Below are 56,394 nucleotides of genomic sequence, written 5' to 3' on the forward strand. Positions count from 1 at the left end.
CAGCGGGAGCGGCCGCACCACCAGGTCGGCCAGGCGGAACTGGAACAGCGCCAGCGCCGGGATCACGGTGATGCCCAGGTTGGCTGCCACCAGCGCCGCCGCTGTGGCCAGGTGTTCGACTTCCATGCCGCTGCGCAGCTTGGTCGGGTGCAGCGCCGCATCGAGGTACTGCCGGATGCTCGTGTTGCGCGTGAGGTGGATGAACGGCGCGTCGACCAAATCGCCCACGGCAAGCACGCGCTTGCGTGCGAGCGGGTGATCCTGATGACAGACGAGGTGGAAGTCGTCCATACAAAACGGCTGCGCGCAGAGGCCGGCCATGTCGGCGCCCACGGCCGCGATGGCGAAGTCCGCCGCGCCGCGCCGGACCATATCGATGCACGGGTCCGACAGTTGATCATGCAGCGCCAACTGAATGCCCGGATGCCGCGCTGCAAACGCCGCCAGCACGCCCGGCAGAATGCCCGCCGCAATGGACGGCAGCGCCGCGACTGTCACGCGCCCAGTGCGGGTAGCGGCACGATCGCGCAACTCGGCAAAAGTGGCCTCGAAATCGGCCAGCAGACGCAGGGCGGATTCGGCAAACGCTTCGCCCTCGGGCGTCAATTCAACATGGCGTGTGTTGCGGTCGAACAGGCGCACGCCGGCATCGGCCTCCAGGTTCTGGATCAGCGCGCTGAAAGCCGATTGCGACAAGTGGCACGTCTGTGCCGCCTGCGTGAAGTTCTTGTGCTCGCGCAGCGCGGCAAAGGCACGAAGTTGCTTGACGGAGAGGTTCATGGGCATGCCGGCGAGTAGGTCGTCAGCTTATCCCGGAACCGGCGCGGGAATCTCCAAGGTGAGCAGTGCGCTCGACAGCGACTTGCCGTGCGCATCCAACGCCAGCGAGCGCGTGACGCCACCGGCCAGCGCGCCGTGCAGCACGAAGTTGAGCGCGCCCAGTTGCGGCAGCACGTAGCGTTCAACATCACCGTGGACGAGCCCCGCGAAATGCGCGCGCACGCGCTCGGCTGTGACGTGCTGCTCCAGCACGGCAAAGTCTTCAACGCGATGGGCGATGACGGACAGGCACGAGATGTCGCCCTTGTCGCCGGCGCGGGTGTGGGCGATGTCGCGAAGCAGTCGGCTCATGTCAGCTCTCCAGAATGTGCACGGCGTGCGGGGCCAGTTCAGCAGGGATCAGCGTCGATGCCACGGCGATGACCTCGCGCGCGCTCTTGGTCGCGCCGCCGCCGCCGGACGGGCCGCAGGTCAGCAGCGTCTCCACCTCATTGCCGATATGCACGGCCTCGGCCATCGATTCGGTGCGCGCGGCCACACGCACGCGCACTTCGTAGGGTTCGGCATCGGTGCGGGAGAGGGCGGGGCCGTGCAGCGCATCCACGCCAATCAGCTCGAAGCGTGTCTCCGTCATCTGCACACCCGTGAGCGCCAGCCGCTCGCGCACGATGTCGAGCGCCAACTTGCCGCGGGCCACGGCGTTAGGACCGGCATAGCTGATCTGGCCCTCGCCGATGTAGCTGTCGAGATAGCCGATGGAGACCTTCAACTGACCGGTGCGCGGTGTGCCCGTTGCGCCTTCGATGACGACGCGGTCTTTGCCATCGGTGCGCATGTGCACGTTGGAAAAATCGGCCACGACGTCGGGCGTGAGATAGCGCGCCGGATCGTGGATTTCGTAAAGCAACTGCTCCTTGCACGTAGCCTCGGTGACGATGCCGCCAGCCGTTGCGACCTTGGTGATGAGCACGGAGCCATCTTCACCCACCTCCCCGATGGGGAAGCCCAGGCGCGCGAGGTTGGGCACATTTTTTACGCCCGGATCGGCAAAGTAGCCGCCGGTAATTTGTCCTGCACATTCGAGCAGGTGCCCGGCCAGCGTGCCGCAGCCGAGGCGGTGCCAATCATCCATACGCCAGCCGAAGGCGTGGATCAGTGGCCCGAGCGCCAGCGCCGGATCGGCCACACGCCCGGTGATGATCACGTCTGCGTCCTGCGCCAATGCATCGACGATGCCCTGCGCGCCGAGGTACGCATTGGCCGACACGATGCTCGCACCGAGTGAGGCGACTGGCGCGCCGTCATCCATCAGCGTGAAGTCGTGGCCGCGTGCCTGCAGCAGGCTGAACACATCGTCGCCGGTGACTGCCGCTACGCGCAGCTTGAGGCCGAGTTCGCGTGCAATGTCGCGCGTGCGTTCGGCAGCCGCTTGCGGGTTGGCCGCGCCCATGTTGGTGATGATGCGGATGCCGCGCGCGGCACACGCCGGTAACACCGTCCGCATGCGCGCTTCAAGCAGCGGATCGTAGCCGTGCGACGGGTTTTTGCGGCGCACCTGCTGCGCGAGCGCGATGGTGCGTTCGGCCAGACATTCAAACATCAGCACGTCGATATCGCCGTGCTCTGCGAGTTCGAGCGCTGGTTCGATGCGGTCGCCCGAATAACCGGCGCCGCCGCCGATGCGTAGTTTCTTCATGCCATCACCACGGAAGCACGCCCAGCACCGCGGCCACTGCGGTCATCAGCAGCGAAGCGCCAAACAGGAAGGGGATCGAGAATTTCTGGTGGTCCGCCAGTTCAATGCCGCACAGGCCGACCACGAGGAAGGTCGCGGGTGTGAGCGGGCTGACCGGAAAACCTGTGGTCATCTGGCCAAGCACGGCAGCCTGCGCCACATGCACGGGGGCCACGCCCAGCATCTTCGACGCTTCGGCCACCACCGGCAGCACACCAAAGTAGAACGAGTCCGGATCGAACAGCAGCGACAGCGGCATCGACAGCACACCCAACACCACTGGAATGTGGTGCGCCATGCCGGGCGGGATGAAATCCACCGCCGTCTTCGCCATCGCCGTGAGCATGCCGGACTTGCTCATGATGCCGGTGAAGACGCCCGCAGCCAGCAGGATGCTCGCCATCATCAGCGCGGCCTTGGCGTGGGCGTCCACACGCTGACGTTGCTGATCCACATTCGGGTAATTGATGAGCAGCGCAGCCACGACGCCCAGCATGAACATCACGACCGGGTCGACCTTGCCGCTCACCATCACGCCCATCACGACGACAGTGAGAATCAGGTTGATCCAGAAATTGCGCGGGCGGCGCATCGCCTGTTCGGCCTCCGTCAGCGGGCGCGCGATGACCTGCGCGCCGCCAGCGTGGTTGGCAAGGCCCAGGCGCTTTTCTTCGCGCTTGCCCAGCAGCCATGCGCACGCGAACACGAAGACGAGTCCCGCAATCTGCACCGGGATCAACGGGTTGAAGATGTCCGTCACCGGCATGTGCAGTGATGCGGATGCGCGGATCATCGGCCCCGTCCACGGCAGGAAGTTGACGCCGCACGCCATCGACGTCACGCACGCCAGAATGCGGCGGTCCATGCCGAGCCGGTCGTACAACGGCAGCATGGCAGGAATGGTGATGAGGAACGCCACCGCGCCCGAGCCATCCAGGTGAATCAGCAGCGCCAGCAGCGCCGAGCCCACCACGATGCGCGGCGGCCGGCTGCCCACGGTGCGCAGGATGCGATCGATGATCGGGTCCAGCATGCCGGCATCGGTGACGATGCCGAAGTACAGAATGGCGAAGATAAACATCCCTGCCACGGGCGCAACGTCTTTGATGCCGCCGATGATGAACTTGCTGGTATTGAGCCCGAAGCCGCCAACAAGTGCGGCGATGACGGGAATGGCGATGAGCGCGACCAGTGGCGACATGCGCTTCGTCAGAATAGCGACAAGCAACGCGACGATGGTCAGCAGCCCGAGCAGTGCGAGCATGGTCTCCTCCGAGTTTTATTCGATTCGGAACCCCTGTTGCCGGGGTTGTTTGGCGACTGTATGAGCTGGTGATCTGCCTGTGAAACAGAATATTTGGATTGATTATGCTGATTTGTCGATGAGTGATGCCGGTGCCGCTTGTCAAATCCCGGCAGAATGTCTCGGATTTCCAAAGAACCAATCCCCGGAGATGCCGTGAGCGCTACCCCGACCGTCCTGATCCTGCCCGGCTGGCAGAACTCCGGCCCCGATCACTGGCAATCGCGCTGGGAGCGCCTGCACGGCGATCGCCGTGTCGAACAGCGCGACTGGTTGACGCCCAAACGTGCGGACTGGGTGGCCGCGCTTGAAACCGAAGTCAGCGCCGCCCCCGGCGACGTCGTGCTGGTGGCGCACAGCCTGGGTTGCGCGCTGACGGCGCATTGGGCCGCCGCTTCGGCCCGTGCCGTGCGCGTGCGCGGCGCCTTGCTGGTTGCACCACCGCAGCTCGATCGCGCCGACATGCCGCCGGAACTGGCCGGCTTTCGTCCGATACCACAGCAGCGGCTGCCGTTTCCCGCCGTGCTGGTCTTCAGCACCAACGATCCATTCAGCAATGCCGCCTGGAGCCACGGTCAGGCTCAAGCGTGGGGCGCCGAGCCGGTCGATATGGGCGCACGCGGCCATATCAATGCCGAGTCGGGGTTGAGCGACTGGCCGGAAGCCCGCGCCATCGTTACCAAGTGGACGAAAGACCTCATCTGAGGCGTGGGCTTGACCCTGAAGCTTCTTTAGGGTTTTGAATGGCGGCATGAAACCCGATCTCGCCTCCACCCTACCTGTCCAAGACCACGCCGCAAAACCAGAAGCCACCGGCTGCGGCGGTTGCTGCGGTCATGAGCACCCGGTCGCAAGGGACACCTCCCATCACGCCGACGATCATGGCCATGCGCACGAAGCCGCTGCACCGGTGGATGCTGCCGCGCGCGCCGCAGCCACGGGCCGCACCGTCGTGCGCATCGAGCAGATGGATTGCCCGACAGAGGAGCGCATGATCCGCGCCAGGCTGGGCAGCGCGGATGGCGTGGTCGCGCTGGATTTCAACCTGCTGGAGCGCCACCTCACCATCCACCACACCGTTGATGATGTGACGCCGTTCCTGGAGGCGTTGCGCGCCATCGGCATGGATGGCGAGGTGCTCGAACAGCGCGATCGGCTGGCCGCCGCAACTGCGGAGCCCGCCCGTATTTCACGCCGTACGTGGTTGCTGGGCGTTGGCGGGTTGACCGCATTCAGCGCCGAGACCGTCGCCTGGTCACTCGGCGATCATGCCTGGCCGGTGCTGGCCCTGGCGCTCGCATCCATTGCGTTGGCCGGCGGCCCGACGCTGCGCAAGGGCTGGATTGCCGTGCGTGCAGTCACATTCAACATCAACTTCCTGATGGCGGTGGCCGTGATCGGCGCGCTGCTGATCGGCAAATGGGCCGAAGCGGCCGTGGTGATCTTCCTGTTTGCCGTGGCGGAAGCCATCGAGGCGCGCGCGCTGGTGCGTGCCCGCGATGCCGTGCGCGCGCTCACCGCAATTGCTCCCGACACCGCCGAGCTGGCTGACGGCGCGGGCGGTTGGCGCGATGTGGCCGTCGACACCGTTGCAGTCGGCGCGCGCCTGCGTGTGCGCACCGGCAGCCGCGTGCCCGTCGACGCCCGTATCGTGAGCGGCCGCGCCGCGCTGGATGAATCGCCCGTCACCGGCGAAAGCCTGCCGGTGGAAAAAGCCATTGGGGACACCATCCTCGCCGGCACCATCGTCACCGACGGCGTGGTCGAGGCGCAAGCCGTGGCGTTGGCTGCGGACAGCACGCTCGCGCGCATCGCGGGGGCCATCCAGGAAGCGCAATCGCAGCGCGCACCCACACAGCGCTTCGTCGACAAGTTTTCGTCCATTTACACGCCCGCAATGATGTTGCTGGCGCTGGCGGTGGCCGTCATCGGCCCGTTGGTCACGGCCGACGGCTGGCTCGCATGGACGTATCGTGCGCTGGTGCTGCTGGTGATTGCCTGCCCGTGCGCGCTGGTGATCTCCACCCCGGTGACGGTGGTGAGTGGCCTGGCCGCCGCCGCGCGTCGCGGCATTGTGGTCAAGGGCGGCGTTTATCTGGAAAGCGGCCGGCGCCTGCGCGCACTGGCGCTGGACAAGACTGGCACGCTGACCGCCGGTCGCCCGGTACTTGATACGGTGATGTTGCCCGAAGGCGCGCGCCGCGCCGTGGCGGAATTGAAGGCGACGGCCGACGCCGCTCACCTGAATGCCCTGGCCGTGGCGGCTGCGCTTGATGCCAACACCACGCACCCGATTGCCGTGGCCATTGTGCAGGCGGCTGCCGCGCATGGCGTGGTGGATGCAGGCTCGGTTGAAGATCTGTCCGTGCTGCCCGGTCGCGGCGTGGCCGGCACGCTCAGCGGCGTGCGCTGGCACCTGGGCAACGCGGCGCTCGTTGCTGATCGCGGCTTCGACACGTCGGTCTGGCGTGCCGCAACTGAATCATTGCAAGCGGAGGGCATGTCTGCCGTCACGCTATGCGATGCGAACGGCGCTGTGGCGCTCTTCGGCGTGCGCGACCGCGAGCGCCCGGAAAGCGCCGAGGCCATCGCCGCATTGCGCGCGCTGGATGTCACGCCCGTCATGCTCACCGGCGACGACCGCCGGGCTGCACAGGCCATCGCCAAGACGGTCGGCATTGACAACGTACACGCCGAGCAGCTTCCCGCCGACAAGCAACGCGTCGTAGGCGAGCTCGCCACGCAGCATGGCTTTGTCGGCATGGTCGGCGATGGCATCAACGACGCTCCGGCACTGGCGCGCGCCGATATCGGTTTTGCCATGGGGGCGGCAGGCACCGCCACCGCACTGGAAGCCGCAGACGTGGCCATCATGGACGATGATCCGCGCAAGCTCGCCAGCTTTATCCGCATCAGCCGTTGCACGGTGGCCGTGCTGCGTCAGAACATCGTGCTGGCGCTGGGCATCAAGGCAGTGTTCCTCGCACTGGCCGTGATGGGCGATGCAACGCTGTGGATGGCGATCTTCGCCGATGTGGGCGCGAGCCTGCTGGTGGTGTTCAACGGCTTGCGCGTGATGCGCGCGCGCGTCTGATTGTTGGTCTGATTGCCGGCGCGCGTGCGGGGCAACGCGATCAACGCAAGCCGGCAATGCGTGCGTCCCTTGTGACGTGCCGCGCAGATGAAAAGTGGACTAGCGATGCACGCCGCGAACATGCCGATGCGCATGTTCGCCTTCGCCATGGTCATGGCTGTGGCCGTGATGGCCGGTGGCAACGGGCTCTTCATGCAGCGATTGCAGCACGCCGCATTCAGCCACCGAAGCGGCGGTCGTGCAGCGTTGCCCGATCGCTTCGATCTGGCCTTTGAGGTCGGTCAGCTCCGCAATGCGCGCTTCAACGTGGCGCAGGTGTTCGTCCAGCAAGTTGTTGATCTCTTCGCACGAAGCCTGCGGGTTGGCCTGCAGTTCTAGCAACCGGCGGATTTCCGTGTGTGCCATGTCGAGCGACCGGCACTTCGCAATGAAGGCCAGTTGCTCGACATGCTCCGGCGTATAGACGCGGTAGTTGTTGGCGGCGCGCGCAGGCGGGGGCAGCAGACCCTGCGCTTCATAGAAGCGGATGGTCTCGATGCTGATGCCCGTGCGCTGGGCGAGTTCGCCAATTTTCATACGCGTTGAAAAGAGAAATCAGAAGACAGTGGGCTCAGCGGTGACAGCCTCGACGCCCGCGACTTTCAGGCAGGCGTCCACGCAGGCGCGGCAGGCGGTTGCGCAGGCACTGCAATGGCCTTGGCCGTGATGTTCGCATTCTTCCGCACACTGGTTGCAGATTTCGGCACAGTCTTCCAGCAACAGCTCCACGAATTCGCTGTTGCGTTCCAGGAATTTGCGCGTCAGGCCGCAATATTCCGCGCAATCCGTACACACGCTGATGCAGCGCGCCATGGCTTCTGCGTGGCCGTTCTTGCCGGATTCCGTCGCGCAATGCGTGCAAGCTGCCTCGCACGCCTGCAGTGCCTGGATCACACTGGCAAAACGCTTGGCGTTCTCTTTCGCGGTCGGACGAGTGGTCATGTCGGTTCTCCTGTGGCAGTGGATGTGCACGCGGGCGCGCTTTGGAAGGGATGGGCCCGCGCATCGCATGGGCCGCATCTCCTCCAATTTAGCAACTAGCGCTCCACTGTGTGAGGCTGACTTGCGCGTTACACCGCGTGCGCCTCGCTCTTGCCGCTACGCAGCATGCCGTTGCCCGCACGTGCGATCAGGCGGTTCACGCCGCCCACCACCGCGCGGATCGACGCCGTCGTCAGGTTGGCGTCCACGCCCACGCCGAACACACTGCCCGCCACGCCTGGCGCGGCCACCTCTGCAAACGCGATGGCATCGGCGTTGGCGCCCTGGCCCAACGCGCGCTCCTCGTAATGATGGATCGACACGGGCGCCGTCAGCACGTGCGACAGCGCATGCACCAGTGCATCCAGCGGCCCGTTGCCGGCGCCCTCGCAAATGTGCTCGTGGTCGGCAATGTTGACCACCAGACGGATGTGTTGGCTGCCGTCGTCACGCTCGGTCAGGCGGTGCGACACATAGCCGATGGGGCCATCGCCGCGCAGATACGTTTGCTGGAACAGTGCCCAGATGTCAGCGCCGGTGGCTTCTCGGCCGCTTTCATCGGTCAGTTGCTGCACGGTGCTGCTGAACTCCACTTGCAGGCGGCGCGGCATCGCAACGCCGTAGCCCGACTCCAGCAGATACGCGATACCGCCCTTGCCCGACTGGCTGTTCACACGAATGATCGAGTCGTACGTGCGGCCCACGTCGGCAGGGTCAATTGGCAGGTAGGGCATTTCCCACAGCGCATCCGGCTTCTGTACCGCAAAGCCCTTCTTGATTGCATCCTGGTGCGAGCCCGAGAACGCCGTGAATACCAGATCGCCCACATACGGATGGCGCGGGTGCACCGGCAGTTGCGTACAGTCTTCGCACGTACGCGCCACGTCATTGATGTGCGAGAAATCGAGTTCCGGATCAACGCCCTGCGAGTACAGGTTCAGCGCCAGCGTGACAAGATCCACGTTGCCGGTGCGCTCGCCGTTGCCGAACAGGCAGCCTTCCACACGGTCGGCGCCAGCCATCACGGCAAGCTCGGCTGCTGCCACGGCAGTACCACGGTCATTGTGCGGGTGCACGGAGAGGATGATTGAATCGCGGCGTGCCAGGTTGCGGTGCATCCACTCGATCTGGTCGGCGTAGATGTTGGGCGTGGCCATCTCCACAGTGGCCGGCAGGTTGAAGATGATCTTGTGCTCGGGCGTCGGCTCCCAGACCTCCGTCACCGCGTTACAAACTTCGAGCGCGAAATCCAGCTCGGTGCCGCTGAAGACTTCGGGGCTGTATTGATACGTCCACTGTGTCTCGGGCATCGTCTGCGCAATCTCGCGGATCAGCTTGGCGCTTTGCACGGCAATGCGCTTGACGCCTTCGCGGTCGGTGTTGAACACCGTGCGGCGGAATACCGGCGCAGTTGCGTTGTAGACGTGGATGATGGCCTTCTTGGCACCACGCAGCGATTCCATCGTGCGGCGAATCAGGTCTTCGCGCGCCTGCGTGAGCACTTCGATGGTCACGCCGTCGGGGATGTGGCCACCCTCGATCAACTCGCGAACAAAATCAAAATCGGTTTGGGAGGCGGCAGGGAAAGCGGCTTCGATTTCCTTGAAGCCGATCTGCACGAGCATCTTGAACATGCGCATCTTGCGTTCGGCGTTCATGGGCTCGAACAGGGCCTGGTTGCCATCGCGCAGGTCCGTGCTCATCCAGATCGGGGCGCGGGTGATGGTCTTGCAGGGCCAGGTGCGCTCGGCCAGGGCGATGGCGGGGAAGGGGCGGTACTTGGTGGCGGGGTTTTTCAACATGGTGTGTGCGTCCTGTGAGATCGAGATCGGTGTGTTACGTCGGGGACAGCCGCATGCGCGGCGTCCGGCGTGGCCGGAATCTGGGTGAGGGTGTGGCGGCCAGACAGCCACGGGCGCGTGGTCTGGACGCCGATCGGTAGGATCAGTAGTCGTAGCGAAAGCGGGATCGAGGTGGGCATGCGCGGCTCCAACGATTCGGCGCACGGACTGCGCCACACAAGGTCCATCACCGGTTACGGCACGGACCGGTCAAACACCGGAACGAGGGGGAAAGAGAGGTCTACGCGTTTACACGCGTAGTAGAGAAGCGGATAGCAGACCGCGCACGCACGAGAGGGTGCGGGCAGGAGCGGTTTGGAGGGTGGTCTGCTGAGAGTGCGTCGAACAATGTTGCCGCCGGAACGTTGGCTTGTCAAGGCAGTGTCTTGTCAGCGCACGGTACGGATCGGCCGCATTCTCGCGCCGCGTTCTGCTTGCTGAAATGAGCGACCGGCCCGGCGACAGGCTTGCGGCAGCCGTGCTCCTTTGCAATCCGGATTGTCAAGAATAGTAGCTGAGCACAAATTGCCACGTTTGCCGTGTCGGATTCGCGCCGTATCGTGTATTTGACGCTCCGGTGATGCGCTGCCATTGCAAGGCCAGGTCGACCGGTCCCGCGTGGTAGCGGGCTTCCATCCAGTTCAGCGCGCTGTGGTCTATCAGGTCGGACGATCGCATCGCGGTGAGATCCAGGTGGGTCACAAATGCATCCTGCCAGCGGATGTACACGAGCGCCGCACGCCGCGTCGCCAGATTGCCGCTGTAGGCGTTCTGGCTGAGGTAGGCCCGATAGGCCGGGCCGGATCGTAGCGCTTTCCATTCGGCCGTATCGGGGGCGGCGCCGTCGTATTGGCCTTCCAGTGTCACGCTCAGTTTGTTGTTGCCGGTCCAGGTCAGGCCGGTGGCGAAGCGGTTACGCCAGGCGACCGTCCCGGCCGGACTGCCGGGCGCCTGCCATTGCTGCCATGCGTTTTGCTGCCGCCCGCCCGCCCATTCAAGGTAGGCGATGGTGGAGTCGCTCACCACGCGCGAAACGTTGAACCCCAACTGCGGCGAACGGCCTTGCTCCTGTAACAGCAGCCATTGCGGGTTGAGGTTTTCTGCAAACCGATAGCTGCCGGCCAAGAGGAACCGCTGCCTGGGGTTGCTTGCTCCCCAGTCCAGACTGCCGCCGCTCTGGCTGGGCCGGTCTGCTAGCTTGGGCGACCAAATTGCCGTCACGGAGGCGCGGCTCCAGATCTTTTGCGCGCGCACCATGGCGTTGCCAAGCCGGTTCTGACGCAGACTGTCCGGATCGGGAGAGACAACGGAGCGCACGGTGCCCGCACCGAGGAAATCGGTGGGGTTGTAGCCGAGTGCCACGCCATAGCGGGTGTTGATGCGGCCTGCATCGAGCATCGTGCGCTGGTCAAACTCATGGCTGACATACGCTTCTTTGAGCAGGTTGACGGCCCGCCCGCTTTGCAGCGCGTGCGACAGGTTCCAATCCACACGGTTGGCCACGACGGCCCGCCACTCGGGGCTCAGGCGGCCGTCCCAGCGGGCGTCGAGTGACAGCCGTTGCGTACTTCTGCCCTGCGAGCCCGTTGTGGCGACGTCCACCTGCAGTTTCAGATCGCGTGAGCGCCGTTCTTTGAACTGGGTGTCATCTGCAAGTTGCAGCGCACGCTGCAGCGCTTCGTCGTCATCGGGCCGTGCGCTTGCGGATGCGTTCGGATCGGTTTCTCGGCCGTGTTGAGGCCCCACCTGTTTCCGCCGCGGCTCTTCCTGCGCGGCTTCATCCGCGGGTTGCGGGGTGCCGCCGTCCTGGGCCCGAGCAGCAACGGCACTGCCAAGCGGCAGCAAGAGCAAGATGAAGCGGAGATTGGCGAGGAACGGCATGCGCGGGTTCTGCGTTGGGTGGATCAAGCACCATGCCCACTTGCGGGCTGGCGCGGTTCGCCACGTTATTCGGCGCGGAAACGGGGCAGATAGTCGCGCTGCAGCCAGGCTTCGGGCACGTTGCGCCAGGCAAAGTCGCTCCATCGCATTACCGTGACCCATTGCGCGTTCAGCCCGTCGATGATGACCGTCTCGGTGGGGCGATCCCGCCCGAGGGCTTGCTGGTAGCGACGGTAGTAGGCCGTCTTGAGGAGTTCGCCGCTGGACGCGTAGAACAGCGCCTTGCGGGTGCGGTAGCCCTGGCGGTCAACCCACAGATCAATCGCGCTGTAGCTCACGTCGGGCCGGCGGGCGGTGAGGCGGAGCTTGTAGGTCTCGCGCGACTGCCGTTCGCCATCGACGATGGTGTCTTCTGCCACCAGTGTTGCGTCGTAGTCGAGTGCCCAGTTCACTGTCATGACATCGCCGTTCGACGCCTGTCCGAGCAAGCGCTGCTGCGGAGAGATCGGGATGCTGGCCTTGCCGTTGGGGTCATACACCCACAGGTCCTTGCCGCTTTTCAGCGTCAGCTTGCCGGCGTCGCGTTCCGGGCTTACGTAGCGCAGCAGACTGCGGAATTGTCCGCGGGTCGGGTCTGCGCGCGAATACAGGATCAGCGTGCTCGATTCATCGGCCTTGCCTTGCTTGTAGCCGACCAGATCCACCTTCAGGCTGAACGATTTGCCCGGGTTGCGCACTTCGTCGCTCAACGCCAGGATCTCTTGCGCGTTGGGTACGGCCCATGCGGCCTGCATGCCGCCGCACAGGAACAATACGCACGTCAAGCTCAGGCTCGTCAGTGCGCGGCGCGACAGGCTTGCAAAGCGGCTGCGCGAACTTGCGTTGCTCATGGTTTCGATGTCTCCATTGACGAACGGGTGCGTTCAGGCGTGCCGCAGGGCGGTCACAATGTTGGCGCGAGCTGCACGCCGGGCCGGAAGCCATGCCGATAGCAGCGCAACTGCCACGAGCCCGAGCGTCGTCGTCAGTACAAGGCTGGGTTCGCCCCAGATGCGGATGACGATCTGGCTGGGTTCGGTCACACCGGGTGGCATCCAAGTCAGGCCGGCATGGTTGATCAGCCAGGATGACGCAAGCGAGATCAACAAGCCGCACACGCAGCCCAGCGCTCCGAGCAGCGCACCTTCGCACAGGAAAAGCCGCTGAATGCCCGCACACCTCAGACCGATGGCGCGCAGCGTGCCTATTTCCAGCGTGCGCTCCATGACCGCCATGTTCATGGTGTTGCTGACCGTGAACAGCGCCACGCACGCGATCAGCACGGTGACGAAGCCGAAGATGAGGCCAAACATGTCGACGATGCGCCCATATAGCGGCTGCAGCGTGGCGAAGTCGTGCACTGCCAGCGGCTGCGTGCTCAGCCCATTCTGAAAAAGGTGCTCAAGACGGGCTTGCGCTGCGGGAATCATGGCGGTGTCGTGCAATTGCAGAATCACCGCGGTTGCCATGGGCTCGCCATTGCCATAGAGCAGGCGCTGGGCCTGTGCCAGATGCAGGCCGACGTAGATGTCGTCGAGTTCACGCGCCCCTTGCCTTTCAAGGCCGACGACTTGCAGGCGACCGACGTTGGGTGCGCCCGCCGCCGTCGCGGTCAACAATTCGATCCGGACGTCGTCGTGTCCCTTGCCGGCTGCGGCCGCGGTGTCCGCGGTGTCTTCAACGAGCGCCGCCAGATCGGATGGTAATGGCGCCGCGTCGGTGGACCGCGTTTGCGTCGGCGGCGGCCCGCTGTTTTTGCCGCCGATTTCACCGGCGATAGGCAAGCCGAGTGTGGTGGCAAGACTGCGTCCGAGAATCGCCGCATTGGGTGCCGTATCGGTCAGGCCGGACGACTGGAACGGTGCCCCCACGCCGTGGGCGTCCCAGTGCCGCAAGAGGTTCTGCCCTTGCGGCTCGGTTCCCTGGACGAATACGGGGCGCGACGCGCCGGTCGCGTAATGTCCGGCGACGCCGCCCATGTTCAAAACAGGCGTGGCTGCCGTCAGCATTGGCCCAAGTATGGGATCGGTCTCGACGGCTTTCTGGATGCGGCGATAGTCGCGCAGGGCGTATTCCGTCGGATTGCCGCTGCCATATTGCAGGTAATCACGGTGCTGGATCTGCAAATGGCCGAGCCCGCGCACAAACGCGGTTTCCAGGCCGTACTGCACGGCACGATTGAAGCCGCCAAACAGCAATATCCCGACCATGCCCACGATCATGGTCAATAACGTCGCCAGTGTGCGGCGGCGATTGCGCAGCAGGTTGCGCCACGCCAGCATGATCAACTGCATGCCGCTGCCGCCTTGTGTTCGGTTGAGCCCCAACGTGCAGGCGTATCACGTTCCTGGCGTTTCACCTTGCCATCGCTCACGTGGTGCAGATCGTCGGCGGCGGCGATCACCTGGGGATCATGGGAGGAAAACACCACGGCGACCGCGTGCTCGCGTTGAAGCCGGCGCAGCAGCGCCAGAATGGATCGGCCGGTCAGACTGTCAAGGTTCGCGGTCGGCTCATCGGCGAGTACCAGCGCGGGCCGATGCACCAGCGCACGCGCAATGGCGACCCGCTGGCGCTGGCCGCCGGACAGTTGACCCGGGCGATGCTGCGCCTTGTCGGCCAGGCCGACTTCATCCAGCATCTCCATCGCGCGTGCCTTTCGCTCGGCAGCCGGCACGCGTTGCAACCACAGTGGATATTCGACGTTTTCATACGCCGACAGAACGGGCAGCAGATTGAAGTTCTGGAAAACGAAACCGATGTGGCGCGCACGGAAGTCGCTCAGCGCGTCGCCGGACAGCTCGGCCAGGTTGTGGCCCGCCACCTTGACTACGCCCGCCTCGGGCCTGTCGATGCCGCCAAGCAGGTGGAGCAGGGTGCTTTTCCCGCTGCCGGAAGGTCCCGCCAATACGGTGAATCTTCCATTGGCGATTTCGAGTCCGGCATCGCAGATGGCGGGAACCTTGACTTGGTCGAGCCAATAATCTTTGACGATTCCTTGCATTTCAGCGGCAAACATCAAGCTCTCCGATTAAAAGCTGCTTGATTCATTTTTGAATCGGGTTGCTGGCGGGTTGCGCCATCGACGGGCGGTTCCGTCTTTGTGTAGGTGTAACGCAATGTCTTGTCTGGCTTGCGCCATACGGTGCGGGGCATGCCGGCCGTTCCATTGTCGGAGACGGTTTTTGTGTTGCGATGCCGGTGCTGCCAATCAAGGCTGGGATTATTGTCTTTTCCAGAAGTTAATGGGCGATATTTAAATGGTGTTTTTTGTGATGCGAGAAAATATTAAATAAATTGTGTCGCCCTTGCCGCGATGCATTTTGATGGCAATTCCCACCCGAATCGAATCAGGATTACGCTGGTCCGACGATGAAATGATGTTCTGAGTATTCAGTCCGCAGGCATTACAAGCTGTCCGGTCGGCGGCTCAAGTGCCGCGACTATCGCCCTGGCTGGTGTTGGCTCGGTGCGTGCCAGTGCAGGGGCGCCGTCTGCAAGACTGTTGCGAACCTGCTTTAATACACCCCGCTCGCACCGGGAAAGCGCTGTATCTAATGCTACATAACGGTGCGGCTCCATTACGCCCCATGAGGCCCCACAAGGAGAATCCCCACCATGGTCACGCTGAATATCAACGGCAAATCCGTGGAAGTTGATGCCGATCCGTCAACGCCGCTGCTCTGGGCGTTGCGCGACAACCTTGGTCTGACTGGCACGAAATTCGGTTGCGGTGTCGCCTCGTGCGGTGCCTGCACTGTGCACCTGAACGGCCAGCCCACGCGCAGTTGCGTGCTGCCGATCTCCGCGGTGGCGGGCCAGCAGATCACCACCTCTGAACACATCAATGACGACAAGGTCGGCCGCGCCGTGTTCGACGCCTGGGTCAAGCACGACGTGGCGCAATGCGGCTACTGCCAGAGCGGCCAGATGATGAGCGCGGTGGGTCTGCTGCGCACCAAGAAGAAGCCGACCGACGCTGACATTGATACCGCGATGGCCGGCAACCTGTGCCGTTGTGCGACGTATCAACGTATTCGCGCGGCCATTCATGACGCAGCGAAGTCGCTGGCCTGAGCCCCACCGGAGAACTCACGATGCGTATTCGAAACCTTGAAGCGCTGGCCGGTGGCGGCGCGCAACATCAACCGGCATCTACTGACGCCGACGCCGCGACGCTTGATCGCCGCAGCTTTTTGAAACTCACGACGCTGGCGGGCGGCGGTCTTGCACTGGGAATTGCACCGGTGCTGGCTGGCGCGCAGGACGCGAAGGCCAAGCCGCCTTCAGCACCGCAGGCGTTCATCATCATTGCGCCGGACAACACCGTCACCGTGGCAGTGAACCGGCTGGAGTTCGGGCAGGGCGTTCATACAGCACTGCCGATGGCGCTGGCTGAAGAACTCGACGTGGATTGGCGCAACGTGCGAGGTATGCTCGCGCCGGCGGCTGATCCGTACAAGGACCCGGGCTTCGGTATCCAGATGACGGGCGGCTCGACGGCACTGAACCACTCGTTCCAGCAATACCGGGAATTGGGCGCGCGTGCGCGTGCGATGTTGATCTCGGCAGCGGCTGAGCGCTGGAAGGTTGATCCGTCGATGTGCCGCACGGCCAATGGCGTGATCACCTCGGGCAGCAACCGCGCCACGTACGGTGAACTCGCGCAAGCCGCGATGGCGTTGCCGGTGCCAGCACAGGTCACGCTGAAGAACCCGTCGCAGTTCCGCATTGTCGGCAAGCCGACGCCGCGCCTGGATGCACGCGCGAAGCTCGACAGTTCGCTCAAATTTGGCCTCGACACACGTCTGCCGAACATGAAGGTGGCCGTGCTGGCCCGCCCGCCGCGCTTTGGCGGCAAGGTGGCCAAGTACGACACGGCGGCGGCCAAGGCCGTCAAGGGCGTGGTCGATGTGCTGCAGATCCCGACCGACCGTGGCGGCACGGGCGTGGCCGTCATTGCGGACGGCTACTGGCCTGCCAAGCAGGGCCGCGACGCGCTGCAGGTCACGTGGGAAGACACCGGCTCGACCGTATCCACCCCCGCGCTGATGGCGGAGTACAAAAAACTCGCGGGCCAGCCCGGCACGATGGCCAAGGCCGCCGATGTGAGCGCAATCCAATCCGCTGCGAAGCACATTCAGGCTGATTACGAATTTCCGTACCTCGCCCACGCGCCGATGGAGCCGCTGAACTGCACGATCGATCTGCAGCAGGACGGTGGCAAGACGACCGGCGCCAAGGTGTGGGTCGGCTCGCAGTTCCAGACCATCGACCAGGGTGCGATCGCCAAGGTGCTCGGCGTGCCGCCCGAGAAGATAGAGCTGAACACGATGATGGCCGGTGGCGGTTTCGGCCGGCGCGCGATCACCACGTCAGACTACGTGGTGGAAGCGGCCAACGTGGCCAAGGCCTACGCAGCGGCCGGGCACAACGGCCCCGTCAAGGTGATCTGGAGCCGCGAAGATGACATCCGCGGCGGCTACTACCGCCCGATGCATCTGCATCGCGTGAACGTGGGCGTGGACAGCAGCGGCAAGGTCGTCGGCTGGGACCATGTGATTGTCGGTCAGTCGATCCTCAAGGGCACGCCGTTCGAGGCTTTCATGGTCAAGAATGGGGTGGACAGCACCATGACCGAGGGCGTGATCGAAAACGACTACGGCTTCCCGATGCAGGTGACGGTGCACCACCCGGACGTGAACGTGCCGGTGCTGTGGTGGCGTTCTGTGGGCCATACGCACACGGCCTATGTGATGGAAACCATGGTGGATGAGGTTGCGCACGCCGCCAAGCAAGACCCTGTGGCCTTCCGCCTGGCGCGCTTTACCGGCAAGGAACACGAACGCCATCGTGCGGCGCTGCAACTTGCCGTGGACAAGTCCGGCTACGGCAAGCGCAAGCTGCCCAAGGGCCAGGCCTGGGGCGTGGCGGTGCATGCATCGTTCGAGTCAGTGGTGGCGTATGTGGTTGAGGTGTCGGTCGACCAGGGCAAGCCACGTGTGCATCGTGTCACGGCTGGCGTGCATGCCAACCGCGTGGTCAACCCGATGGGTGCGCAAGCGCAGATCCAGGGTGCTTGCGTGTTCGGCCTGGCGATGATTCAGCCGGGCTTTGCCATCGACATCGAAAACGGCGCCACCAAGAACAGCAACTTCACCGATTTCCCGCCCGTGCGCATGCCAGACGCGCCGCCGGTGAGCGTGTTCTTTGTGCCGTCGGAAGACAACCCGACCGGCCTGGGTGAGCCCGGCACGCCGCCGATTGCACCGGCGGTCGCCAACGCGCTGTTTACTCTGACCGGCAAGCGTCAGCGCAAGCTGCCGTTCGACACGGTGTAGTTGTGACCATGGCTTGATGTGATTGAAGCCGGCATGCAGTCGTGTGTGCCGGCTTTCTTGTTCTTGCAGCCCAGTAATCGTCCAGTTTTGCGGACCGATTCTTGCGTCCGCGTTGGCGTTGTTCATCCACCGGAGAAGCATGTCATGGCATTGAATATCCTGTACACCGCCCACGCCAAGGCCACAGGCGGCCGTAATGGCCATACGCAAACCGAAGACGGACAGGTCTCGCACGACTTGTCGGTGCCCAAGGCCATGGGCGGCCCTGGCAAACCGAACACCACCACGCCCGAAGACCTGTTTGCCGCCGGCTATGCCGCGTGCTTCGGCTCGGCGTGCGACTTTGTCGCCAAGAGCATGCTCAAGCTCAATCCGAGCAACATCGAGATCCACTGCGATGTGGGTATTGGTACGCGGGATGAGGGCGGTTTTGGTCTGAAGGTGGGCCTGACTGCACGGATCAGCGGCCTGTCGCAAGCCGATGCCGAGAAGCTGGTGGCACAGGCGCACCAGGTGTGCCCGTATTCGAACGCCACCCGCAACAACGTGGAAGTCACGCTCAAGACCGAGGTGGCCTGATGCCGCAGCCGCCTGTTGTGGGTGCGGTTGTGGGTGTACTGCTGGCCGCGGGCCGCGGCAGCCGGTTTGACGCGGCGGGCGGAGTCAACAAGCTGCTCGCGCCGCTGCCCGATGGAACACCCGTGGCGGTGCAGTCCGCGCGCCACCTGAAGCAGGCGCTGGGCGATGTGGTGGCTGTGGTGCCTGCGGCTGCCACACATGGCGCGCAGATCGACGAGTTGATCGCGCTATTGGCCAAGACAGGCTGCGAGGTATTGCGATGTTCAGGCGCCGCACGTGGCATGGGCGCCAGCCTGGCTGCCGGCGTGGCCGCGCGCCCGCAAGCTGGCGGCTGGGTCATCGCTCTGGCCGACATGCCGTGGATTGCCCCTGACACCATCACGCAAGTTGCCAACGCACTCGACCCACACCATTGCGTTGCGCCCTTCCATGCGGGACAGCGAGGCCACCCCATCGGCTTCGGTGCTGATTTCTTCATCGGCCTGACATCGCTTGACGGGGATGAGGGCGCGCGGCGGCTGATTGACCCCGCCACGCTGATCCGCATCGAAACCCATGACGCCGGCATCCTGCGCGATGTCGATACGCGCGCTGATCTGGCGCGCTGATCTGCGCCGTTCTGCTTACAACGAAGCGCCGCCGCACATCACGATCTGCTGACCGGTGATGGCGCCGCCGTATTCGCCCGCCAGAAAGGCGGCCATGGCGGCCACCTCTTCGGGAGCGATGAAGCGGCCGATGGGCGGCATGCGTGGTGGGGTTTGCGCGCGTGCGGGGTCGCGCAGGAATGGCGTGTCTGTCGCGCCGGGCGCGATCACGTTGACGGTGATGCTGCGCGGCGCCAGTTCCGCTGCCCACGAGCGCGCCATGCCCACGAGGGCCGCCTTGGTGGCAGCGTATTGGCTGCGTGTGGGCGCACCGTTGGCGGTGCGGCTGCCGATCAGGAGGATACGGCCGCCGGCCGGCATGCGCGGCACCAACTTATCGGCCAGGAACGCTGCAGCATCCACATGCACGCGCCACATGGCAGCGCCATCGGCGGCAGACAGTTCGCCCAGCGGGGCGGTCCGCATGAAACCCGCCGCATGCACCAGCGCATCGACTGTGCCGAGGCTGTCGCACACTTTGCCCAGGCGCTCGAAATCGGTCACATCCACGTGTGCGATCTCCAACCCTTCGATCGGCTCGGCGGGCGCGGTCCTGCACAGGCCTGTTACCCGCCAGCCGTCGGTGAGCAGGCGCGCCGCAATGGCGTGGCCGATGCCGGACGAGGCACCCGTCACCAGGGCATGGCGGGCTGTAGCAGGGGGGTATGCGGGGTGGGTCGGCATGTTTATTCCAGCGGGGCGATTTCCACATCAACTTCGTCGCGCTCGTGGAAGGGCTCGAGTTGATCGGGCGACGCACCGTTGTCGGTAATGAGCGTCCAGGGCCGCTCGATGGGGGTCCAGTGCTGCTGGCTGGCGCGCCCCAGCTTGTCTGCCGTGGCAAGCACGAACACTTGCGCAGCTTGGCGGATCACGCATTCCTTCAGATACGCCTGATCGGCCGAAGCCTCGCACAAGCCGTTGGTGGCGACCACGCCGTCGGCGCTCAGAAATGCCTTGTCGACGCTCACGCGGCCGAGCGACAACTGCGCGAGCGGCCCGAGCGTGCTCATGCTGGATGGGCGCACATCGCCGCCGATGAGCGTGACCGGGATGCCGCCGGCCGCCAGCGATGTCACAACCATGAGGTTGTTGGTGACAACGTGGACTTGCCTGGCCGAAAGATGACGCGCCAGCGCTGCGGTGGTCGTGCCGCCGTCAAGGAAGATGGTGTCGCCGTCGGCGATGTGCACTTGCGCCAGGCGGGCAATCGCTTCCTTCTGCTCGCGTGCGCTGCTGCGGCGCTCCTCCAATGGTGCTTCGGGTTCGTGTGAGCCGACTGCGGCCGCGCCGCCGTACGTGCGCAGGATGCGGCGATCAGAAGCGAGCGCGCGCAGGTCGCGGCGCACGGTGGCTTCCGACATGCCGAAGTGCTCGCACAGCGTGGCGACATCGTTCATGCCGCCCAGCACGGCTTTCAGCATGGCCTCGCGGCGCTTCGTGACTTTCATGTCTGCAAATATCCCACCGGCCTCAGATGGGGGGCCACTGTAGCAAATCGGCCCCGGCTCGGGTCAGCCACGTACCCACGATTCATCCACCGTCACGTATTTGATGCGCTGGCGGAAATAGGTGAAAGCAATGTGCAGCGCACCGTCGTTCCCTTGCACGATGGAGGGGTATGAATACTCGCGGTTGCGCTGGTCGGCGGAGTTGTTGGTCATGCAGTAGCCATCGCCAATTTCAATGTTGCGCCGGCGCCAGGTGTGGCCGCCGTCTTCCGAAATGGCCAGCGACAGGGGCGCGCGCGGGGCGCCCCAGAACGCGGTGCCGCGCGTGGACGCCTGCTGGTCGCGCAGCTCGCCGTGGTCTTCGGCGTCTTCAATGTCGTCGTACAGCGAGGTGCGGCGGCCAGTGCTGTGCGAGGCATCGCTCTCGTTGTAGACAAGTGCCAGATGACCGTTGCGCAGTGCCACGAACTGGATCGACGAATTGTTGTTGGGCAGCGTTGTTGGCTGCGGTGCGCTCCAGGTGCGGCCGTCCTGGGAGCGGCTGGCGTAGATGTGGTCCGCCCAGCGGCTGCGGTACAGCGCGAGCAGGCTGCCGTCGGCCAGCGTCTGCACGTTCATGTGCACGCAGCCGATGCTGTCGGGCACGTCGTAGCGGTTCCAATTGCGGCCCTGATCTTCGGAGATCATGACGGCGCTGACGTCGTCGTTGCCGACCCAGCGCTCGCCGGGCTGCGTGCGGCACAGGAACACGGGGCACGCCCAGGCGCCATCCGGCAGCACGACGATGGGCTGGCGCACGAAGGTGCCGGCCTGGTCGAACAGCGTTTCGATCGGCCCCCAGCTATGGCCGTTATCGGTTGAGATACGCCGGCGCACGATGGCCGTGTTCTGGTGGCCGGAGAGCTGCGCCGTGTAGATCAGCCAGAGGTCACCGGTTGGCGTAGTAAACAGCACCGGGTTCTGCTCTGATCGCGTCGGGTCTTCCGATAGCTTGGTTGCGGGTTGCCATTCCGTGCTGCCCGCTGCCAGCCGCGACAAGTAGATCGACACATCGGGAATGCCTTCCTGTGTGCCGCCAAACCACACGCACAGCAAGTCGCCGTTGGGCAGGGCGTGCAGGTTGGCTGCGTGGTTCTGCACGCAGGGCGTGGGCAGGAAGGCTTCGCGGCGCTCGGCGTCGGTATAGGCGGCGCGCACGCTGGAATCGAAGGCGGCGTAGGCCGGAAGGGTTGCACTCATGTTGTGTCTCGATGCTTGGTGTCTGGGGGATCAGTGCGCCGCGTTACGCGGCTCGATGCTGCTGACCGATGCATTGGCCGTGGTGGGCTCGATCGTGCGAAAGAACAGCTTCTCCACCACCAGCACCAGGGCCGGTGTGACGAGTGCGATGTACATATTGTCGATGCCGAACGGATTGCCCAGCAGGTACCAGATGGTGGTTGTTACCGCTGCCAGAATCAGGCCAAAGACCACGCCGCGGCGGCTGTTGAAGAAGGGCAGGTAGATACCGATGAGCGCAACGACGGATACGGAGAGCCGCAGCGCCCGCGTGAAGAACGACAACGCCAGAATTTGCGGTACGAACAGCACGAACACCAGCGGCAGCACGCCCACCGCCAGCGAAATCCAGCGCGTGGCGCGCAGCTCCTGCTCGGGCGTGGGCTGATAGCGGGGTACATAGAAGTCAGCCACGATAAGCGAGGCAATCGCCAGCGCCACGGTGCACACGCTCACGAAGATCGATGCCACCAGCGAAGTTGTCACCACGCCAGCCAGCAGCGGGTGCATGTGCTGCAGGAACACCGGCAGCGCATACAGGCTCTTGATGCCCGGGAACAGGTACTTGGCGGCTACGCCGATGAAGCCCAGCGCAATCGAGATCGGCACGCACAGCACCGCCGCCATCAACGACGCCGAGCGTGCAGACTCCGGGCTCTTGGTGGACGAGATGGCCTGCACGATGAACTGCGTCGAGAAGATCGCCCCGGCCGAGCCGATGATCCACGCACCGATGGTGCCGCCCGACAGCGCACCCTTCCACGTGAAGTAGTGCTCCGGCATGGTTTGCACCATGGGCGTGATGCCGCCCGAGAGCTTCCACGCCACCGCGACGATGATGCCGATGCCCAGCACCTTGACCGCGCTGTGCACGATGGTCAGGTAGGCCACGCTCTTGAGCCCGCCCCACACGAAATAGATCGTGCTGATGACGGCCGTGATGAGCGCCGCCGTCGGCAAGTTGATGTGCATGACCGTGGAGATGGCCGCCGCGCCGCTCACGTAGTTGCCCACGTTCACCAGCAGCAGCGAATAGATCATGATGGCCGACACCACCAGCTTGGCCGTGTTGCCGTACTTCTTGGCGATGAAGCCCGAGATGGTGAACTGCCCCGATGCGTACAACCGCTTGGCCATGAACAGGCCGAAGAACAGAAAGCCGATCGACGCGGCGATCACCGACCACGACGCGGCAATGCCCACGCTGAACGCCTCTTGCGAGGTGCCCACCGTTGACTTCGCGCCGATGTATTCCGACATGAGCAGCACGGCCACCACCACGGCCGGCATTGAACGCCCGGCCACCATGAACTGCTCGGAATTGCGGCTGCGCAACCGGATGCTGGCCACGCTGGTCACCACGATATAGATCACGACCATGGCGATGATCATGGTGGTGTCCCAGTTCGAAAACGAGGTCATCTTTGTCTCCTGATTTTGAGCGGATGGCTCTGGCCAGCCCGGCGTGTATCCGTCGGGTCTGGCCTTGCGCGGGGGCGCGCGATGTTGCTGCGTACTACATGGTGTTTGGGTTGCCTCAGGCCGCGCGCGCTGCTTCGCGGTCGTCGTGCCGGGTGGCGAGTTCGCAGGCCTGGCGGAAGGCTTCGAGCATGCTGCGTTCATCGGCGATGCCCTTGCCGGCAATGTCAAACGCGGTCCCATGGTCGACCGAGGTGCGGATCACCGGCAGGCCCACAGTGACGTTCACCCCAGCCTCCAGGCCCATCACCTTGACCGGTCCGTGGCCCTGGTCGTGATACATCGCGACCACCACGTCAAAATCGCCCCGGCCGGCGCGGAAGAACAGCGTGTCGGCGGGCAGCGGGCCTTCGACGCGCCAGCCGCGCGCCCGCAGCACCTGCACGGCGGGGATGATCTTTTGCTCTTCCTCACCATGGCCGAACAGGCCATTTTCTCCTGCATGCGGGTTGATGCCGCATACGCCGATGCGCGGGTTGTCGATGCCGGCGCGTACCAGCGTGGCATGCGCGCGTTCAATGGTGCGCTGGACCAGGCCCGGCTCGATGCGGCGGATGGCATCGAGCAGGCCGATATGCGTCGTTACGTGGATCACGCGCAGATTGGGCGCCACCAGCATCATCGAGACTTCATCGATGCCGGTCAGGTGCGCCAGCATTTCGGTGTGGCCGGGGAAGATGTGGCCGCCCGCGTGTAGCGCTTCCTTGTTCAGCGGCGCGGTGCAGATGGCGTCCAGTTCGCCTGCGGAAGTCAGCTCGACCGTGCGGGCGATGTACCGATATGCCGCATCGCCTGCGATCGGTGAGAGCTTGCCGTAGGGCAGGTCGGCAGGGATGAGGCCGAGGTCGATGCAGTCCACCACGCCGTAGCGGAAAGCCGCGTCGGCGGGGCGTTCGATCGAGCGCACGTCCAGCGCCACGCCAGCGCGTTGGGCGGCATCGCGCAGGCGTGCCGTGTCGCCAATCACCAGTGGCCGGCATTGCTCGTACACCGCGCGGTGCGTGAGTGCCTTCATGATGATTTCAGGGCCGACACCGGCGGCATCGCCCATGGTGATGCCGATGACAGGACGATAGGTCATTGCGTGAGTTCCTTTGGGTGGAGTGCCGACCGCGGTTTCGATCAACCGTCGCCAGGCGGTATGCAGAGAGCCGGGTGCGCCAAAGCCACCCGCTTTGGTGACGATCGGCAGCACGCGGCCGACACCCGTGAGTCGGGCGTGCAGCAACGGCATCCCGGGTTCAATTTCATCGGTCAGTTGCAGCGCGTCGATGCCGGCCGCCGACAGCACGGCGCGCGCGGTTTCACCGCCCGTGGCAATCAAGCCGCCGGCATGCGGCAGAGCGGGCGCCAACAACGTAGCGAGGCGGCGGCAGAAGCGCAGCCCGTCGGCGCTGTTGCCGCGCGTGGTCTGGCTGAGCGTGACCAGCACGTCGCGGCCTTCGCACAGCGCGTCGATCACGGTCTGGGTGATATCGGCCTGCGGTGTGTCGAGTGCCTCAACGGGAAGCTCCAGCGCCAACAAGCCGGCACCTGCGCCTGCCTTCAATTCGCGGGCCTGTGTGTGCGACACGCTGGACATGCTGCCCACCACCGTCAGCACCGGTCCGGTGATAGAACTCACGACATCGCCTTCGGCGGCAGCGTTGGCACCGCCAAGCCCAAGCGCGCGAATGAGCGCGGGCGCCAGCCCGGCCGAGCCGACCCAGAAGGCGTGCGCCAGCTGTGCCGAGGCATCGGCGATGTACGCCAGGTCTGCGTCGGTCTCGGCATCGCACACCACGGCGTGTACGCCGTCTGCTTGCAGTGCGGCGAGGTGACCTGCCAGCGCGGTGGTACCGGCGCGGATATCGCCCAGCGTCAGCACCGAGGTCTGCAGCCCCTGGCGGACAAGCATGTCCAGGAGATCGCCGCGGCCCGCGATGCCTTCGTTGCGCCACACCTCGGTGTCTTCCACCGCCACGCCATGCAAGCGTTGGCAGCCGCGGAGCGTGGTACGTCCCGCCGCCGGAAACGCCGGCGCTACGATGGCAACGCCCGCCAGCGGCACCAGTGCCGCCACCTCGGCGGCGACATTGCCGCGCAGAGTCGAATCGATTTTCTTATAGAGACGCGTGGCCGGTCGGGCCAGCGAGCGCCACGCAGCGACTTGCGCGGCTGCTGCATCGGCGACGTTGGCGCGGCGCGTATCCGTGTCCAGCGCGAGTACGTCGGCGCTGATCGGTTGGCCCATATCGGCGCGGAGCATGACCGCACTGCGCAGTCCCGCACGCACGCCGGCCACCGCGCAATCGGCGGCGCCTGACAGGTCGTCGGCCAGGATCAGCAGCTTTGGGGCGGCTTGAGGGGCTTGGGCGGTTGTGTTCACGGCAGCAGGCGCTGGTAAATGGCCTTGATGTCCGCATGGCTCAGCGGCTTCGGGTTGTTGCCCAGCAGACGCTTGACCTTGGAAGCAGCCTCGGCCAGCGCATCCAGGTGCGATTCCGACACGCCAAACTGGCGCAGGTCCTGCGGGATCTGCACGACGTCGGTCCACTCGGTCAGCCGTTCGATGAGCGCGTCGGCGGCGGTCTCGTCGTCTGCGTCATGGCTGCTGATGTCAAGCGCGCGTGCCACGTTGGCCAAGCGCACGACGATAGCGTCCTTGTTGAACGCCATCACGTGCGGCAGCAGCATCGCGTTGGCCACACCGTGCGTAATGCCAAACATGCCACCCAGCGGATACGCCAGCGCATGCACGGCAGCCGTGCCGGCAGCGGTCAACGCCAGGCCGCCGTACATCGAGCCCAGCATCATTGCCTCGCGCGCCTTGACCGAGCGGCCGTTCTCATACGCCTCGACAATGCTCGCGCCAATGAGCCGCATCGACTCCATCGCAAACATGTCGCTCACCGGGTTCGCCTTGGTCGAGATATACGACTCCAGCGAATGAACGAACGCATCGATGCCGGTGGCGGCAGTGATCGGCTTGGGCAAGTCGAAGGTCAGCTCCGCATCGAGAATCACCAGTTGCGGCAGCAGATGCCGGCTTACGATGCCCACCTTCAGCTCTTCGTCGGGCAACGTGACGATCGCGTTGGGGGTGACTTCAGAACCCGTGCCTGCCGTGGTCGGCACCAGCACCAGCGGAATGCCTGGGCGCTTGATCAGATCAATGCCGAGCCATTCGCGCAGCGGCTGTTCATTGGTCAGGCGCACTGCAAACAGCTTGGCTGCATCCAGCACGCTGCCGCCACCGATCGACAGAATGGCATCCGGTGCAAACGGCGCAATCTGCTCGCGAAACACGGTTTCGACGTTTTCAATGGTCGGTTCCGGCTCAACGCCGCGCACGATGCAAGCTTCAATGTCACGCGCGGTCAGCGCTTGCACCACGCGCCCGATCACGCCGTTCTGCTCCATCACCGGTTGCGTGATGAGTGCGACGCGTTTGACTGGTACGTCGAGCAGCGCGAGTTTCTCTGGCAGCAACGCCAGGCTGCCGGCGCCGTGGACGATGTGCTTGACGGTCTGGAAGTGATAGGTCTGGGACATGGCGTTCGGTGATGTGGGGGCGGGCGGCGAGGCTCAGGCGACGTTCAGTGCAGCCCGGTAGATGGCGAGGGCTTCGGCCAGCCGCTCGCGGCTTTTCGCATCGAGCGGCTTGGCCGGCGAGCGTGCGGGGCCAGCGGGCATGCCGAGCATTTCTGCCGCGGTCTTGAGCACCACGGGCATGGTGCCGAGCGCAAACGCATCACGCAGCGCGCGCAGCGATTCCTGCGCGGCGCGTGCGGCCGGAATGTTGCCCGCCTGGAACTGGTTCCAGATCGACATGACAACGTGCGGCACCGCATTGGTGGTGGCCGCCACGGCGCCATCGCCACCGGCAATCAGCGTCCACAGGATCATTGAATCGGTGCCGGTGAAGACGGCAAAGTCGTCGCGGCGCAGGTTGATCAACTGCAGCAGGCGGTCGAAATCACCGCCGCTGTCCTTGATCGCGCGGATATTCGGGATGTCCGCCAAACGGCGCACGGTGTCGATCGTGAGCGTCACGCCGGCCTTGGCCGGAATCGTGTACAGCAGGATCGGCAGCGACGTGGCACGCGCGATCTGCTCGTAATGCGCAAACAACTCTGGCTGCGTGGCGCCATTGAAGTACGGCGTGATGACGGACACGCCATCCACCCCTACGTCCTGCATTTTGTGGTTCAGCGCGATCACATCACGCGTGGCATAGGCGCCGGTGCCGGCAAAGACGGGCACGCGGCCGCGCGCCTGTTCCACGGCAATGCGCGTAATGCGCAGCTTCTCTTCTTCGCTCAGCGCGATGAATTCGCCATTGGTGCCGAGCACGAACAGCCCGTGGACGCCCGCATCGATCAGCCGATCGACCAGCACGCGCAGGCCGTTTTCGTCCACGTCTTCGGTTGGGGTCATCGGGGTGATCAGGGCCGGGACGATCCCTTTGAACGTGGTCATGTGGCGATCCTTTCGTGGTGGGCGAGCGGCCCGTGAGTCAGCTTGAGCAGGAGCGATGCATGGTCCGTATGCCAAGCGCATCGATCGGTTTGGTCATTGTAATTCAATAAATGATCGAATCGATCAATGTTTACCCTGATCTTAGCCAACCGCCGGAGGATTGCGCACATCCCCAAGCTTGGCGCAATCTTGTTCTGTTTGTTGGGTGGCAAGGGAATGCGGGTGGCGGAGCGTATCGGTCATTCTGAAAAATACAGCACCTTATTTTGATCGATTCAATCTAAATTGGGGTAAAAGTACGCCAAGAGCCACTTTTGCGTCGCCGCAACTTGTCCACAGCAATGCGCGCGCCGCTTGCAGAACCCACCGCAAACAGTTGACGCAGAAGGGTTTGTTGCACGATGTAACAGCCCTGCTCGATGTGGATAACTTCCACTGCACGCACACGTTTTACGTGATCTGCACGTTTGCATAAACCCGTCAAGTCCTTTTGTGGCTTGGGTTCCGGCCGCTGAAGCGGGTTATGCACAGAACATGTGGATAAGTCTGTGGGAAACACTATCCGACCCGCGTGGCGGCGCGTTCGGATGGGCGTTGCTCGCGAATGTGGCAAGACTTGTCAGGGGCGGGGCGCATGCAGATTGCAACGATTGATTACAACTTGAAACAGCAAGCCGGGCGCCCATTGATCAGACTCCCAATACGCGATGGCTTGATCGCGACCGACGCATTCAAGGAGAAGAACATGGTTCGGGTACTGACGATTCTGCTGGCCGGTGCCACGCTACTGACGGCAACCGGCTGTGCCGACATGACGGCACGTCAACGTAATACCGCCATTGGCGCGGGTGTGGGCGGATTGGCCGGCGCTGCTCTGTTTGGCGGCCCGGGTGCCACGCTCGGCGGCGCCGCGTTGGGCGGTCTGGTGGGCAACGTCTCGACGCGTTGATTGGATATCGACCTGAGGGTCGGCTCCACAAAAAACGGACCCGGGGTCAATCCTTTGGGTCCGTTTTTTTATGCCTGCGCGCGGCTGCGAGTGCGCAGCAATGCTTCCAGTGCCGACACTTCCAGCGGCCGGCCAAACAGGAAGCCCTGCACTTCGTCGCACGCATGCTCGCTCAGGAAGGCTGTCTGCTCGGGGGTTTCCACGCCTTCGGCCGTGACGGTCATATTCAGCGCGCGGGCCATTGCGATGATGGTCTTGGTGAGCGCCACACAGTCGGCCACTCCAGGCACGCCGCTGATGAACGATCGATCGATCTTGATGTTGTGGATCGGCAAGCTGCGCAGATATGACAACGATGAGAACCCGATGCCGAAATCGTCGAGCGAGATGCGCACACCCCGTGCGGCAAGACTCATCAGCAGACGCTGCGTCGACTGCCGATCGGCCAGCAGGACGCTCTCCGTCAATTCCAGTTCCAACTGGCCCGGGGCCATGCCCGAGGCTTTAAGCGCTTCATCCACGTCGCGCTCAATCACGCCGGCATCGCATTGCCGTGCAGATACGTTCACCGCCACGCGCCCCTTGAAGCCGAACGTGCGCGCCCATGCCTGGCCCTGCGCGCAGGCTTGCATGAGCGCCCAGCGGCCGAGTTCGAGGATGTACCCGGACTCTTCCGCCACGTCGATGAATTCATTGGGCGACACCGCACCCAGTTCGGGGTCGGACCACCGCATCAGCGCTTCAACTGCCACAAGTTCGCGCGACTTCAACGCGTACTTGGGTTGATACACCAGCCGCACTTGACCGCGCCCAAGCGCGCGGCGCATGCGTTCGTTAAGCGTAAAGCGGCGCAGCATCTGCGTTTCCAGCGTGCGCGAATAGCGGGTGACGCGGTTGCGGCCGTTCTCCTTGGCTCGGTACATGGCCGCTTCAGCGTGGCTGACCAGCGTGGCCGCGTCACTGCCGTCTTCCGGGTAGGCTGCCACGCCAATGCTGGCCGACAGATGCACTTCGCGCTCGCCGCCGGTAAAGGGGTGGCTTAGCGTGTCGAGCACCTGTTGCGCGAGCGTATCGGCGGCGCTCGGGTCATCAATGGCCACGCAGAACTGGTCGCCACCCAGGCGGGCCAGCAGCGCGCGTTGGCCCGCCTGGGTGCGGATGCGCTGCGCTGCCATGTTCAGCACGTGGTTGCCCACGTGGTGGCCCATCGCCTCGTTCACGGTTTTGAAGTGGTCCAGCCCGATATACAGCAGCGCGGATTCCCCCGTGGATGGCAGCGCCAGCCGCGCATCGAGCCGCTCGATAAACGCCGCGCGATTGGGCAGGCCGGTGAGCGAATCCTTGGTCTCCAGCAGGCGCAACTGCTCGTAGGTGGAGCGCTCAGCCGTGATGTCGGTAAAGATGACCAGCACCGCGTGCGGTGATGCGCTGTCCGGCGAGAACATGGGCAGCACCGATTCCCGCAGCCACACGATCTGCCCATTGCCGGCCGGCATGCCCACGACCACATTGCTGATCGCGCGTCCGGTGCGGGCCGCCAGCGTGGAAGGCCATGCCGCGCGCGGCAGAATGGCACCGTCTTCGCCCAGCATCATGTCGCCCAAGGCAACACGCGGAGTGCCTCTCCATGACGTGCCCGACATACGCAGGATCTCGGCCGCGCTGCGGTTATACGACAGCACGCGGCCATCGGCGGACAGCGTCAGCACGCCTTCGCTCAGATGATTGACGACCAGCCGGTATTGATTGCGCAGCTCGCGGGTTTGGCGATATTCGTTTTCCAGGCGCAGCAGCTTGACCAGCGCGGCGATGTAGCGGCCGCATTCGGCCCGCAGCGTTGCGTCGTCGGCGTGCGCGTTGGCAGGGTAGAAGAGGCAGAGCAGATCATCGGCGACAGCCATGCCGCCATGCTGGGCTGGAATGCGGCACAGCCATGCCGGTTGCGCGGTGTCCAGCACACGTACAAGCGCTTCGCGCAAAGCGATGGGCGCATTGGATTCACGAATCAGTTCGATGGGTGCCAGCTCGTTGACCAGCGGCGCGATGCGGGCAAGCTCGATATCGAACTCGCCCTGCGCAGCGGCAGCCAAGTGGGCTGCATGGTTGTCGTGCAATGCCAGCCGTGCTCGTGCACGCTGCGTGCCATAGAGCCGCGCCCGCCCCGAAACGACACGCACTGCCACGCACAGTGCAGACGGCAAGGCCGCTTCCAGCGCCCGCAGCGCAGCATGCAGCCGCTCTCCGAGCGAGGCGGCGGAAGGCAATGTGGACAGCAGATGATCGAGATGCTCGTGCGGCAGCGCTGCGCTCATCGCTTGCGCGCTCAGCACCCGTTCACTGGCCTTGCCGGGCAATTGCGCATCGAGCGGCAGCGGCAGTCCGTGCACGACCACCTGCTGCGCGGGCAGCCCGCCAAAGCGCGTGGGCGTGACCGTCAGGCGGACGCTGACCACCTCATTGGAGTCGCTGGCGGAAAGGGCCGAAACGAGCTGTGCCGCCGGGATGGCCGGCGCGTCGGACGTCGTCGCATCGGCGCCCTCCGCAGCGCGAGCCTCCAGCCACGTAGGCACGTCCTGGAAGAAGCGGGAGAAGGGCTCGCCGAGCAGTTGGTCGGCCGACAGCGCCCGCACCATGCAAACGCCAGCCGCATTGGCAAAGACGATGCGGCCTTCGAGCACCACATAGAGCGGAACCGGAAGGCTTTGCGCCGACAACGGGTAGGAAATTCCGTCTTGCATTCCACGCTCCAAACTGAGGTATCACCCGCGACATCTCACCGAAGGCAGTGCTCTTCATGATGCGCAAAAGTCTTGCGCGGCGCAAAGTCTAGTTTGTGGTCGATGCAACACATTGCGAATTTGCTTTGCCGGCCGCGGCGTTGTCTGTTTGCGGGGCCGGTTTCAAAACAGTCTGCTCCGACTGGGCTGCGGGCGGTGTTTGCGTTTCGACATCCGGCGCATTGCCGGTTTCCCGCGCGGCAAAATGCTGATCGATCCAGCGATGCGTCAGTGCTAACCCGATTGCACACATCAAGACGCATGTCCCCATTGTCAGAATGAAATAGGCGCTGATCCGCTCGACTGAGCGCTCTGGAAAGAAAAACGTCGCGGCGGCAAACAGGATGCACACCAGTACGCCAAAGAGCGAAAGCAGATAGTAAAAACGACGCGGCAAGGGCGAATTCATCGTTGTCTCATCCAACTGCAACCAAGAGGGTGTTGCTTTGAATCGTTTTGCCGGCCGCCCAAATGGGCCTGCCATGGCAGGTGCAATTTCGGTGCAATCGCGGTGCAATGCATGTTCGGCGAGGCGGTGGCCTGCGTATGAATTGATATTGCGTTTGCAGTACCGCTGCGATACCTCAGATTGCCGTTTGCGGAAAAAGCTCGAATTGCGGGACCCAGCAGCGCTTGCTATGGTGATGGCACTGAAATGCAACGCGATACCGGTTTGCGGCCTTGCATGATCGCGTACGCTAATCCGATGCGTCAATCGAACTTTCCGGTTGAAGCCTGAGCATCCGGTGTGCCACGAGTTGATTCTTGGCTTAGTGGCGCGGTTTGAAGGGCTACGATCAAAAACGTTGAAATTTTATTTCAGTTATGAATACAATTGATCTAATATCTGATCCACACCAGACTTCATACCAGACTTTATTAGGAGCGCATATGGCGACATACAAGGAATTGGTTGCACAAAAGGCCAAACTGGAAGAGCAGATCGAAACTGCGCGCGCCAAGGAACTGGAAGCGGTTGTCCAGCAAGTGCGGCAGACGGTTGCCGAATATGGCCTGACGGCTGAAGACCTGGGCCTGGCTCAGCGTCGCGGCCGCCGTGCAGGGGCCAAAGCGCCGGTGCCGGCCAAATATCGCGATCCGAAGACGGGCGCAACGTGGTCCGGTCGTGGCCGAGCCCCGGCCTGGATCGGCAAGAACCGCGACAAATTCCTGATCGCCTGATTTGTCAGGCGCTGCCTGACGCGCGTGTAAGCGCGCACCGCAAATGGCCCACCCGCACAGTGGGCCATTTGCATTGGCGTGTGCGATGGTCGTTCCTGTATAACAACGGCATGACGCTCCGCCTGCCCAAATACCTCGAACTGGCCGACCGCATTCGGCTCGACATCCTGCACGGAACCCTGTCGGCCGGCAGCATCGCGCCCAGCGAAAACGAAGTTGCCCAGCGCTACGGCGTATCCCGTTTGACGGCGCGCCGCACGCTGAACGAGCTGGCAGCGCGCGGGTTGCTCAAGCGCTCGCGCGGGCAGCGCAGCGTGGTGCTCGATCGCGTGGGGCCGCATCGGCCGGTTCTTTATGCGCCGGGCCAGTCCGACGCGGCGCTGGAATACGTGCCAGGCGCCGTCTATACGGTCAGTGCATTTCGACTTGAGCCGGCCGACGAAATCGTAGCCGCCGCGCTTGACGTGGCGGTTGGTGCGCAGGTGGCGTTTGTCGAGCGCCGCGCCCAGGTGGAAGGGCAACCCATCATGCTGCTGCGTACGTGGCTGACATCAAGGCTGGCAGCGATGCTTGAGGCGCGCGACTTTGAAGATCGTCTGTTCGTACAGGTCTTTCAGCGCGCCAACCTGACCATCGCGTGCTCGCGCGAGGCGCCGCTGGCCTGCGTGGCCGACGCCCACCAGGCCGCCCAGCTTGGCCTGGAAGCGGGCGTGCCGCTGGCGCGTGTGCGCCGCATCGGCTATAGCGTGGCCGACGTGCCGATCTCCCTCACCTACTGCGATTTTTCCCCTGAACGCTATACGCGCGAAGTCGACATCCGCGTGCTGCAAAACGACTAGAAGCACACTGCGCCAGTCCGGTGCAGAAACGGCGCCACACACCCCGCAATGGGGACTTGTCCGTCCAGTGTATTCAAGCTAGTCTGCGCCCCTTCCCAAGAAAACGTATTCATTTGTGAAGCGACGCTTTGCCGACAGTGTATTGGCACGGCTGTTGCGTTCAGCGCGCCATCTCAGCGGGGCGGGTTGAGCCACCCGTCGCCATCAAGCTGATTCAATCGATTCAACACATCGGAACGACAAGAGGGAGAAATCAATAATGCAATTCAAGCGACGTTTTACGCTGGCAGTGCTGGCCGCTGCCGCTGGTCTGAGCGCAGGTGCGGCGCAGGCCCAGTCGTCCGTGACGCTGTACGGCCAGGTGGATGCCTGGGCGGGCGCCACCAAGAACCTGGGCCAGGACCGCGCCTGGGGCGTCAACTCGGGCGGCATGTCGACGTCGTACTGGGGCCTGAAAGGCAATGAAGATCTGGGCAACGGCCTGAAGGCGATCTTTACGCTGGAAGCGTTCTTCCGCCCTGATACGGGCAAATCGGGCCGCTTTGATGGCGACCATTTCTTCGCGCGTAATTCGTTTGTCGGCCTGCAGTCGAACACCTGGGGCTCGATCAAGCTTGGCCGCAACACGCCGCCGTACTTCGTTTCGACGATCCTGTTTAATCCGTTCATCGACTCGTACACCTTCTCGCCGATGGTGTTCCACACCTACCTTGGCAACGGCCGTACGGGCGCTGCGGGCATTTCGGGCCTGGTGGGCGATTCGGGCTGGGACAACTCGATCATGTATTCCACGCCGGACATGGGCGGCCTGACGGCCAACCTGATCTACGGCGCTGGCGAGCAGGCTGGCCACAACGGTCAGAACAAGTGGGGCGGCAGCCTGCTGTATTTCCGCGGCAACTTTGCAGCCACAGCGGCGTTTCAGCAGGTGCGCTACGACGGCGCGCCGGGTGACCTGAACAGCCTGGTGGCGGGCTTCTCGCGCCAGACGGCGGGGCAACTGGGCGCCACGTACGACTTTGGCGTGGTCAAGCTGTACGGCCAATACCAGTACATCAAGAACACGATCAGCACGGGCGATGCGAAGAGCAATGGCGGCCAGTTGGGTGTGTCGATTCCGGTGGGCCCGGGTGCAGTGCTGGCGTCGTATGCCTACACCAAGACCTCGGGCGCGGCGGATGTGAAGCGCAACACGTGGGCGGTGGGCTACGACTATTCGCTTTCCAAGCGCACCGATGTGTATGCGGCGTACTTCCGCGACAAGGTGTCGGACCTGTCGACCGCCGATACCTTCGGCGTTGGCATTCGCGCAAAGTTCTAAGTCTTTCGCGATCTGCTTTTCCTTGTCATCGCCCACGTCTCGACAGCGTGGGCGGGTATTTACAGCGGCGTCCGGATTCCGGGCGCCGTTTTTTGTTGTGCGAAGAAGAAGCGGGAAAGCGCGGGGCGTCAGCCGGTGCGCGCCAGGCGCAGCGGCGGCGAGAGCGACGATGGGAGCTCTGCGCCAATGTGCGGCTGATTCAGCAGCATGGCCCCGCGCTGCGTGGCAACGAACACGGCCTCGGTGCGGCTGCGTACTTCCAGCCGGCGATATAGCGCGTTGATATGCGCCTTGGTTGTCGCCTCTGAAATGCTGAGCATGCGGCTGATGGTTTTGACCGGATGCCCGCGCGATAACAAGACCAGAATCTCATATTGACGCTGCGTCAGGCCGAGCAATGCACAATCGTTACTACCATTGGCTGAACCTGCCGCAATGGCTTCAGGCCGGGTCAGCACGATGGACGCCGGCACATAACGGCCGCCGGCGAGCACCAATTCCAATGCGGCTGCAATTAACTTGCCGGAATAGCTTTTCAGCAGATACGCCGAGACATTCAATTGCATGAGTGCGCGCACATGCGCAGCAGAATCGGTTTCGCCCAGTACGGCGACGTGTCGGGGATGCGGCTGTTGCAACAGCCGGGAGAGGGCCGGCAGATCGTCGATGCCGGGTAACGGCAGGCCGATCAGGGCCAGTTCGGCGTCCGCATGCGCCGCGAGGTTCTCAAAAAAGGCTTCGTCCGGCTCAATGCTGACTACTTCAGTAATGGCCGGCAAGGATTGCAACACATGGGTCGCGCCGGCACGCACCAAAGGGTGTGCCTCTACTACGATTGATTTCACTGCGCCGCCTGTCTGGTTATGGTTTGTTTGCCCATTTCCCGGAATCAGCTTGTCGCCGCGCCTCTTTGGACCAGTAGGGCCCAAAATCAATGCAGCCGTGCTTGTAGAAATGCTTCTGGCGTGCGGTTTCGGTATATTTCCCCGTTCAACCGGCAGTCACCGCAGTGCGGTGCCACCGGGCCGAAACCTTGGCACGCCAATCAGGCGCAACTTCCTTCCGGTTTTTCTTGTTTATGTCGCCAGGCGCGGAGGACTAATCCCGCCAAAAATCGCAGAATAAATCCCCAGCATGCTTGTTGCACCCATCAATGGGATGTAAACCTTTTTGTTTACCCCGATCGGTGGAGCGCTAGACCCCTCTATACATAGCAGGATCAGGCAGCAGCAGCTAGCCCCACTTCACGCCCATTGACGTGAGCGTAAAGCGGCGCATTTGTCGCAAGAAAACGCGTTGTGGTGGCTTATTGCGCGACGACCGAGAAGCGCGGCATCGACAGCGGTTGTTTGCCGTCACGGCCGTAAGGTGTGCCGCCGCCGTTGTTGGCGGCGTGCAGGACGGACAGCGCGTTTTGCGTGGCGCGCAGGCGCAGATCGATCAGGGTGCCGTTGTCGATGTTGCGCTGACGCAGCAGGCGGGCCAGGGCCAGGTTCTCGTCGAACAGGCGACTGGCGGTTTCATCGGTGCGCAGGTATTTGACCAGCCCGTACGGATCGGCGCCGCCGTGCTGTGCCCACCACAGGCGGCGTTCACGGTCGGCTTCGGCCAGCGCGGTGAGCTGTTTCTGCTTGGTCTGGGTGATGCGCTCGAGCTCAGCCATGTCGCCATCGCGCAACGCCTGCGCTTCGGCATCCAGGGTGAGCGTGGCCGCGCGCAGCAGTTCCTGCTCGTCGGCAAGGGTGCGGATCAGCAGTGTGTTGTCCATGGTGATGGTGGCTACCTATAAGCGTGGAGCTTGGGCAGCCGCCGGCTGGCACACCGCCCTGCCGCGATCAGTCGAAGGCTGGAAACCCTCCGACCGGCGGCGTCAGAAAATACAGGGCACGGACGACGGGAAACCCCCGTCAGACCTTCTTGGACTGTGTGGAGAGCAGCGACCGTGCGTCGGAAAGCGCTGCATCGGCGATCTTGCCCGCATCCATCTTGAGCGTGCCGTTCTGAATGGCGCTGCGAATCTGCTCCACGCGCGCGGCGTTGAAGTCGCCGCTGCCCACTTGGCGCGAGACTTGTTGGACCGACAGCGACGGCGAATCGTCGTGGCTGCGCGCGGCGCCCGAGGCCGTAGTGGCCGGGGACGAGCCGGTCGCGCGCGCAGACCCGGACAATGCGCCGGACGCAGCATCCTTGGTCGGCGCAACGGCCGGTGTGTTGTTCACGATATGGTTGATTTTCACGGGTGTCTCCGAAGAGCGCGTTCATCCTATCACCCATATCGGCCAACCCCGGCGCAAACTTTAGCGGCAGGTATCGATAACACATCACAGTGTGAAAGTGATCAATCGTTATCAATCTCGTCTTAAAACTGGATCGCCACGACGCCCACAGACTGTGCAATGCCAGAGACGACGTTGCCATTGGCAGTGCGCACCTGCGCGACTTGGCCCACGGCAGCCTGGTTCAGCGCCCGGCCATCGCTGCTGACCTGAAAGCCGCCGCCCTCGGCGATGAGCTTAACGGTCTGGCCTGCCTGCACGGCAATGGGTAGGCGCAGGCTTTCGGCGCGCAGCGGCTGGCTGGCGGCCACGCTGGTGAGCAGCACACGCCCCACCACATCGGCCGGTTGCTGCACGACCGAGGCCGGCAGCATCGACAGATCGCCCGTACGGGCTTCCAGATCACCCATATCCAGCGTCTTGCCCGGCGGCAACTGGTGCGAGGCAACGTAATACGTCCCCGTGATTTGAATCGTGGCCGGCACCCACGCCGCCCAGGCGTGTGGCGAGCGGCAGCGCACGCCCACTTGTATACGGCCGCGCAGGCGGTTGGCCGCTGGCAGCATCAGGTCGATCTGGTCGCAGGGCTGGTTGGCCACGCGGGCATCGACGGGGCCGACTTCGACCGATGCACGTGGCGTACCCGTCTCATTCGTGCCGCCCAGAATGTCCAACTGTGATTGCAGTTGTTGCTGGATCTGCATCTGGATGGCGCTCGGCCCCTGGATGGTCGTGGGCTGCATCGGCTGCTGCGCGGCTTGGGCCGGCGGGTAGCCAACGCGCATCATGCCCTGGGCGTGCGCCAGGATCGGGTGCGCCAGGCTTGCCAGCAGACCCAGCGCCAGGATCAACAGCAGCTTGCGCTGGCGCCCAGCCAGCGGCGTGGCCGTGGCGGCAGGTCGGATCGGGTGGTGGGCGCTGCGCGCAAACCGCGTGGACATGGAAAGCCCCTTCATCAAATGTCCGGTGAAGTGTAGCCACGCGTGCGCGAGCGCCAAATGCGGAAATGTCGGCCAATCCCCCCCTTATTCGGACGAATGGTCTTGCACACCGGCCCCTAGACTTTGCAACGTGGTGAAGTCCCTGGCGTTGTGCGGCTGTTGTGCAGTTTCAGGCCGTGCAGCCTGCCCCGGTAGACGGCGAGGTTGCCCATTCTTCAGCCGGTTGCCGGATTCGCAGACAGGTCTTTTCCACTGAGGTTGCATGACGGCAACTCAGCATGACAGCGGTTCAGCGGTTTTGGAGACGGCATCAGCGGTTTTGAAGGGGCCGCTGGTGCCGGGTTCTCCGGCCCAAGAGAACACGCAATACAAACGCAGTACAGAACGCAACCCCGGCGGATGGCAACCCTAACCAGGGCGCCACGCGCAAGGAATGACAGACATGGTCGACAAGCTGGATCAGTTGTTCGGTTTTCAGGAGCAGGCGCTGCACTTGCGCTCGCAGCGGCACCAGATCCTGGCCTCGAACATCGCCAACGCCGATACGCCGAACTACAAGGCGCGCGACTTCGATTTTCAGTCGGCGCTGCAGAAGGCGGTCGGCCAGCAAAGCGGTAACAGCCTGCCGATGACGGCAACGGCTGCAGGCCACCTGACGGTGGACGGCGCACCAGCCGGCGATGTGTCGCTGATGCAGGCATCGCTGTCCCAGCAGACCAAGGCGCTGCAGGGCGAGGTGCAGTACCGCACCTCGCAGCAGCCGTCCATTGATGGCAACACGGTGGATATGGATGGCGAGCGCATGCGCTTTGCCGATAACACCGTGCGCTACGAGGCCGATCTGAGCATCGTGACGCAGAAGATCAAGTCGATGCTGGCGGCCATTCAGAACAGCTAGCGCGACGTCGCAAGAACAACGAGAGCAGCAGACAGGCATTAAGACGACCGCGCAGCAATCACGCGCGGCGAAAGAGGGGCGGGAACTGTGTGGCGCTCCGGGCCGGGAAACATTGGTCCGGAGCAAGCCGCCATGCAGAACAACCGGATCGGTCCGGCAGCAGTGCCGGCAACAGTGTTTGAAGACATCGGAATCAACATGTCGCTATTCAAGGTGATGGATGTAGCGGGCAGCGCGCTCACCGCGCAATCCAAGCGCATGAACGTGGTCGCCTCCAACCTGGCCAACGCCGAAAGCGTGACCGGCCCGGACGGCAAGGCGTACCGCGCCAAGCAGGTGGTGTTCTCACCCGTGCAGGAGTCTGACGACTACGCCACCGGCGTGTCGGTCGACCGCGTGGTGGAAGACACCGTCACCCCCATGAAGCGCATGCACCAGCCGGGCAACCCGCTGGCCGATGCTGACGGCTACGTGACGATGCCGAACGTCGACGTGGTGGACGAAATGGTCAACATGATTTCTGCGTCGCGCTCGTATCAGGCCAATGTGGAAGTCGCCAACACCACAAAGACGATGGCCTCCAAGGCTCTGACCCTGGGCCAGTAAGCGGCATCATTCCCAGCGAGACACGAACATGACCGTCAGCTCAACCACCAGCAGCACTGGCGCCGCGAGCACCACTTCCGGCAACCAGCTTGCCATCACCAGCGGCACCGATCTGCAGAACACGTTCATGCAACTGCTGGTCGCGCAGTTGAAGAACCAGGATCCGCTCAACCCGATGGACAACTCGCAGATGACCTCGCAGCTTGCGCAGATCAACACTGTGAATGGTATCCAGCAACTGAACACCACGATGGCGAGCATGGCGACGCAGAGCGCGGCTACGCAGGCGTCGTCGCTGATCGGGCGCACTGTGCAGGTGCCGTCGTCCAACCTGACGCTGGCTTCTGGCACCGCCAACTTCGGCATCTCGGTGCCCAGCGGCGCCGACGATGTGGTTGTGACCATTAAGGACGCCAACGGCAACACCGTGCGCTCGGTCGATCTGGGCCAGATGTCCGCCGGCAGCGGCAACTACACCTGGAACGGCAAGAACAACAGCGGTGCCACGGTGGCAGACGGCAAGTACACCATCTCGGTCTCCGCCACGCTTGGCGGCAAGGCCGCCACGGCCAACGCCACCGGCGCCGACAAGGTGACGGGCGTGAGCATCACCAACGGAACGACGCAACTGCAACTGGCCTCGGGCAATACGGCCAAGCTGTCGGACGTCACCACCATTCAATAACGGGTCCATCACGGGTCAACCCCGCGCTTTCTTTATTTACGGGAGAACATTATGGGATTCCAGCAAGGCCTGAGCGGTCTCGACGCCGCCTCCAAGAACCTCGACGTGATCGGCAGCAACGTGGCCAACGCCAACACGGTCGGCTACAAGAAGTCGACCGCCGAGTTTGGCGACGTGTATGCGCGCTCGCTGGTGGGTGCCTCCGACAACCAGATTGGCCAGGGCGTGAGCGTGACCAAGGTGTCGCAGTCGTTCACGCAGGGCAACGTGACCATCACCGGCAACCCGCTGGATATCGCCATCAACGGCACGGGCTTTTACCGCATGGTCGATACGAGCAGCGGCCAGGTGTCGTACACGCGTAACGGCCAGTTCCAGACCGACAAGAACGGCTACATCATCTCGGCCACCGGCCAGAACCTGACCGGCTACGGCGTGGATTCCACCGGCAAGGTCAACACGGCCGTGCTGACCAACCTGCGGATTCCGGTCAACGACCTGGCCCCGCTGGCGACGACCAACACCGCGTTCGCCATCAACCTGGACGCGGCGGCCACGGTGCCGGCCACCACGCCGTTCTCGGCCACCAACTCGGCCACGTTCAATCACTCGGTGTCGGAGCAGGTGTATGACGGCACCGGTACGGCGCACATGCTGACCAACTACTACGTGCGTACCGGCACCGGCTGGAATGTCTACTCGCAGGTGGACGGCAACAACCCCACCGGTGGTAACCCGGTCACGACGCTCACCTTCAACAGCAGCGGCCAGTTGACCTCGACGCCCAGCAAGGTGCCCGTGGCTTTTGCCGGCATGACCATCAGCAATATCGACTTCACGGGCACCACGCAGTACGGCGGCGGCTTCAACGACACGACCGTCACGCAAGATGGCTATGCCACCGGGCGACTGGCCAGCTACTCGGTGGGCACCGACGGCACCATCACCGGCCGCTATTCGAATGGCCGCACCTCGGTGCTGGGCCAGATCGCGATGGCCAACTTCAAGGCGCCCGAAGGCCTGCAGAATATCGGCGGCAACCAGTGGGTAGAAACCTCCAACTCGGGCGCACCGGGTCTGGGCACGCCGGGCATGGGCTCGTTCGGGCTGCTGCAGTCGTCGGCGGTCGAACAGTCGAACGTGGATCTTTCTGCCGAGCTGGTCAACATGATCGTCGCCCAGCGCTCGTACCAGGCCAACGCACAAACCATCAAGACGGAGGACACCATCCTCCAGACCTTGGTGAGCATGCGCTGATTAGGAGCCCCGCATGGACCGCTCGATCTACGTGTCGATGACTGGCGTAAAGCACCTGTTCGACCAACAGGCTGCCAGCGCCAACAACCTCGCCAACGCCAGCACCACCGGCTTCAAGGCGCAGATCGACGCGTTCCATACGGTCGGTGTGCAAGGCGACGGCTCGCCCACGCGCAGCTACGTGATGGCCTCGGCCATCGGGACGGACCTCGCGCCCGGCCCGATCGAGACCACCGGCCGCAATCTGGACGTGGCCATCGAGGGCCAGGGCTTCTTTGCCGTGCAGACGCCGGACGGCAGCGAGGCTTATACCCGCGCCGGTACGTTCCAACTGAGCGCCGACGGCACGATCCAGACGCTCTCTGGCCAGCCCGTGCTGGGTGACGGCGGCCCGATCACGCTGCCGCCCAACACCACGGTGCAGTTCGCCAAGGACGGCACGGTCAACGCGATCAGCGCTGACAGCCGCACGCCGCCCGTGTCGCTGGGCCGCCTGAAGCTGGTGAGCATTGATCCGTCGAACATCGATCGCGGCGCCGACGGCCTGTTCCGCCAGCGCGACGGGCAAGACGCCAGCGTGGATGAAAAAGTGCGTGTGACTGGCGGGGCGCTGGAAGGCAGCAACGTCAACCTGACGGACTCGCTGGTCAACATGATCGAAATCTCGCGTCAGCTCGAAATGCAGATGAAATCGCTGCACACGAGCGACACGAACGCCCAGTCGGCCAATGAACTGCTGCGCCACGCCTGATGTGCCACATCTGGCGCTGGCGCAATGAATTGAATCAACCAAGGACTCGAACATGATTCGCTCCCTGTGGATTTCCAAAACCGGGATGGACGCCCAGCAATCGCAGCTGGATGTCATCTCGAACAACCTGGCGAACGTCAACACGACGGGCTTCAAGCGCTCGCGCGCCGTGTTCGAAGACTTGCTGTACCAGAACGTGCGCGAGCCGGGTGCCCAGTCGTCGCAACAGACCACGCTGCCTTCGGGCATGCAGATCGGTACCGGTACGCGCGTTGTCGCCACCGAGCGTCTGCACACGCAGGGCAACCTGCAGCAGACCGGCAATTCGACCGACGTGGCCATCAACGGCAACGGCTTCTTCCAGGTGCAGATGCCTGACGGCACGCTGGCCTACACGCGTGACGGCAGCTTCCAGATCAACGCGCAGGGGCAGCTCGTGACCTCCAGCGGTTACCCGGTTCAGCCGGCCGTGACGGTGCCGCAAAACGCCACCAGCCTGACCATCGGCAAGGACGGCGTTGTGACGGTTACCACGCCGGGCACGGTCAACAACACGCAGGTGGGCACGTTCCAGTTGGCCAGCTTCATCAACCCGGCTGGCCTGCGCAGCATGGGTGAAAACCTGTACGCCGAAACCGAAGCCTCGGGCACCGCCAATCTGGCCAACCCGGGCTCGAACGGCGTGGGCGCGCTCAATCAGAACTACGTTGAGACGTCCAACGTGAACGTGGTGGAAGAAATGGTCAACATGATCCAGACGCAGCGTGCGTACGAGATCAACAGCAAGTCGGTGCAGACCTCCGACCAGATGCTGGAGAAGCTGTCGCAGCTTTGAGCTGACGGCGCAGTTTTTGAGGATGTAGTGCGATGCATACCCCCCCGGTTTACTCGCCCCAGGATGGCAAGCACAGCGGCCGCGCTGTGCCCGCTGTTCGCGTTGTTCGCATTGTTCGATTGGCCGTGCTTGGCACGGCCGCCTTGCTCGCTACGGCGTGCGGCATGCTGCCGCCGCCGGCCCCGATCGTGCAAGGTCCGACCACCGCGCGCCCACCAATGCCGGTGATGGCGCCGCGCCAGAACGGGGCGATTTACCAGGAAGTGGCATCGGGCAGCGGTGGTTTTCGCGGCATGTTTGAAGACCGCCGCGCACACATGGTGGGCGACACGATCACCATCGTGATCACCGAGAACACCGCCGCCAGCAAGCAGACTTCGGGCAGCGTGAACCGCACCGGCAGCATGAGCGCTTCGGTGCCGACCTTCGCGGGCATGAACCCCGGCGTGCTGTCGCTGCTGGGCGTGTCGGCCAGCGACGCCAACAAGTTCGATAGCAAGGGCGCCAACGGCGCGCAGAACAACTTCACCGCCACCATTACCGTGACGGTGGTGGAGGTGTTGGGCAACGGCAACCTGGTGGTGAGCGGCGAGAAGCAGATGGCCGTGGGCCAGGGCACCGAGTCGATCAAGTTCTCGGGCGTGGTCAACCCCACCACCGTCAACAATCAGAACACCGTGCTGTCCACCCAGGTGGCAGACGCGCGCATGGAATATCGCGGCACAGGCTATGTGGCTGAAGCCCAGCAGATGGGCTGGCTGTCGCGGTTCTTCCTGACTGTGTCGCCGTTCTAAGGGATCTGCCATGACTTTGCATCGAATCATTGGCGCGGCCCTGGTGGCACTGAGCGCAATCGCTGCGGTTGTTCCGACAACGGCACACGCCGACCGCATCAAGGATCTGACCACCGTTGCCGGCGTGCGCGACAACGCGCTGATCGGCTACGGCCTTGTGGTGGGGCTGGACGGCAGCGGCGACCAGACCACGCAAACCCCGTTCACGGTCCAGAGCTTCAACAACATGCTCACGCAGTTCGGCATCAACGTGCCGGCCGGTGCGAGCATCCAGCTCAAGAACACCGCCGCCGTGGTGGTGACGGCCACGCTGCCTGCCTTTGTGCGGCCAGGCCAGACCATCGACGTGACGGTGTCGTCCATTGGTAACGCCAAGAGCCTGCGCGGCGGCACGCTGCTGCTCACGCCGCTCAAGGGTGTGGACGGCCAACTGTACGCATTGGCACAAGGCAACGTGGTGATTGGCGGCGCGGGCGCGTCGGCCAACGGCAGCAAGGTGCAGATCAACCAGCTTGGCGCCGGCCGCATCGCCAACGGGGCAACGGTGGAGCGTGCCGTGCAGGCCACGGTGGGCGAGGCCGGCAGCATCCAGCTCGATACCGGCACGACGGATTTCGGCACCGTGCAGAACATCGTCACTGCCATCAACAAGCAATTCGGCTCGGAAACGGCGCAGGCCGCAGACGGCCGCACGATCAACGTGCGCGCACCGGCTCTGGCGTCGGACCGCGTCGGCTTTCTTGCCAAGCTGCAGAACATTGACGTGACGCCAGCCCTGGCCGCTGCACGCGTGGTGATCAACGCCCGCACGGGCTCGGTGGTGATGAATCAGCTCGTCAAGCTTGAGCCCTGCGCGGTGGCGCACGGCAGCCTGTCGGTCACCATCAGCACGGAGCCGGTCGTGAGCCAGCCGGCACCGTTCTCGCAAGGGCAGACGGTGGCTGGAGCGCGCTCGAACATCGAGGTCAAGCAGCAGGGCGGCAGCCTCATCAACGTGAAGGGCGGCACCAACCTGGCCGATGTGGTCAAGGCCATCAACGCGATTGGCGCCAACCCGCAAGACCTGATCTCGATCCTGCAGGCGATGAAAGCGGCCAACGCGCTGCGCGCCGATCTGGAAATCATCTGACGCTGGAGAGGCCACGATGAATCAAACCGACCTCACCAGCCGCCTGGCGCTCGATTCCAAGGGTTTCGAGTCGCTCAAGCAAACGGCGCGCACCGACCCAACCGGCGCTACCAAGACCGTCGCCAAGCAGTTCGACGCGATCTTCGTGAACATGATGCTCAAGCAGATGCGCGATGCATCGCCGCAGAACGGGCCGCTCGATTCATCGTCGAGCAAGATGTACACGTCGATGCTGGACCAGCAGCTTTCGCAGACCATGGCCTCGCGCGGCGTGGGCGTGGCCGACCAGCTTCTGAAACAAATGCTGCGCCAGGCCAATCGCGTAAACCCGGATGCGGGTGGCAAGGTGAACACCGCGCTGTCGAACACCACGGCCACGAACACCGCGCTCGGTGCCGCTGGCGCCACGAGTGACGCCGCCCGCGCCATCGCCCGTTCGTCGCTCAACAGCATGGCCACAGCAGTGGCGCCTGGCACGGAAGACGACGGCTCGGGCATCAGCACCGTGCCGCGCCCAGGCCTGGAAGAACGCGTGCAGCGTGCGCTGGCGGCCCTGCGCAAACAGGCGGAAGCCGATAAGACCTCGACCAGCGCGCCGGCCGATGTGGACTTGTCCACGGTGGCGTCCGAGCCGCGCGGCGAGCGCATGACCAGCTTCTATAACAAGCTGATCGGCCACGCATCGCAGGCGGCGCAGGAAACCGGCATTCCGGCCAACTTCATGATTGGTCATGCCGCGCTGGAGTCTGGCTGGGGCCGCCGTGAAATCAAGGCCCATGACGGCAGCAACACGCACAACCTGTTCGGCATCAAGGCCGGTGGCTCGTGGACGGGCAAGACGGCCGAGGTGACGACCACTGAATACGTGGGCGGCGTTGCCCACAAGGTCAAGGAGAAGTTCCGCGCCTACAGCTCGTACGCCGAGGCGTTCAAGGACTACGCCAACCTGCTGGCCAACAACCCGCGCTACAGCAACGTCGTGGCAGCCGGCAACGGCAACGATGCGGCATCGTTTGCCAAGGGCTTGCAGCGCGCCGGCTATGCGACTGACCCGAACTACGCCCACAAGATCATGGCGGTGCTCAAACAGATTGTTTGAGATTGCACCTGATCGATCGCGTTCGAGCAGCGCCCGCTCATATCGGCGCGAACTGCCATTCCAGGGCAACTGAATTGCGCTTGCGAAGCGTGAACGCCGGATAGGCATCGTTAAACACCTGACCCACAGCGCCACATGCGGGGCGGGTGGCAACGTCTCCTTCCCGGGCGGACATGCGCGGCGCGGGTGAGCCGCCGCGCTGAAGGAGGCAGCATTTTCGGCGCCGGCCGGCTCAAGTTTGGCCTTGTCCGGCCGATGTTATGTCCAGAGCTTATTTAGGCGGCTTCGGGCTGCCCGCACCGAGACCATTATGAGCAGCTCCCTACTGAACATTGGCGCGACCGGCCTGCGGGTTGCAGATATCAACCTGCAAGTGACCGGCAACAACATTGCCAACGCCAGCACCCCCGGCTATTCGCGCCAGGAAGCCGTGCAAACGGAGAACATTCCGCAGTACGCCGGCGTGGGCTATCTTGGCCAGGGCGTCAATGTCACGACCGTCAAGCGCATCTACGACCAGTTTCTGACCGCACAGGTGCAGAGCGGCCAAGCCTCGACCAGCGCCGCCGACCAGCTCAACAGCCTGGTATCGGGCCTGAGCCAGTACATGTCGGACAGCAACAGCGGCCTGAGCTCGTCGCTCACCAGCTTTTTCAACGCCGCCGATGGTCTGGCCTCCAAGCCGTCGGACACCACCGCGCGCCAGGTCTTCCTGAACGCCGCGGCCGGCCTGCAGAGCCGCTTCAATTCGATTGCCGGCCAGATCAGCTCACTCAACAACCAGGTCAACACGCAGGTGCAGACGCAGATCAGCTCGGTCAACAGCACCGCGCAGCAGATCGCTTCGTTGAACGACCAGATTTCCAAGGCGGAAGCGTCGACCGGCCAGCCGGCCAACGATTTGCGTGACCAGCGCGATCATCTCGTGCAGACGCTCAACCAATCGATCAAGGCCAGCGTGGTGCAGACCGGCGATGGCCAGTTCAACGTCTACGTGGGCAATGGCCAGGCGCTGGTGCAGGGCAAGCAGAGCTACCAACTGACGGCGGTGCCGTCGCAGTACGACCCGACGCAGCTTTCGGTGGGCTACAAGAGCCCTGGCGGCACGGTCAGCATTGACGACAGCCAACTGGGCGGCGGCGCCCTGGGCGGTCTGATGGATTTTCGCCGGAACACGCTCATTCCCGCGCAGAACAGCCTGGGCAAACTGGCTGCCGCCGTGTCTGCGGACGTGAACGCACAGAACAAGCTGGGCATGGACGCCAACGGCAAGATGGGCACGGACCTCTTCTCCGTGGCCAGCCCGAGCGTCGCGCCCAGCACCAACAACACCGGCAGCGGCACGCTCACGGCCAGCATCACCAACGCCAACGCAGGGCAGGGGTACGACTACCAGGTCAAGTACCAGGGCGGCGCCTACACCGTGTCGCACTATCCGGACGGCTCCGCCCCCGTGACGGTGGCGAGCTGGCCGACCACCATTGACGGCGTCACGCTCAACCTGTCGGGCACGATGAACAGCGGCGACTCCTTCCTGGTGCGCCCGACCGCCAACGCGGCCGCCACCATGCAGACGCTCACCACCGACTACCACAACGTGGCCGCGGCCTCGCCCGTGGTGCTCAACCAGGGCAGCAACAACACCGGCAGCGCCACGGTGTCGTCTCTGGGCGTGGACAGCACGTATGCCAGCGCGCCGCTGACCTCGCCGATCAACCTGACGTACAGCTCGGCCGTTGGCGGCTCACTGTCGGGGTTCCCGGGTAGCGTCACGGTCACGGTGGGCGGCACATCCACCACGTACACGGGCGGCACGGCACCGTACACGCAGGGCGCAACGTACGCGTTCAACGGCGTGCAGATGACGCTGTCGGGCTCGCCTGGCAACGGCGACACATTCGCCATTTCTGCCAACACCGCCAACAGCACCGACAACGGCAATGCCAGCGCGCTGGCCAAGCTGCGCAACGCGACGCTGCTCGACGGCGGCACCACTTCGATCGGCTCGTCGTGGAACAACCTCGCCACCCAGGTGGGCGTGCAGGCCAACCGGGCCAGCATCAACCTGACCTCGCAAAAGGCGCTGCTGGCCAGCTCCACACAACAGCAGCAGTCGGTGTCGGGGGTGAGCCTGGATGACGAGGCGATGAACCTGATGAAGTATCAGCAGGCCTACCAGGCCTCCGCCAAGGTCATGCAGACGGCCAATACGCTGTTCGACAGCTTGCTGTCGATTGCCGGCAGATGATCGGGCGGCTGAAGAAACCGCCCAATCTGCCGATAACGTCCTAAAGCCCTTCGTCCGGACCGATCATGCGAGTCAGTACCGCCCAGTTCTTTGCCGTCTCTGCCGCCTCGATGCAGAACACGCAGTCGAACCTGCTCACCTTGCAGCAGCAGATTTCGACCGGCATCGCGCTCAACAGCGCGGGCGACAACCCGAACGCCTATGGCCAGATGGTGCAACTGCAACAAACGCAGGACGCCAACGACCAGTACCAGTCCAACCGCGACACCACCGATGCGCGCCTGAACACCGTGGCATCCGCGCTGACGAACCTGGCGAACACGCTGCAGCAGGGCAAGCAATCGCTGGTGGGGGCCAACACCTCGCTGATGACGGATTCGCAGCGCATTGGCGTGCTGGCGCAGGTCAAGCAGCAGTATCAGCAGTTGCTGTCTACGGCCAACCAGCGCGATGCCGCTGGCGTTGCCCTGTTTGGCGGTGCCAACGGCACGACTGATCCGTTCGTCAGTTCCGGCGGCTCCGTAGCGTACGTCGGCAGCGGCCAGCCGCCCACGGTGCAGGTTTCGCAGAACATCTCGATGCCGAATTCGGTGGCGGGCGATTCGCTGTTCGTGCGCATTGCCAACACCGACCCAGCCAACCCGAATACCAATCAGAGCATTTTCAAGACGTACGAAAACCTGATCTCGGCACTGTCGACCCCGATCAACGCGGCCACCCAGGCCACCGACGTTGCCAACTTGCAGAAGGCCGTGCAGACGGCGCAGGGCAACCTGGACAACGCCTATCAGGTCGCGCTGCAAGCGCAGGTGACGGTGGGTACGCAGCAAGCGCAGATCACCACGCTCAACAGCAGCGGCTCGAACTACGGCGAGCAATTGAAAGAGCAGATCTCGAAGCTGCAATCGGTGGACTACACCTCCGCCATCTCGCAGTTCTCTCAGCAGCAGGTGTCGCTGCAGGCCGCGCAGAAGACGTTCGCGGCCATGCAGGGCATGTCGCTGTTCCAGTACATCAACGGCTGACCGGCGCGGGCGCGCAGGGTGCGCGGGGCATAATGGCCGCCTGACTACCGTCCGGACCGGTCATGCCCATCGAATACCTCCGCCGTCTGACCAGCCCCGCGCGCACGGACGACGCCAACCGCCGCCTCGGGCAATCGCTCGCCTTCGTGGCGGGCGCGGCCAACGCGGGCGGGTTTCTTGCCGTCAAGCAATACACCTCGCACATGTCGGGCATCGTCTCTGCCATGGCGGATGACCTTGTGCTGGGCGATCTCGTGCTCGTGCTCGGAGGCTTTGCCTCGCTGCTGGCGTTCCTGTGCGGGGCGGCGTGCACGGCCGTGCTGGTCAACTGGGGGCGCCGGCGTAGCACGCAGAGCGAATTCGCGTTGCCGCTCATGCTGGAGGCGGCGCTGCTGCTGCTCTTCGGCCTGATGGGCACGTCGCTCGGGCAGTACCGCGTGGTGTTCGTGCCTGCCACCGTGGCGCTGCTGTGCTTTCTGATGGGGCTGCAGAACGCCATCATCACCAAGATCTCAAAGGCGGAGATCCGCACCACCCACGTAACCGGCCTGGCCACCGATATCGGCATCGAGATCGGCAAGGCGCTGTACTGGAACCACGGCCACCGCAACCTGCCGGCCGTGGTGGCCAACCGGCCCAAGGTCCGGCTGCTGGGCTCACTGCTGGGGATGTTCTTTGTGGGCGGCGTGATGGGCGCGCTGGGGTTCAAGCACCTGGGCTATGCGGCCACGATTCCGCTGGCGTCCATCCTGATGTTGCTGGCCGTCGTGCCGGTGGTGGACGATCTGGTGGCGCGCCGCAGATAAGCCGCGCTGCACAGCGCCCGGCCGACCACGACCGACCACGACGCCGAGCCGCTCAGGCCGCGCCGTTTGTTTCCATCCGGCAGATCTCATGCAGCGTATTGAGGCGCCGCACCGGATCGGTCACAAACGGGTTGCTCTCATCCCACGCGTAACCGGCCAGGATGGCGCTGATCATGCGGCGGATGCCGGGCGAATGGCGCGGGTGGAAGATGATGTCCTGCAACTCACCCGTATACCAGCGTTCAACAAAGGCGCGGAACGCGTCCACGCCTTTGCGCAGCGGCCGGTCGTAATCGGCCAGCCAATCCACGGTGTCGCCATCAAGCTGCCGCAGTAGCGCGCGTGTGGCCAGCTCTGCCGAGCGCAGCGCAATCGTCACGCCCGACGAGAACACCGGGTCCAGGAACTCGCCCGCGTTGCCGAGCAGCGCATAGCCGGGCCCAAACAAGCGCTCCACGTTGGCCGCATAGCCGCCAATCTGCCGCACCGGCATCAGGAACGGCGCGTTGCCGATCAGCGCTGCGATGTTCGGCTCGGCCTGAATGAGGCGGCGCAGCGTGGCTTCGCGCTCGGCTTCCGGCACATCAAGGAAGCTGGTTTCGGCCACGCAGCCCACCGACGAGCGGCCACCGGCCAGCGGGATCATCCAGTACCAGACGTCGCGCCGCTCCGGGTGCACGGCCACGCAGATCTTGTTGCGGTCTGTGCTGCCGGCGGGCAGGGCATCGTGCACGTGGGTGAACAGCGCGGCGCGCGTTGGCATGCGGGTGGGCGCTTCCAGGTTCAGCAGGCGCGGCAGCACGCGGCCGAAGCCGCTGGCGTCGAGCACGAAGCGGGCGTGCACCGTATAGGCGTGCCCGGCTTCGTCTTCCACTTCCAGCACGGGCATGCTTGTTCCGTGCATGCCCGGCTGCATGGCACGCACGGTGTGGCCGAAGCGGACTTCAGCGCCTTGTTGCGCGGCGCATTGGATCAGGATCTCGTCAAACACCGCGCGCTCAACCTGGTAGGTCGTGCCCCAGCCGGTGGAATGCTTGTCTCGAAAGTCAAACGCGGCGTGCTTGTCCCGGTGCACGAAGTACGCGCCGTTCTTGTATTGAAAGCCCGCTTCCACCACGGCCTGCAGCATGCCAGCCTGTTCGAGATAGGCCATGCTTTGCGGCAGCAGGCTTTCGCCAATGGAAAAACGCGGAAAGTGCTGGCGTTCGAGCACCAGCACGCTGCGCCCGGCCTTGCGCAGCAACGCAGCCGCCACAGCACCAGAGGGGCCGGCGCCGATGATGGCGACGTCTACGTGTTGTGTTGCATCGTTCATCAGATCATTCCACCGTTGACGCCAATCACTTGCCGCGTGACGTACGACGCGGCATCCGACATCAGAAAACCCACCACCGCGGCCACCTCTGCAGGCTGGCCGACGCGCTGCATCGGCACGGCTTGCAGCGCCTGATCCAGATGCTGAACGTGCGAGAGCATGTCGGTGTCGATCAGCCCCGGCGCCACGCAGTTGACGGTGATGTGGCGCGAAGCCAGCTCCACCGCCAGCGCCTTGGTAGCGCCAATCAGCCCGGCCTTGGCCGCGCTGTAGTTGACCTGCCCGCGGTTGCCCATCACGCCCGAGACGGAGGCAATCGTGACGATGCGCCCACCCTTGCGCGCGCGCACCATCGGCATGGTCAGCGGGTGCACCACGTTATAGAAACCGTCGAGCCCGGTTTCCAGAACCACGTCCCAGTCTTCGTCTGTCAATGCAGGGAAGGCGGCGTCGCGTGTGACGCCTGCGCACAGCACGATGCCGTAATACGCGCCGTGAGCTTGCACATCGGCTTCGAGTTGCGTGCGGCAGGCGGCGCGCTCGCGCACGTCGAACTGCAGCACGCGGGCGCTGCCGTGTTTTGCATGGATGTCGGCAACGATGGCCTCGGCCTCGGCACGCGCGCTGCGGCAATGCACGGATACATCGAACCCGTCAGACGCCAACTGTTGGGCGATGGCGCGGCCAATGCCGCGGCTTGCGCCCGTTACAAGAACACGGCGGCTCATGTCGTGAGACTCCATTCAATCAAGGCTTGAAAACGGGCGGGCAAGACGGCGCCCGCCGGCGCGGGTTGCTGCAAGGCTCAAACGCTCAAGTGCGCAAGCCTAACAGCATGCGCCGCGTGATCAGCAAATTCTGATTTATAGTTTCGCCCTTGCTTTGAAGAAGCCAGGGTCATTAAACTTTCGCGCATCGCTTTCGGTGCCATAGAGAAAGTGGTCGAGGCTTGGAACCCTCGTAGCTAGCGGGCAAGTGCTGAGCATAAGCGCTTGTCCTCAATCTGCTATGGCTTGGCGTCGTCTTCAAAGGGCGAGCCAGGCTTGGACGGCTTCGGCCGTGCCGATTGCTAGCTATCGGTGTTCCAACCTTGTCTGTGCTCGCCCACCCCTTCCCCCAGGGCGTGGCGCGGTTCCATTCATTTTGCTGAAGAGGACACCCCCTGATGACCCGCCCGATCCCCGAATCCATCGATCCCAAACGCCTTGAAGCGCATGCGGAGCTGTTCGACAAGCTATCGAAGCTGCGCACGTTGCTTGGGATGCTGCATTCCAATGGCTTTGAACACTTCAAGAGCATGGAAGAAATGCGCCAAGCGGACTACCTGTGGACGTGTATCGGGTACGCGGACGGTGCATATAACGCGATGCTTGCTTCGGACGGGTTGACGAACCCGTCTTGAGTGATCGCGCGCAAGGTTCAACGCGTCGCGCCCGTGGCTCGGCGCTTGGCAGCCATGGCGGTGCTCCAGGGGCGAGGCATGCCGATCTGGCACTGCCGCATCAGCGCGGCAACGCCCCGAACTGCCCAAACTGCCCAAGCGCCCGCCCGCCGAGCTCCAGCGCATCCATCACAGACCGCTCCACCACCGGCGCCAGCGAGGTCATCATCACCATTACCAGCATCAGCCCCACCACCAGCGTGGCGGCAATGCCCACGGCAAACGGGTTGAGCGCCTGCGCCGTGCGCGAGAGCACGGCAAAGCCAAGGTTGACGATCATCATGATCGCGATGATGGGCAGGGCAATGCGCACGGCCAACGCAAAGACGATCGTGCCGCCGCCAGCCAGCGTCTGCCAGCCCGGATTGGCCAGCGGCGCTGCTGAGACGGGCAGGGCGGTAAAGCTGTCGAACAGGGCGTGCAGCAACACGAGGTGGCCGTCACCCGCAATGAACGCGGTGATGGCCGTGAGGCCGAGGAAGCGGCCAAGCAGCATGCTGCTCTCGGTTTGCGTTGGGTCCAGCAGCGAGGCGAAGCCCAGGCCCATCTGCACCGACATCACCTCGCCGGCGCCGCTGATGGCAGAGAACACGAGCTGCACGCAAAAACCCAGCGCCAGCCCGATCACCACCTGCACCAGCGTGATCCACAGCCCTTCGTATGAGCCCACCGATACGCCCGCGGGCACCGGCAGCATGGGCGCCAGCGCCACCGTAATGACCACGCCAAACGCCACCTTGATCGACGTCGGGATCTCGGTGTTGGCAAACGGCGGCGCAATGGCAATGAACGCCAGCACGCGCACCAGCGGCCACCAGTACATGGCGATCCAGCCGTTGAGCTGGGCGGCGGTGAATTGGATCATGGTTGATTTGGCCGCTACCTACGTCAGCCGGATACGTCAGTTCACGTAGTTCGGGATGTTGGTCAGCACGCCGCGCGTGTAGTCGACGATCACGGCGACGATCCACGGGCCGGCCAGCACCATCGTGGCAGCCACGGCCAGCAGCTTTGGAATGAACGACAGCGTCTGCTCGTTGAGCTGCGTGGCGGCCTGGAACACCGCCACCAGCAGGCCGACGATGAGCGACACCAGCAACATCGGCGCGCCCACCATCATGGCAACCTGCATGGCCTGACGGGCCATATCCAGAACGTACTCGGGTGTCATCTCGGTTTCCTATCGGCGCTTATTGCACAAAGCTCTGCGCCAACGAGCCCAGCAGCAGGTGCCAGCCATCCACCAGCACGAACAGCATGATCTTGAACGGCAGCGAGAAGATCGACGGCGTGACCATCATCATCCCCATCGACATCAGCACCGCCGCCACCACGATGTCGATCACCAGGAACGGGATGAAGATCGCAAACCCGATCTGGAACGCGCTCTTCAGCTCGCTGGTGACAAAGGCCGGGATGAGCGCGCGCATGGGCGTTTGCTCCGGGCTGGTGATGGCCGGCATGTTGCCCATCTTGACGAACAGGGCGAGGTCCGGCTCGCGCGTCTGCTTGAGCATGAACTGGCGCAGCGGCGTGGCTGCCGTGTCCATGGCCTGTTCAACGGTGATCTTGTTGTCACGCAGCGGCACGTAGGCGTCGGCGTACACCTTGTCGAGCACCGGCGACATGACGAAGAACGTGAGGAACAGCGCCAGCCCGATCAGCACCTGGTTGGGCGGCGTGGTTTGCGTGCCCAGCGCGTGGCGCAGCAAAGACAGCACGATGATGATGCGCGTGAAGCTGCTCATCATCAGGATGATGGCCGGCAGAAACCCGAGCGATGTCAGGAAGACCAGCGTCTGGACCGGCAGCGAATAGCTCTGGCCGCCCGCGGTGCCCGTGAGCAGCGGCAGACCGGGTTGCGCCTGCGCGAACACGGCGGGCGCAGCGCCCAGCAGTGCCAGCCCGATGACGACAACGCGCAGGTAACGGAAGACAGTGCGCACGTTCATTCCGATTTTCCCGTCAGATGGCGCTTGAGCTGGATGGACAGCGCGTCGGCAAAGCGGGGCGGCTTGCCATCGCCCGAGGTGTTATCCGGTGAGGGGGTGTCGGCTTCCGCCGGGCGCGGCAGGGTGTGCAGCGTCTGCACGTGCTGCTGCGTGACGCCCAGCACGAGCCACGTGCCCTCCACATCGACGACGACGACCTTCTCGCGGGCGCCCAGCATCTGCTGCGCGACCACCGTGATCACCTGGCCGCGGCGGGCGCCGGGGCCCATGCCCGCACGCTGCTGCAGACGGCGCAGCAGCCAGCCGGCCGCCACGATCATCGCTAACACTACAAACAGCCCGCCAAGGGTGCGGGCCCAATCCACTGCATGATTCATTTCAACACCTTGCCCGGGGGGAGCATTGGTTGCTGTCAGGGTGCCGGACAGCCAAACTGCGCGGCGGAATCGTTCGGCTTAACGGTTCAACTTACGGATGCGTTCCGACGGCGTGATGATGTCGGTCAGGCGGATACCGAACTTCTCGTTGACCACCACCACTTCACCTTGGGCGATCAGGTAGCCGTTAACAAGTACGTCCATCGGCTCGCCGGCCAGCGCGTCGAGTTCAACCACCGAACCTTGCGCAAGCTGCAGCAGGTTCTTGATGGGCACCTTGGTGCGACCCAGCTCCACCGTCAACTGCACGGGGATGTCCAGGATCATGTCGATGTCGTTGCGCGGGGCGCCCCCCGGGCCGTCGGCCGTCAGCGGCTTGAACACCGGGCTGGACTCGGCAGCGGGTGCGGCGGCCGGCGCGTGGGCGACCGGGTTGGTTTGGGCACGGTGGGCCGCTTCCAGGGCCATGGCCTCTTCCATCGTCATTTCGACATCGATGTCGTCGGCGTTGGCTTCGGGGTTCATGGTCGGTTCAGTTGTCATCGTCAGACTCCGTGGCAGTCTCGCTGCCGCTCATATTCAGCATGCGGTTGACCCGCAGCGCGTATTGGCCGTTGAAGGTGCCGTAGCTGCATTCCATGACGGGCACGCCGTCTACCTTGGCGGTCACGCTCTCATCCAGCTCCAGCGGAATGACGTCGCCCGCCTTCATGTTCAGGATGTCGGACACCTGCACCTTGGCCGTGGCGAGGTCGGCAATCAGCTCCACCTCGGCGGTCTGCACCTGTTGCGACAGCAGCCGCAGCCAGCGCTTGTCCACTTCCAGCGCCTCGCCCTGGATGGCAGACGTGAGCCGATCGCGGATCGGCTCGATCATGGTGTAGGGCATGCAGATGTGCACGTCGCCGCCGTTGTTGCCCAGCTCAATGCTGAAGCTCGTGGTGATCACCACTTCATTGGGC

The 56,394-nt window shown here is 64.0% G+C and carries 56 protein-coding genes (2 of these 56 running past the window's edge); 24 read left to right on the forward strand and 32 right to left on the reverse strand.

All coding sequences use genetic code 11. The annotated features are described in order from the left end of the window. The 4 genes in view from PSUB009319_RS17355 to PSUB009319_RS17370 are tightly spaced (at most 27 nt apart) and all read right to left on the reverse strand, a layout consistent with a single transcriptional unit that may run on beyond the window. A protein-coding gene (locus PSUB009319_RS17355; protein WP_124383440.1) for a LysR family transcriptional regulator crosses the window boundary here: on the reverse strand, positions 1-780 show its 5' portion. 120 nt of this gene lie to the left of the window's left edge; 780 of the gene's 900 nt are visible here — the first part of the coding sequence; the start codon lies at positions 778-780; its stop codon lies off the left edge, out of view. A gap of 27 nt (positions 781-807) precedes the next feature. After that, positions 808-1,131 (reverse strand): hypothetical protein, encoded by a 324-nt coding sequence (locus PSUB009319_RS17360; RefSeq protein ID WP_124383441.1) that lies wholly within the window; start codon positions 1,129-1,131, stop codon positions 808-810. Between the two features lies 1 nt (position 1,132). Further along, positions 1,133-2,476 (reverse strand): acyclic terpene utilization AtuA family protein, encoded by a 1,344-nt coding sequence (locus PSUB009319_RS17365; protein ID WP_124383442.1) that lies wholly within the window; start codon positions 2,474-2,476, stop codon positions 1,133-1,135. A gap of 4 nt (positions 2,477-2,480) precedes the next feature. Next, positions 2,481-3,779, reverse strand: a complete 1,299-nt coding sequence (locus tag PSUB009319_RS17370; RefSeq protein WP_124383443.1) for a CitMHS family transporter — start codon at positions 3,777-3,779, stop codon at positions 2,481-2,483. A gap of 195 nt (positions 3,780-3,974) precedes the next feature. Here PSUB009319_RS17370 and PSUB009319_RS17375 point away from each other — a divergent pair, with 195 nt between their 5' ends. Both PSUB009319_RS17375 and PSUB009319_RS17380 read left to right on the forward strand, forming a co-directional pair. Continuing rightward, positions 3,975-4,523 carry an alpha/beta hydrolase gene (locus tag PSUB009319_RS17375; protein ID WP_124383444.1) on the forward strand — a complete coding sequence of 183 codons (549 nt, stop codon included), beginning with the start codon at positions 3,975-3,977 and terminating at the stop codon, positions 4,521-4,523. A gap of 46 nt (positions 4,524-4,569) precedes the next feature. After that, a complete protein-coding gene (locus PSUB009319_RS17380; RefSeq protein WP_124383445.1) occupies positions 4,570-6,912 on the forward strand; it encodes a cation-translocating P-type ATPase in 2,343 nt (780 codons plus the stop codon). 99 nt (positions 6,913-7,011) lie between these two features. Here the strand turns inward: PSUB009319_RS17380 and cadR are convergent, their stop codons facing one another. The 7 genes from cadR to PSUB009319_RS17415 form a co-directional block, all read right to left on the reverse strand. Further along, entirely contained in the window at positions 7,012-7,488 is a 477-nt protein-coding gene (gene cadR / locus PSUB009319_RS17385) for a Cd(II)/Pb(II)-responsive transcriptional regulator (RefSeq protein ID WP_124383446.1), read from the reverse strand. Between the two features lie 18 nt (positions 7,489-7,506). Then, complete coding sequence (locus PSUB009319_RS17390) at positions 7,507-7,893, reverse strand: four-helix bundle copper-binding protein (RefSeq protein ID WP_124383447.1); 387 nt, start codon at positions 7,891-7,893, stop codon at positions 7,507-7,509. A gap of 128 nt (positions 7,894-8,021) precedes the next feature. After that, positions 8,022-9,734, reverse strand: coding sequence for a 2-isopropylmalate synthase (gene leuA / locus PSUB009319_RS17395; RefSeq protein ID WP_124383448.1), 1,713 nt, complete (start codon positions 9,732-9,734; stop codon positions 8,022-8,024). 540 nt (positions 9,735-10,274) lie between these two features. Further along, entirely contained in the window at positions 10,275-11,654 is a 1,380-nt protein-coding gene (locus PSUB009319_RS17400; RefSeq protein WP_124383449.1) for a hypothetical protein, read from the reverse strand. Between the two features lie 65 nt (positions 11,655-11,719). Next, positions 11,720-12,448 (reverse strand): outer membrane lipoprotein-sorting protein, encoded by a 729-nt coding sequence (locus tag PSUB009319_RS17405; RefSeq protein WP_124383523.1) that lies wholly within the window; start codon positions 12,446-12,448, stop codon positions 11,720-11,722. 129 nt (positions 12,449-12,577) lie between these two features. Further along, the gene (locus PSUB009319_RS17410; protein ID WP_124383450.1) at positions 12,578-13,987 is read right to left on the reverse strand and encodes an ABC transporter permease; all 1,410 of its coding nucleotides are present in this window, start codon (positions 13,985-13,987) and stop codon (positions 12,578-12,580) included. Further along, positions 13,978-14,712 (reverse strand): ABC transporter ATP-binding protein, encoded by a 735-nt coding sequence (locus PSUB009319_RS17415; protein WP_124383451.1) that lies wholly within the window; start codon positions 14,710-14,712, stop codon positions 13,978-13,980. Before PSUB009319_RS17415 ends, PSUB009319_RS17410 begins: the two co-directional genes overlap by 10 nt. A gap of 599 nt (positions 14,713-15,311) precedes the next feature. On the opposite strand from PSUB009319_RS17415, the gene PSUB009319_RS17420 reads away from it, so the two are divergent. The 4 genes from PSUB009319_RS17420 (at position 15,312) to PSUB009319_RS17435 (ending at position 19,221) form a co-directional block, all read left to right on the forward strand. Then, positions 15,312-15,770: a (2Fe-2S)-binding protein gene (locus tag PSUB009319_RS17420; RefSeq protein WP_124383452.1), complete on the forward strand. Its 459-nt coding sequence runs from the start codon at positions 15,312-15,314 to the stop codon at positions 15,768-15,770. Between the two features lie 20 nt (positions 15,771-15,790). Next, the gene (locus PSUB009319_RS17425) at positions 15,791-18,034 is read left to right on the forward strand and encodes a xanthine dehydrogenase family protein molybdopterin-binding subunit (protein ID WP_124383453.1); all 2,244 of its coding nucleotides are present in this window, start codon (positions 15,791-15,793) and stop codon (positions 18,032-18,034) included. 144 nt (positions 18,035-18,178) lie between these two features. After that, positions 18,179-18,613, forward strand: a complete 435-nt coding sequence (locus PSUB009319_RS17430) for an organic hydroperoxide resistance protein (RefSeq protein WP_124383454.1) — start codon at positions 18,179-18,181, stop codon at positions 18,611-18,613. Then, entirely contained in the window at positions 18,613-19,221 is a 609-nt protein-coding gene (locus tag PSUB009319_RS17435; RefSeq protein ID WP_124383455.1) for an NTP transferase domain-containing protein, read from the forward strand. Before PSUB009319_RS17430 ends, PSUB009319_RS17435 begins: the two co-directional genes overlap by 1 nt. A 15-nt stretch (positions 19,222-19,236) precedes the next feature. On the opposite strand, the gene PSUB009319_RS17440 is transcribed toward PSUB009319_RS17435, so the two are convergent. The 7 genes from PSUB009319_RS17440 to dapA form a co-directional block, all read right to left on the reverse strand. Next, a complete protein-coding gene (locus tag PSUB009319_RS17440) occupies positions 19,237-19,944 on the reverse strand; it encodes an SDR family NAD(P)-dependent oxidoreductase (RefSeq protein WP_124383456.1) in 708 nt (235 codons plus the stop codon). A 2-nt stretch (positions 19,945-19,946) separates the two neighbouring features. Then, positions 19,947-20,711, reverse strand: a complete 765-nt coding sequence (locus PSUB009319_RS17445) for a DeoR/GlpR family DNA-binding transcription regulator (RefSeq protein ID WP_124383457.1) — start codon at positions 20,709-20,711, stop codon at positions 19,947-19,949. A 63-nt stretch (positions 20,712-20,774) separates the two neighbouring features. Beyond that, entirely contained in the window at positions 20,775-21,950 is a 1,176-nt protein-coding gene (locus PSUB009319_RS17450; protein ID WP_124383458.1) for an exo-alpha-sialidase, read from the reverse strand. Between the two features lie 30 nt (positions 21,951-21,980). After that, on the reverse strand, positions 21,981-23,411 hold the full coding sequence (locus PSUB009319_RS17455; RefSeq protein ID WP_124383459.1) for a sodium:solute symporter family protein: 1,431 nt from the start codon (positions 23,409-23,411) through the stop codon (positions 21,981-21,983). Positions 23,412-23,526: 115 nt separating this feature from the next. Further along, positions 23,527-25,836 (reverse strand): 4-hydroxythreonine-4-phosphate dehydrogenase PdxA, encoded by a 2,310-nt coding sequence (gene pdxA / locus PSUB009319_RS17460; protein ID WP_124383460.1) that lies wholly within the window; start codon positions 25,834-25,836, stop codon positions 23,527-23,529. Continuing rightward, entirely contained in the window at positions 25,833-27,002 is a 1,170-nt protein-coding gene (locus tag PSUB009319_RS17465) for an iron-containing alcohol dehydrogenase (protein ID WP_124383461.1), read from the reverse strand. The genes pdxA and PSUB009319_RS17465 overlap by 4 nt, the downstream gene beginning before the upstream one ends. Before the next feature lie 33 nt (positions 27,003-27,035). Beyond that, a complete protein-coding gene (gene dapA, locus PSUB009319_RS17470) occupies positions 27,036-27,929 on the reverse strand; it encodes a 4-hydroxy-tetrahydrodipicolinate synthase (protein ID WP_124383462.1) in 894 nt (297 codons plus the stop codon). Between the two features lie 126 nt (positions 27,930-28,055). On the opposite strand from dapA, the gene PSUB009319_RS22955 reads away from it, so the two are divergent. After that, the gene (locus PSUB009319_RS22955) at positions 28,056-28,199 is read left to right on the forward strand and encodes a hypothetical protein (protein ID WP_185453497.1); all 144 of its coding nucleotides are present in this window, start codon (positions 28,056-28,058) and stop codon (positions 28,197-28,199) included. A 475-nt stretch (positions 28,200-28,674) separates the two neighbouring features. Beyond that, positions 28,675-28,878, forward strand: a complete 204-nt coding sequence (locus PSUB009319_RS17475) for a glycine zipper 2TM domain-containing protein (RefSeq protein WP_124383463.1) — start codon at positions 28,675-28,677, stop codon at positions 28,876-28,878. 68 nt (positions 28,879-28,946) lie between these two features. Here the strand turns inward: PSUB009319_RS17475 and PSUB009319_RS17480 are convergent, their stop codons facing one another. Both PSUB009319_RS17480 and PSUB009319_RS17485 read right to left on the reverse strand, forming a co-directional pair. Beyond that, positions 28,947-31,616, reverse strand: a complete 2,670-nt coding sequence (locus PSUB009319_RS17480) for a bifunctional diguanylate cyclase/phosphodiesterase (RefSeq protein ID WP_124383464.1) — start codon at positions 31,614-31,616, stop codon at positions 28,947-28,949. An 88-nt stretch (positions 31,617-31,704) separates the two neighbouring features. Next, positions 31,705-32,370: a hypothetical protein gene (locus PSUB009319_RS17485; RefSeq protein WP_124383465.1), complete on the reverse strand. Its 666-nt coding sequence runs from the start codon at positions 32,368-32,370 to the stop codon at positions 31,705-31,707. Between the two features lie 176 nt (positions 32,371-32,546). Here PSUB009319_RS17485 and PSUB009319_RS17490 point away from each other — a divergent pair, with 176 nt between their 5' ends. The 3 genes from PSUB009319_RS17490 (at position 32,547) to PSUB009319_RS17500 (ending at position 34,997) form a co-directional block, all read left to right on the forward strand. Further along, on the forward strand, positions 32,547-32,837 hold the full coding sequence (locus PSUB009319_RS17490; RefSeq protein ID WP_124383466.1) for an H-NS family nucleoid-associated regulatory protein: 291 nt from the start codon (positions 32,547-32,549) through the stop codon (positions 32,835-32,837). A 110-nt stretch (positions 32,838-32,947) separates the two neighbouring features. Next, positions 32,948-33,676 (forward strand): GntR family transcriptional regulator, encoded by a 729-nt coding sequence (locus tag PSUB009319_RS17495; protein ID WP_124383467.1) that lies wholly within the window; start codon positions 32,948-32,950, stop codon positions 33,674-33,676. A 259-nt stretch (positions 33,677-33,935) separates the two neighbouring features. Next, positions 33,936-34,997, forward strand: a complete 1,062-nt coding sequence (locus tag PSUB009319_RS17500; RefSeq protein ID WP_124383468.1) for a porin — start codon at positions 33,936-33,938, stop codon at positions 34,995-34,997. Positions 34,998-35,125: 128 nt separating this feature from the next. On the opposite strand, the gene PSUB009319_RS17505 is transcribed toward PSUB009319_RS17500, so the two are convergent. The 4 genes from PSUB009319_RS17505 to flgA all read right to left on the reverse strand — a co-directional run bounded on the left by PSUB009319_RS17505 (position 35,126) and on the right by flgA (position 38,214). Next, the gene (locus PSUB009319_RS17505) at positions 35,126-35,842 is read right to left on the reverse strand and encodes a response regulator transcription factor (protein WP_124383469.1); all 717 of its coding nucleotides are present in this window, start codon (positions 35,840-35,842) and stop codon (positions 35,126-35,128) included. 461 nt (positions 35,843-36,303) lie between these two features. Continuing rightward, complete coding sequence (locus PSUB009319_RS17510) at positions 36,304-36,765, reverse strand: flagella synthesis protein FlgN (protein WP_124383470.1); 462 nt, start codon at positions 36,763-36,765, stop codon at positions 36,304-36,306. Positions 36,766-36,904: 139 nt separating this feature from the next. Next, positions 36,905-37,234, reverse strand: coding sequence for a flagellar biosynthesis anti-sigma factor FlgM (gene flgM, locus PSUB009319_RS17515; RefSeq protein WP_124383471.1), 330 nt, complete (start codon positions 37,232-37,234; stop codon positions 36,905-36,907). A gap of 122 nt (positions 37,235-37,356) precedes the next feature. Continuing rightward, positions 37,357-38,214 (reverse strand): flagellar basal body P-ring formation chaperone FlgA, encoded by an 858-nt coding sequence (flgA, locus tag PSUB009319_RS17520; protein ID WP_124383472.1) that lies wholly within the window; start codon positions 38,212-38,214, stop codon positions 37,357-37,359. Between the two features lie 442 nt (positions 38,215-38,656). On the opposite strand from flgA, the gene flgB reads away from it, so the two are divergent. The 12 genes from flgB (at position 38,657) to PSUB009319_RS17580 (ending at position 50,347) form a co-directional block, all read left to right on the forward strand. After that, positions 38,657-39,112 (forward strand): flagellar basal body rod protein FlgB, encoded by a 456-nt coding sequence (gene flgB / locus PSUB009319_RS17525; protein WP_045203514.1) that lies wholly within the window; start codon positions 38,657-38,659, stop codon positions 39,110-39,112. Positions 39,113-39,310: 198 nt separating this feature from the next. Then, positions 39,311-39,718, forward strand: coding sequence for a flagellar basal body rod protein FlgC (flgC, locus tag PSUB009319_RS17530; protein WP_024977566.1), 408 nt, complete (start codon positions 39,311-39,313; stop codon positions 39,716-39,718). 28 nt (positions 39,719-39,746) lie between these two features. Next, on the forward strand, positions 39,747-40,403 hold the full coding sequence (locus tag PSUB009319_RS17535; protein WP_124383473.1) for a flagellar hook assembly protein FlgD: 657 nt from the start codon (positions 39,747-39,749) through the stop codon (positions 40,401-40,403). A 51-nt stretch (positions 40,404-40,454) separates the two neighbouring features. Then, the gene (flgE, locus tag PSUB009319_RS17540) at positions 40,455-41,660 is read left to right on the forward strand and encodes a flagellar hook protein FlgE (protein WP_124383474.1); all 1,206 of its coding nucleotides are present in this window, start codon (positions 40,455-40,457) and stop codon (positions 41,658-41,660) included. 13 nt (positions 41,661-41,673) lie between these two features. Continuing rightward, complete coding sequence (flgF, locus tag PSUB009319_RS17545) at positions 41,674-42,411, forward strand: flagellar basal-body rod protein FlgF (RefSeq protein WP_124383475.1); 738 nt, start codon at positions 41,674-41,676, stop codon at positions 42,409-42,411. Between the two features lie 52 nt (positions 42,412-42,463). Further along, entirely contained in the window at positions 42,464-43,246 is a 783-nt protein-coding gene (flgG, locus tag PSUB009319_RS17550; protein ID WP_124383476.1) for a flagellar basal-body rod protein FlgG, read from the forward strand. A 32-nt stretch (positions 43,247-43,278) separates the two neighbouring features. Next, positions 43,279-44,040, forward strand: a complete 762-nt coding sequence (locus tag PSUB009319_RS17555; protein ID WP_124383477.1) for a flagellar basal body L-ring protein FlgH — start codon at positions 43,279-43,281, stop codon at positions 44,038-44,040. 10 nt (positions 44,041-44,050) lie between these two features. Beyond that, entirely contained in the window at positions 44,051-45,169 is a 1,119-nt protein-coding gene (locus PSUB009319_RS17560) for a flagellar basal body P-ring protein FlgI (protein WP_124383478.1), read from the forward strand. 16 nt (positions 45,170-45,185) lie between these two features. After that, positions 45,186-46,268, forward strand: coding sequence for a flagellar assembly peptidoglycan hydrolase FlgJ (flgJ, locus tag PSUB009319_RS17565; RefSeq protein ID WP_124383479.1), 1,083 nt, complete (start codon positions 45,186-45,188; stop codon positions 46,266-46,268). Positions 46,269-46,578: 310 nt separating this feature from the next. Continuing rightward, complete coding sequence (gene flgK / locus PSUB009319_RS17570; protein WP_124383480.1) at positions 46,579-48,516, forward strand: flagellar hook-associated protein FlgK; 1,938 nt, start codon at positions 46,579-46,581, stop codon at positions 48,514-48,516. A 65-nt stretch (positions 48,517-48,581) separates the two neighbouring features. Continuing rightward, the gene (gene flgL, locus PSUB009319_RS17575; protein WP_124383481.1) at positions 48,582-49,541 is read left to right on the forward strand and encodes a flagellar hook-associated protein FlgL; all 960 of its coding nucleotides are present in this window, start codon (positions 48,582-48,584) and stop codon (positions 49,539-49,541) included. A 62-nt stretch (positions 49,542-49,603) separates the two neighbouring features. Then, positions 49,604-50,347, forward strand: a complete 744-nt coding sequence (locus PSUB009319_RS17580; protein WP_124383482.1) for a YoaK family protein — start codon at positions 49,604-49,606, stop codon at positions 50,345-50,347. Positions 50,348-50,399: 52 nt separating this feature from the next. Here PSUB009319_RS17580 and PSUB009319_RS17585 read toward each other — a convergent pair whose 3' ends face one another. Next, positions 50,400-51,662 carry an NAD(P)/FAD-dependent oxidoreductase gene (locus PSUB009319_RS17585; RefSeq protein ID WP_124383483.1) on the reverse strand — a complete coding sequence of 421 codons (1,263 nt, stop codon included), beginning with the start codon at positions 51,660-51,662 and terminating at the stop codon, positions 50,400-50,402. Then, a complete protein-coding gene (locus PSUB009319_RS17590) occupies positions 51,662-52,390 on the reverse strand; it encodes a 3-ketoacyl-ACP reductase FabG2 (RefSeq protein WP_124383484.1) in 729 nt (242 codons plus the stop codon). Before PSUB009319_RS17590 ends, PSUB009319_RS17585 begins: the two co-directional genes overlap by 1 nt. Before the next feature lie 437 nt (positions 52,391-52,827). Here PSUB009319_RS17590 and PSUB009319_RS17595 point away from each other — a divergent pair, with 437 nt between their 5' ends. Next, positions 52,828-53,064 (forward strand): hypothetical protein, encoded by a 237-nt coding sequence (locus tag PSUB009319_RS17595; protein ID WP_124383485.1) that lies wholly within the window; start codon positions 52,828-52,830, stop codon positions 53,062-53,064. Between the two features lie 100 nt (positions 53,065-53,164). On the opposite strand, the gene fliR is transcribed toward PSUB009319_RS17595, so the two are convergent. The 6 genes from fliR to fliM form a co-directional block, all read right to left on the reverse strand. Further along, entirely contained in the window at positions 53,165-53,968 is an 804-nt protein-coding gene (gene fliR / locus PSUB009319_RS17600) for a flagellar biosynthetic protein FliR (RefSeq protein ID WP_124383486.1), read from the reverse strand. A gap of 36 nt (positions 53,969-54,004) precedes the next feature. Beyond that, positions 54,005-54,274 carry a flagellar biosynthesis protein FliQ gene (gene fliQ / locus PSUB009319_RS17605; protein WP_124383487.1) on the reverse strand — a complete coding sequence of 90 codons (270 nt, stop codon included), beginning with the start codon at positions 54,272-54,274 and terminating at the stop codon, positions 54,005-54,007. Positions 54,275-54,293: 19 nt separating this feature from the next. Next, entirely contained in the window at positions 54,294-55,055 is a 762-nt protein-coding gene (gene fliP, locus PSUB009319_RS17610; protein ID WP_124383488.1) for a flagellar type III secretion system pore protein FliP, read from the reverse strand. Then, positions 55,052-55,432 (reverse strand): flagellar biosynthetic protein FliO, encoded by a 381-nt coding sequence (fliO, locus tag PSUB009319_RS17615; protein ID WP_124383489.1) that lies wholly within the window; start codon positions 55,430-55,432, stop codon positions 55,052-55,054. The genes fliP and fliO overlap by 4 nt, the downstream gene beginning before the upstream one ends. 78 nt (positions 55,433-55,510) lie before the next feature. Next, positions 55,511-55,975 (reverse strand): flagellar motor switch protein FliN, encoded by a 465-nt coding sequence (gene fliN, locus PSUB009319_RS17620; protein WP_124383490.1) that lies wholly within the window; start codon positions 55,973-55,975, stop codon positions 55,511-55,513. Then, positions 55,965-56,394: the 3' portion of a flagellar motor switch protein FliM gene (gene fliM, locus PSUB009319_RS17625; RefSeq protein WP_124383491.1), read on the reverse strand. The gene runs 581 nt beyond the window's last position; only the last 430 of its 1,011 coding nucleotides appear in the window; its start codon lies beyond the right edge, outside the window; the stop codon is at positions 55,965-55,967. Before fliM ends, fliN begins: the two co-directional genes overlap by 11 nt.

It is taken from the genome of Ralstonia sp. SET104 (assembly GCF_003851545.1).
Classification (GTDB): domain Bacteria; phylum Pseudomonadota; class Gammaproteobacteria; order Burkholderiales; family Burkholderiaceae; genus Ralstonia.

Coding starts and splice junctions, on each gene's coding strand:
- PSUB009319_RS17360 (WP_124383441.1), bottom strand. CDS start 1,131: ATGAGCCGACTGCTTCGCGACATCGCCCACACCCGCGCCGGCGACAAG.
- PSUB009319_RS17365 (WP_124383442.1), bottom strand. CDS start 2,476: ATGAAGAAACTACGCATCGGCGGCGGCGCCGGTTATTCGGGCGACCGC.
- PSUB009319_RS17370 (WP_124383443.1), bottom strand. CDS start 3,779: ATGCTCGCACTGCTCGGGCTGCTGACCATCGTCGCGTTGCTTGTCGCT.
- PSUB009319_RS17380 (WP_124383445.1), top strand. CDS start 4,570: ATGAAACCCGATCTCGCCTCCACCCTACCTGTCCAAGACCACGCCGCA.
- cadR (WP_124383446.1), bottom strand. CDS start 7,488: ATGAAAATTGGCGAACTCGCCCAGCGCACGGGCATCAGCATCGAGACC.
- PSUB009319_RS17390 (WP_124383447.1), bottom strand. CDS start 7,893: ATGACCACTCGTCCGACCGCGAAAGAGAACGCCAAGCGTTTTGCCAGT.
- leuA (WP_124383448.1), bottom strand. CDS start 9,734: ATGTTGAAAAACCCCGCCACCAAGTACCGCCCCTTCCCCGCCATCGCC.
- PSUB009319_RS17400 (WP_124383449.1), bottom strand. CDS start 11,654: ATGCCGTTCCTCGCCAATCTCCGCTTCATCTTGCTCTTGCTGCCGCTT.
- PSUB009319_RS17405 (WP_124383523.1), bottom strand. CDS start 12,448: ATGCAGGCCGCATGGGCCGTACCCAACGCGCAAGAGATCCTGGCGTTG.
- PSUB009319_RS17410 (WP_124383450.1), bottom strand. CDS start 13,987: ATGCAGTTGATCATGCTGGCGTGGCGCAACCTGCTGCGCAATCGCCGC.
- PSUB009319_RS17415 (WP_124383451.1), bottom strand. CDS start 14,712: ATGTTTGCCGCTGAAATGCAAGGAATCGTCAAAGATTATTGGCTCGAC.
- PSUB009319_RS17420 (WP_124383452.1), top strand. CDS start 15,312: ATGGTCACGCTGAATATCAACGGCAAATCCGTGGAAGTTGATGCCGAT.
- PSUB009319_RS17425 (WP_124383453.1), top strand. CDS start 15,791: ATGCGTATTCGAAACCTTGAAGCGCTGGCCGGTGGCGGCGCGCAACAT.
- PSUB009319_RS17430 (WP_124383454.1), top strand. CDS start 18,179: ATGGCATTGAATATCCTGTACACCGCCCACGCCAAGGCCACAGGCGGC.
- PSUB009319_RS17435 (WP_124383455.1), top strand. CDS start 18,613: ATGCCGCAGCCGCCTGTTGTGGGTGCGGTTGTGGGTGTACTGCTGGCC.
- PSUB009319_RS17440 (WP_124383456.1), bottom strand. CDS start 19,944: ATGCCGACCCACCCCGCATACCCCCCTGCTACAGCCCGCCATGCCCTG.
- PSUB009319_RS17445 (WP_124383457.1), bottom strand. CDS start 20,711: ATGAAAGTCACGAAGCGCCGCGAGGCCATGCTGAAAGCCGTGCTGGGC.
- PSUB009319_RS17450 (WP_124383458.1), bottom strand. CDS start 21,950: ATGAGTGCAACCCTTCCGGCCTACGCCGCCTTCGATTCCAGCGTGCGC.
- PSUB009319_RS17455 (WP_124383459.1), bottom strand. CDS start 23,411: ATGACCTCGTTTTCGAACTGGGACACCACCATGATCATCGCCATGGTC.
- PSUB009319_RS17465 (WP_124383461.1), bottom strand. CDS start 27,002: ATGTCCCAGACCTATCACTTCCAGACCGTCAAGCACATCGTCCACGGC.
- dapA (WP_124383462.1), bottom strand. CDS start 27,929: ATGACCACGTTCAAAGGGATCGTCCCGGCCCTGATCACCCCGATGACC.
- PSUB009319_RS22955 (WP_185453497.1), top strand. CDS start 28,056: ATGTTTACCCTGATCTTAGCCAACCGCCGGAGGATTGCGCACATCCCC.
- PSUB009319_RS17475 (WP_124383463.1), top strand. CDS start 28,675: ATGGTTCGGGTACTGACGATTCTGCTGGCCGGTGCCACGCTACTGACG.
- PSUB009319_RS17480 (WP_124383464.1), bottom strand. CDS start 31,616: ATGCAAGACGGAATTTCCTACCCGTTGTCGGCGCAAAGCCTTCCGGTT.
- PSUB009319_RS17490 (WP_124383466.1), top strand. CDS start 32,547: ATGGCGACATACAAGGAATTGGTTGCACAAAAGGCCAAACTGGAAGAG.
- PSUB009319_RS17495 (WP_124383467.1), top strand. CDS start 32,948: ATGACGCTCCGCCTGCCCAAATACCTCGAACTGGCCGACCGCATTCGG.
- PSUB009319_RS17500 (WP_124383468.1), top strand. CDS start 33,936: ATGCAATTCAAGCGACGTTTTACGCTGGCAGTGCTGGCCGCTGCCGCT.
- PSUB009319_RS17510 (WP_124383470.1), bottom strand. CDS start 36,765: ATGGACAACACACTGCTGATCCGCACCCTTGCCGACGAGCAGGAACTG.
- flgA (WP_124383472.1), bottom strand. CDS start 38,214: ATGTCCACGCGGTTTGCGCGCAGCGCCCACCACCCGATCCGACCTGCC.
- flgB (WP_045203514.1), top strand. CDS start 38,657: ATGGTCGACAAGCTGGATCAGTTGTTCGGTTTTCAGGAGCAGGCGCTG.
- flgC (WP_024977566.1), top strand. CDS start 39,311: ATGTCGCTATTCAAGGTGATGGATGTAGCGGGCAGCGCGCTCACCGCG.
- PSUB009319_RS17535 (WP_124383473.1), top strand. CDS start 39,747: ATGACCGTCAGCTCAACCACCAGCAGCACTGGCGCCGCGAGCACCACT.
- flgE (WP_124383474.1), top strand. CDS start 40,455: ATGGGATTCCAGCAAGGCCTGAGCGGTCTCGACGCCGCCTCCAAGAAC.
- flgF (WP_124383475.1), top strand. CDS start 41,674: ATGGACCGCTCGATCTACGTGTCGATGACTGGCGTAAAGCACCTGTTC.
- flgG (WP_124383476.1), top strand. CDS start 42,464: ATGATTCGCTCCCTGTGGATTTCCAAAACCGGGATGGACGCCCAGCAA.
- PSUB009319_RS17555 (WP_124383477.1), top strand. CDS start 43,279: ATGCATACCCCCCCGGTTTACTCGCCCCAGGATGGCAAGCACAGCGGC.
- PSUB009319_RS17560 (WP_124383478.1), top strand. CDS start 44,051: ATGACTTTGCATCGAATCATTGGCGCGGCCCTGGTGGCACTGAGCGCA.
- flgJ (WP_124383479.1), top strand. CDS start 45,186: ATGAATCAAACCGACCTCACCAGCCGCCTGGCGCTCGATTCCAAGGGT.
- flgK (WP_124383480.1), top strand. CDS start 46,579: ATGAGCAGCTCCCTACTGAACATTGGCGCGACCGGCCTGCGGGTTGCA.
- flgL (WP_124383481.1), top strand. CDS start 48,582: ATGCGAGTCAGTACCGCCCAGTTCTTTGCCGTCTCTGCCGCCTCGATG.
- PSUB009319_RS17580 (WP_124383482.1), top strand. CDS start 49,604: ATGCCCATCGAATACCTCCGCCGTCTGACCAGCCCCGCGCGCACGGAC.
- PSUB009319_RS17585 (WP_124383483.1), bottom strand. CDS start 51,662: ATGAACGATGCAACACAACACGTAGACGTCGCCATCATCGGCGCCGGC.
- PSUB009319_RS17590 (WP_124383484.1), bottom strand. CDS start 52,390: ATGAGCCGCCGTGTTCTTGTAACGGGCGCAAGCCGCGGCATTGGCCGC.
- PSUB009319_RS17595 (WP_124383485.1), top strand. CDS start 52,828: ATGACCCGCCCGATCCCCGAATCCATCGATCCCAAACGCCTTGAAGCG.
- fliR (WP_124383486.1), bottom strand. CDS start 53,968: ATGATCCAATTCACCGCCGCCCAGCTCAACGGCTGGATCGCCATGTAC.
- fliQ (WP_124383487.1), bottom strand. CDS start 54,274: ATGACACCCGAGTACGTTCTGGATATGGCCCGTCAGGCCATGCAGGTT.
- fliP (WP_124383488.1), bottom strand. CDS start 55,055: ATGAACGTGCGCACTGTCTTCCGTTACCTGCGCGTTGTCGTCATCGGG.
- fliO (WP_124383489.1), bottom strand. CDS start 55,432: ATGAATCATGCAGTGGATTGGGCCCGCACCCTTGGCGGGCTGTTTGTA.
- fliN (WP_124383490.1), bottom strand. CDS start 55,975: ATGACAACTGAACCGACCATGAACCCCGAAGCCAACGCCGACGACATC.